The organism is Acinetobacter tibetensis (assembly GCF_023824315.1).
Taxonomy (GTDB): Bacteria; Pseudomonadota; Gammaproteobacteria; order Pseudomonadales; family Moraxellaceae; genus Acinetobacter; species Acinetobacter tibetensis.
Window position 1 is genome coordinate 230,687 of sequence record NZ_CP098732.1, and the last position, 57,671, is coordinate 288,357.

Sequence of the window (57,671 nt, forward strand, 5' to 3'; positions counted from 1 at the left end):
AAAGAGATAACACTGTACGAAATGGATTGGATTGGTAGCTTAACTGACTATGTATCAAATAAAGAGTATGAAGATTCAACAAGATGGTTTACGAGTAATGTGATCACTAAATACCGAGAGATAAAAAAATTTAATAGTTCTGACTATTATGTTGTTGAAACCGATAATGTTTGGATAGGCTATATTTTATAAATTTAAGATGAAAATTATCTAATAAAGATCAAAGTACTTAAGCATTTTCGTATCTTATCCAACTTTCCAAATCTATAAAATTTTGTACCACCTATATTTATGAATGGTTAATCATGCGTATTTAATAAAAATCGAAGTCGTAAAGATGAGCCGAATCTGAAGATCAACAAAAATAACATTAAAAGCTGTTAAACCTTCACAACAGCACAGCATAACTTCACTTTTCACCCAGTAGATTGTCCGACAAGATTGAGGGCGTCTGGATATTAATATACAGACGTAAATTTTTTGCTATTTGATCATTATAAACGGTTTAACTATGTTGACTTTAGAAAGAAAAAACCGATTCCATATCAGGGATGCTTTGTCAGGTTTAGTGGTGTTTTTGGTGGCATTACCGCTGTGTCTAGGTATTGCTCTTGCATCAGGCGCTCCAATTATTTCAGGGATTATCTCTGGAATTATTGGCGGTATATTGGTTGGACTATTGAGTGGCTCACATATTAGCGTTGCGGGTCCAGCAGCAGGGCTAACGGCTGTAATTCTGGTACAATTGGATCAATTAGGCGGCAATTATGCCGCTTTTTTATTGTGTATTATTTTTGCAGGTCTACTGCAAATTGGCTTTGGTTTACTCAAGCTAGGGTTCTTTGCCAATTTTATCCCTAACAATGTCATTTTGGGGCTTTTGGCAGCTATTGGAATTATTCTAATTCTCAGCCAATTGCCATATCTTTTGGGTTTTTCCAATTTTTCATGGGAACAGCTCTGGGGCGGTCAAATTCACACTGTGTTTGCCACAGTCGATACTGGTGCTGCACTGATTGGCCTATTCAGCTTATTGCTGATCTTGATGTGGGATTGTAGCCCGCTCAAAAAATACAATATTCCCTCAGCTTTGGTGGCCGTCGTTTTAGCAGCAGGAATCAATTATCTGCTAGTCGCCACTCAATCTCCTTGGGCAGTGAGTACGTCAAATTTAATCCAATTACCCAACATTTGGCAGGCACCTGAGCAAGTATTAATGGGACCTGACTGGCGTTATTTAACCGAACCCTTAATTTATACAGGAGCACTGACCCTAGCTGTGGTTGCTTCTTTGGAAACTTTGCTGAATCTGGAAGCGGCTGACAAGTTAGACCCTTATAAACGCTCATCACCTCCAAACCGTGAATTGTGGGCGCAGGGCATTGGCAATGTGGTTTCGGGTGCTGTCGGGGGTATGCCACTCACTTCGGTGATTGTGCGCAGTTCAGTCAATGCCAATTCAGGAGCACGGAGTAAGTATTCCAGTGTGATTCATGGGCTATTGCTGTTGTTGGCTGTACTGTGTTTTGTGCCGTTGATGAATATGATTCCCTTATCTGCATTGGCTGCCATTTTATTGGTGACGGGCTTTAAACTCACGCATCCTAAGTTGTTTCAGCAGTTGTATCAAAAGGGCTGGAAACAGTTTGTGCCATTTATTATTACCCTGATAGCGATTTTACTGACCGATTTGCTAATGGGTATTTTGGTGGGGTTATTTTGCAGTGCGGCTTTTATTCTGTACGGCAACTTTTATAAAGGCGTCAGAATTTATAAAGAGCATCATTTGCATGGTATCGTCACCCGTATTGAACTACCGTCACAAGTCACTTTTTTGAATCGTTCAGCCCTCATTTCAGCACTGGAGCATATTCATGCAGGTGAACAGTTAATTATTGACGCCACACAATCGGAAACGATTGATGCGGATATTTATCAGGTCATTCAGGATTATCAAGCTGAAACAGCACTGAAACGTCAGGTTGATGTGAAATTGATGGGCTTTAAACAACATTATCAAGAACTGGATGATGCAGTCTTAGATATTGATATCAGCACAGCCGAATTACAGCGTCAATTGAGTCCATCACAAGTGATTGATTTACTTAAAGCAGGTAATGAGCGTTTCGTTCAAAATGATCGTTTGCAACGGGATATCTACCGTCAGATTCGCGTCACGGCTGATCAAGGTCAGCACCCGATTGCAGCAGTATTGGGGTGTATGGATTCGCGTGCGCCAACAGAAATGTTGTTTGATGTCGGGATTGGAGATCTGTTTAGTTTACGGATTGCAGGGAATATTGCAGGACAAAAGGTGTTAGGTTCGCTTGAGTTCGCCTGTCAAGCCAAAGGCTCTAAAGTGATTGTGGTGCTAGGACATACCGACTGTGGTGCAGTCAGTAGTGCATGCCAATTACGCTTACAGCAGAAACAGATTGCGGAGGTGAAGGAGATGCCGCATATTCAATATGTGTTGGGGCCATTAATGCAATCGGTAAACAGCGTGTATCAAATTATGCAGCCGCGTGAACTGAGTAAAGCCTTCTTGGATCAAGTTACAGCGCTGAATGTGTTGTATAACATTCAATATATTCAGCAACACAGTGCGGTATTAGCAGAGATGCTACAGCAGGGACAAATTGCAATTGTGGGTGCGATTTACGATGTGCAAACAGGTCGAGTCAATTTTCTGGAAACCTAAAGGTTGATAGCATCTTAAATAGTGATGAAATCCTGAGCCTTATGCAGAAATATGTTGAGACTGAAATAAAAAATAAAGATATAAAAAAGCCTGTCTTTTGACAGGCTTTTTGAATATTTGGATCTTACCAATGTTCACCTGGGAACAGACGGACATACGCCTTCTGTACCCAATTGAGGCGTTCTTGTTTTCCAATCGATGCAGAAGAACTTGGAAACAGGTTATAGCCAATCGACATCAGCATATTGTTAATATCAGGAGCAATCGCATAGGTAATGGATGCTAAACGACCAAGATTGGTGGCAATTTTCTTTGGACGCTTCACAATGGCATAAGCAATTAAGTCGGCTGCTTGTTCAGGAGACAGCGTAGGGACGTATTTATACATTTTGGTTGGCGCGATCATTGGCGTGCGCACCAGCGGCATATAAATTGAGGTGATGGCAATTTTATGCGCATGTGCTTCTGCAGACAGACAGCGGCTAAATGCATCTAGGGCTGCTTTAGAGGCGACATAAGCAGAGAAGCGAGTCGCATTGGCCAAAACACCAATCGAGCTGATATTAATGATTTGACCGCCTTTACGATCCATCATGTGTGGCAATAGGTTCAGGACTAAACGTACAGCCCCAAAATAATTCAGTTGCATGGTACGTTCAAAATCGTGAAAGCGATCAAGTGATTCATGGACGGCACGACGAATTGAACGGCCCGCATTGTTAATTAAAATATCAATATGTTCTACAGACGCTAAGATGTCTTTAGAGACCGCATCAATGGCTTCCATATCATTAAGGTCACATGGAAATACAGAGGCCTTACCGCCTTTAGCTTCAATTTCCGCCTTGACTTCATCTAAAGTTTCTTTGGTGCGCGAGACGAGCAGCACATGTGCACCTGCATCAGCTAGGCGATGTGCTGTGGTCAATCCAATTCCGCTGGATGCACCTGTAATAAGTACGGTTTTGCCGTGGATACGGTCCTGAAAGAGTTTCTCTAATTTTGCTTTCACGCTGTGTTTCCCTGATTAGAATTTAGTTCACTTAAATTCTAAATTGTCTTTATTTTATTGGAGAACTTAGTTCACATTATTCCATGAGTTGACTAAAACTCACACGGATAATGATAGCGGATATAATGAAAAAAGCTATAAATAAGTCTTTGAATTTATAAATAAAAATAGAGTAATTGCTCTATTTTTAGGATATATTTTGTTAATTTCTAACACGTTTTCATTTAAATTCCAAGAGATAATACTGAAAAATCAAGACCTCTTTTGAGGTCTTGATCGGTTGCTTAGACCTTGGCTAAAGCTTGTTCTAAATCAGCAAGCAGATCATCAATATGTTCAATGCCGACAGAAAGACGAACCATATCAATACTCACTCCAGCAGATTTTAATTCCACTTCATTCAATTGGCGATGAGTGGTGGTGGCAGGGTGGCACGCCAGACTTTTTGCATCACCGATATTGACTAAGCGTGTAAACAGTTGTAGCGCATCAATAAAGCGCGTCCCACCTTCACGACCATCTTGTACCCCAAAGGATAAAATCGCAGAGGGCTGACCTTTGACATATTTTTGTGCCAAACCATGTTGAGGATGGTCTTTCAGTCCGGCATAGTTGACCCATTTTACTTTAGGATGGGCTTGCAAATATTCCGCCACTTTTTGGGCATTGTAGGTATGACGTTCCATACGCAAGTTTAAAGTTTCTAAGCCTTGTAGAATCAAGAACACGCTTAAAGGGCTAATTGCAGCACCCGTATTACGTAATGGCACCACACGGGCACGTGCGATATAAGCGGCTTCACCTAAAGCTTCGACATAGTTCACGCCGTGATAACTCGGGTCAGGCGTATTCAACACTTTAAAGCGTTCAGGATATTTGCCCCAAGGGAACTTGCCGCTATCGACAATTGCACCGCCAATCGAGTTACCATGCCCGCCAATATATTTGGTGAGTGAATGAATCACAATATCTGCACCATATTCAAATGGTTTGAGCAGTGCAGGAGTCGCAACGGTATTATCAACCACCACAGGCACACCATATTCATGCGCAATTTTGGCAATGGCTTCTAGGTCAATAATATTGCCCAGTGGATTACCAATCGATTCAACAAAGACCAATTTAGTTTTTTCATCAATTAAACCGCGTAAGGCTTCTGGATCTTGATAATCAAAGAAACGAACTTCAATACCTTGTTTCGGCAAGGTATGCGCAAACAGGTTATACGTACCACCGTACAAGGTCGACACTGAAGCAATGTTGTCACCTGCTTCGGTAATGGTTTGAATGGCGTAAGTAATGGCTGCCATGCCAGATGCTAAGGCTAACGCACCAATACCCCCTTCGAGTGCGGCCAAACGTTGTTCTAGCACCGCAGTGGTCGGGTTCATAATTCGGGTATAAATATTGCCTTGGACTTTAAGGTCAAATAAATCCGCACCATGTTGCGTATTATCAAAGGCATAAGAGGTGGTTTGATAAATCGGTACGGCCACTGCTTTGGTGGTGGCTTCAGGGCTGTAACCTGCATGAATGGCTAAAGTTTCGTCTTTATAGGTCATGAACTTCATCTACGTGAGTTAAATTTTGCACAGTCTATCATTAATGAATATGATGCAAACTGTGAAAATAATGAATATTTATCTAAAAAATTCATAAAGATGAGCTGTGGGGAGTACTTTGTCCACAGAAGAGGGTGATAAAGGGTGTGTTTAAAAAATGACCGAGATGAAAGTTGTAACATTGCATTGAAGATCGGTTTGATGCCTTATTTTTTCAACGTATTCATCGTATAATGCCCGCAAATATTTTTTCGCTTCTTGCGATTTTTTGGTTTTTCTATTGAGGAGTCCTACGTGGCCCAATATATTTATACGATGAACCGAGTGTCTAAGATGGTTCCGCCTAAGCGCGAAATCTTAAAAGACATCTCTTTGTCATTTTTCCCGGGTGCAAAAATTGGTGTACTTGGTTTAAACGGTGCAGGTAAATCGACCTTGCTTCGTATTATGGCGGGCGTAGACAAAGATTTCTCTGGTGAAGCGCGTGCGCAACCAGGTATCAAAATTGGTTATCTAGAGCAAGAACCACCGCTCGATCCAAATAAAGACGTTCGTGGCAACGTAGAAGATGGTTTACGTGAACCATTAGATGCTTTGGCGCGTTTGGACGAAGTGTTTGCAGAATATGCGGCTGAAGATGCAGACTTTGATAAGTTAGCGAAAGAACAAGAAAAATTAGAAGCGATTATCCATTCATGGGATGCGCATAACCTCAGCAACCAAATGGATCAAGCCGCAGCTGCGTTGAACCTTCCAGCTTGGGATGCTGACGTGACTTTACTGTCAGGTGGTGAGCGTCGTCGTGTTGCACTGTGTCGTTTGCTTTTATCTAAGCCAGACATGTTGCTTCTAGACGAACCGACGAACCATTTGGATGCAGAGTCTGTGTCTTGGTTAGAGCGTTTCTTGAAAGACTTTGCGGGCACCATTGTGGCGATTACGCATGACCGTTATTTCTTGGATAACGTAGCGGAATGGATTCTTGAGCTTGACCGTGGTATGGGTATTCCGTATCAAGGTAACTATTCTTCTTGGTTAGAGCAAAAGAATGCGCGTCTAGAACAAGAGAATAAGCAAGAAGAGTCTTTTGCTAAAGCATTGAAGAAAGAACTTGAATGGGTTCGTTCAAATGCCAAAGGTCAACAAAAGAAAAACAAAGCGCGTATGGAGCGTTTTGAAGAGCTTAACTCACGCGAATTCCAACAGCGTAACGAAACCTCTGAAATCTATATTCCACCTGGTCCACGTCTAGGCAATAAAGTGGTAGAAGTGGAAGGCATCAGCAAATCATTTGATGGTCGCCTACTGTACGAAAACCTTAGCTTTACCGTACCGCCTACCGCAATTGTGGGTATCGTGGGTCCAAACGGTGCAGGTAAAACCACTTTATTCCGTATGATGACGGGTGAACAACAGCCAGACACTGGTACGGTGACTTTGGGTGAGTCGGTTAAAGTGGCGTATGTGGGTCAGATTCGTGACACTTTAGATAACAACAAAACGGTTTGGGAAGAAGTTTCTGGCGGTTTGGATATCTTAAGAATTGGCGATTATGAAATTGCATCACGTGCTTATATCGGTCGTTTTAACTTTAAAGGCCAAGATCAGCAAAAACGTGTAGGCGAATTGTCAGGGGGTGAGCGTAACCGTTTACAACTGGCGAAAATCCTGCAAATGGGCGCAAACGTGATCTTACTGGATGAGCCATCGAACGACTTGGATATCGAAACTTTACGTGCGCTTGAAGATGCCATTTTGGTATTCCCAGGTACAGTGATGGTGGTATCGCATGACCGTTGGTTCCTTGACCGTATTGCAACGCACATTTTGTCATTTGAAAACGAGCAGCCTGAGTTCTACGAAGGCAACTATGCTGAGTATGAAGCATACCGTTTGGCTCGTTTAGGCGACGATGCGGTACAAAAGCGTACCAAATACAAAAAAATCGGTGGTTAATCTCACTGCATAAAAAAACCAGCCTTCGGGCTGGTTTTTTTATGGGAATGATTTAAGAAAAAGCCAATTCACTATAGGCATCATACAGACAGCGCTTCGCATCTGGATGACCATCTCGTGCGGCTTTTTTTAACCACTTCTCGGCTTTATCATAATTACGATCTAAACCTAATTGCCCATTTAAGTAGCCAATGCCCATTTTAAATTCTGCTTCGGGGTGACCGCGTAAAGCAGAACGGAGAAAATACCACATCGCATTACGGCTGTTACTGGACGACATTGGGCTGTGGTCGATCTGTATCGGGGCTGCCGTTTGCAAGACATTCTTTTGCATGAATACATGGTAATGTTCACATAATGCCAGTTGCTCGAAATGCAATCCACGTTGATATTCGTGTTCACCTGCATGATCAAATATAGGTGTTACCAAGTCGTGATAGGGAGTGTGAAATAACAGTGTCCATACTGTTTTGAGGTATTCCATATTCATCTTCGCCTCCTTGTTGCTGACAACATCTGTGGTCATTATTTAATTTAAACGTTTTGGCACTTAGATGTATTAAATTATTGTAACAAAATAGGTTTTCTCTGTATGTTCTGTTAAAACTTCCAGTCAATTTTGGCGTGTAATTTTATTACATCCACGAAGCTGTTATAGTGTCCGCAAATTGTGTTGACCGTATTTTATGCAGTGAAACGTTCTCGTCTTTTTGTCACCGTATTGTTCAGTTTGTTCATGTTTCAAAGTCTTTGGAACGTGGCAGCGGCATTTTGTGTGCATGAAGAGCCCAAGCGCGTGAGTACGATGCCGCATTTTGGACATCATGCAACAGCCAGTTGCGAGTCTATAGCGCATGGAGTACTACAAAAAAGTACAACTCAAGACACATCTTCCTTTGATTTGGCGGCCTTTGCACAAGACGATCATAGCGATCATTTACCTTCTTTTGCACATGTGATTCTGACCGAAGCTCAGCAGTCGGCTTTATCTCCCGTTTTTATTCCCCAATTGGTTCAGGTTCAGTTTAACTGGCAAAATCTGTATCAATCGCCCCATTTATTCCTCACCAATCCACCTCCTGTTTTAACCCCGCTATAGGTGGGGTAGCCGAAAATATGGCCCACCACTAATTTTTAACTTTAGTGGGGCATCAACATGTCTTTTAAAACTTCGAAAGTTCCAGATTTCGATCCTGTGCGCGTGTCTATGCGTGCAATAGGCTTGGCACTGAGCGTAGCGTTTTGCAGTTTGCCTGTATGGGCGGGTCAGCAGTCGCCACTCACGTTGTCGCAAGCCATACAACGTTCAGCAGAGTATCAACAGACCCAAGGCGTATGGAAAACGCAACAGCAAATTGCCACTGCGCATATAAAACAGGCAAAGCTGTGGATAAATCCAGAGTTGTCCATAGAGCAAACCGGCTTTAATTCTGATCAAGATCGGGAACTGGCATTGGGTCTTTCTCAGCGTCTGGATATTTTTGGTGAACGCAAGACCAAGCAAAAACGTGCGCAAATTGCCCAACAGCAGATTGGGCTGAAACAACAGATCTATCAAGCCGAATTGGAATTGGCCGTCAAATACTTGTGGTCACAATTGGCGATCTATGAATTGGAACGTCAGGTGGTACAAGAGCAATTACGGGTTAGTGAAGAAAATCTAGATGCCATTCAAAAGCGTTATCAGGCAGGCAGTGTGGCACAGGTCGATGTTGATCGTGCTCGCTTGAGTCATGCCGAAAGTTTGCGTTTGTTCCGACAAGCTGATTTACAAGTCCAGTTGGCAAAACAGTATTTGTCGAGTGCTTGGGGAGAACGAGATCAGTCAGTGGCTGTTGCACTTAGCCCACAGCACGTATGGCCTACAACGACAGCTCAGCAAGTCCAGCAGCATTTAACCGCCAATTTAATGGAAAAAAATCGGCAATTATTGTTGCTTGATTCACATGCCAAAATTGAGCAATTGAAAGCTCAAGCACGTCCCAGCCCTACTGTGAATGTGGGTGTGAATCGCAGTCGATCGGTAGAAACGAATGCGGACAATGCCTTAGTGGTCGGTGTTTCCATTCCTTTAAATCTATTTGACCGTCAGCAATATGGCAAGGAAATCGCGCAGGCACAGCAAGTTCAGCTAGAGCAGCAACAGGAATTTTATCTGAAGCAAAATGCCTTGCAGGTGGGGACTTTACTGACGGAATTACAAGGTCTAGAAGTGCAGTTTAATGTGTTGCAACGGACGCAACTGCCTTTAGCACAAACCGTTCAGCAAAAGACGCTACAAGGCTTTAAGGTCGGTAAATTTGCACTTTTGGATGTACAGCAAGCCACCTTGCAATTGCAAGAGGTACGCCTGCGTAAAGTACAACTATTAAAAGATGCTTGGCAGCGCGCACTTGAAGCGGAAAGCCTCAGTTTAGGCATTGATCCGAATCTGGTCATGAACAAAGATGCGATTGCACAATTAAATCAAAGCCTGTGGCAAGACACACAGGCATTATCAGATATTGGTGGGGGAAATTAACATGTTGAATTTGAGCAATAAGAGATTAAATCAACAGGGGAAAATCTCCCAAAAACTGTTAATGATATTGGCGATCGTGGTTACGGCAGTGGTGTCTATAGCGGTGTTGTTCTTGACGCAAAAGTCATCGACGAAGGAAGATGAGCACGGACACGCTGAAGCAGAAGAACATGCCGATGAAGAAGGGCGTCAGGATACGGAGGAACATGATGTTGCAATTGCCTTAACGGCTAAACAGGTGACCGAACAAGGTATTCGACTGGCTGTTGCAGAGTTGGGTCCTGTCATGAAATCGGCAGCTTATCCTGCCAAACTGGTGGTGAATACTGACCGCCAAGCGCATGTAGCGCCTGCATTTGCAGGGCATGTCGAAACCGTCTATGTCGAATTGGGGCAGCAGGTCGCGAAAGGACAAGCACTTGCCAGTTTATTGGTGCCAGATCTGGTGGATCAACAAGCCAGTTTACAAGTGGAACAAGCCAATTTGGAATTGGCACGACAAGATTATGAGCGCGAGAAAAAGTTATGGTCAGAAGGTATTTCTGCCAAGCAGGATTATCAACGTGCCTATAACGCCTATCAGCAAGCGCAGATTCAGGTCAGAGCAACACGCTCACGTTTATCTGCATTTGGTGCTCAAGCGAACAGCCAAGGGCGTTATGTGTTAAAGGCACCCATCGCAGGTGTGATCAGTCAGAAAGATTTGGTGGTGGGCGAGAATGTACAACTGGCTGATCAATTGTTTGTGATTGATCAGTTGGATCAATTGTGGCTGGAATTTATTGCGCCGAGCAGTGAATTTGCCACAATTGTGCCAAATCAAAATATTGAGTTTAAATCCTTACAAACAGGGCATGTATTTAAGGCACAGATTCAAAGCTTAAATAGTCAAGCCGATGCGCAAACGGGGCGTCTACAAGTCCGTGCAAAAGTCTTATCCAATGCAGCAGAATTACGTCCAAATTTAATGGTGAATGTGCAGTTGCAACAGCAACAAGCCCAACAGGGACTGCGTATTCTTGCCAGTGCGGTACAGCAAGTGGAAGGGAAAGATGCGGTGTTTGTGGCAACGCAGCATCAACAAAAGCTGGAATTTATGCCTCAAGCTGTAACTTTGGGCGCTCGTTCTAGTGATGGTCAATGGATAGAGGTGCAATCTGGTTTAAATAAGGGGCAACGATACGCAGCACAAGGCAGCTTCTTACTCAAGTCTGAATTAGAAAAAGGGGAGGCGAGCCATGCACACTAAACAGCCGCTTCCGCAAGAGGTTGATCCTACTCAACTTGCTCCAGATGGTTTGCCAGCGCCAGAAGGATGGTTTGATCACATCATCCAGTTTTCTATTCGCAATGCTATTTGGGTCATGCTCTTTGTGCTGACGTGGATTGGGGTAGGGATTTACAGCTATCAACAATTGCCAATTGATGCTGTGCCTGACATTACCAATACGCAGGTGCAAATTAATACCCAAGCCACAGGTTTTACTGCCTTAGAGGTCGAGCAACGAATTACCTATCCCATAGAAAATGCCATGGCAGGGTTACCTGAGTTACAGCAAACTCGTTCTATTTCGCGTTATGGTTTGTCTCAGGTCACCATTATTTTTCAGGATGGCACCGATATTTATTGGGCAAGGCAGTTGATCAATCAGCGTCTACAAGAAGCACAGGCGGAACTTCCCGAAGCCATTATTCCGACCATGTCGCCTATTTCTACGGGGCTGGGTGAAATTTATCAATGGGTGATTAAAGCAGAACCAAATGCACGTAAGGCAGATGGTACGGCGTATAGCGCCATGGATTTACGTGAAATTCAGGACTGGATTGTCCGCCCACAACTGCAACGTGTCGCAGGTGTTGCGGAGGTCAACTCAATTGGTGGGTATAACAAAACCTATGTGGTTACTCCAGATTTACAGCGCTTACAGCAATTGCAAATTCCACTCAGCGAGTTACAAACTGCGCTGACGGAAAATAATGAAAACCGTGGTGCGGGCTTTATTGAACAGAATGGGCAGCAACTGACGGTACGGGTGCCAGGTACACTCACGGATATCAAAGCGATTCAAAATGTCAGCATTGCCAATAAAAATGGTTTTCCGATTCGGGTGGCTGATGTTGCCACAGTGTCCATAGGTCATGATTTACGTACAGGCGCGGCAACCTATAACGGAGAAGAAACGGTATTGGGCATCGCGATGATGATGATGGGCGAAAACAGCCGCACCGTCGCCCAAGCCGTAGATGCCAAATTGAAACAAGTACAACAGTCTTTACCTCAAGGTGTGGTCATTGAAACCGTATATGACCGTACCAGTCTGGTCGATCGTGCGATACAAACCGTACAGAAAAATCTGGTCGAAGGTGCAATTCTGGTTATTGTGATTCTGTTTTTATTTCTGGGGAATTTCCGCGCTGCACTGATCACCGCCTGTGTGATTCCACTTTCGATGCTATTTACCTTAACAGGAATGGCGCAACAGAACATTAGTGCCAATTTGATGAGTTTGGGTGCACTGGATTTTGGCATCATCGTAGATGGTGCTGTGGTGATTGTGGAAAACTGTATTCGCAGATTAGCAGAAGCCCAGCATCGACATCGACGTTTACTTACTCGCTCCGAACGTTTCCGAGAAGTATTTTTAGCAGCGAAACAGGCACGACGACCATTAATTTTTGGGCAACTGATTATTTTGGTGGTGTATTTCCCGATTTTTGCCCTGTCTGGGGTAGAAGCCAAACTGTTTCACCCCATGGCCATGACGGTTGTGTTAGCCCTGATCGGTGCCATTCTTCTCTCGATCAGTTTTGTCCCTGCCGCGGTAGCATTATGGGTCACAGGAGAGATCAAGGAAAAGGAAAGTCGCTGGATGCTCTGGCTCAAGCAGCAGTACACACGATTACTGAATTGGGCGTATGAATTCAAAGCTTTGGTACTGACCCTTGCCTTGTGTATTTTATTTTTTACAGGTGTGCTTGCCACACAGGTGGGGAGTGAGTTCGCACCGCAATTGAGCGAAGGGGATTTTGCGGTACAACAAATGCGTTCACCCAGTACAGGCTTAGAACAGTCTTTGCGTATGCAGGAAAATACTGAAAAGCTATTGTTAAAAAAATTCCCTGAAATCAAAGCAATTTTTGCGCGCACAGGAACCGCAGAGGTCGCAACAGATGTGATGCCCCCCAATATTTCCGATGCGATTGTATTGTTAAAGCCACGTGAGCAATGGCCAGACGCCAAACAAAGCCTCGATGAGCTACGTCAACGCATGATCGCTTTTCTGGCGACTTTACCGGGCAATAACAGTGAGTTTTCTCAACCGATTGAACTACGTTTTAATGAGCTGATTTCGGGTGTACGCAGTGATGTTGGGGTCAAGATTTTTGGCGATGATATGCAGGTGTTGAATCAGCAGGCGACACAGATTGCAGAAAAAATTCAGCGCATTTCAGGCGCAACGGCGGTCAATGTTGAGCAAACTGGCGGTCTTCCTTTATTGAATGTAGAGGTGAACCCAGCCTTAGCTGCGCAATATGGTTTGTCGGTCAAAGCGATTCAAGATTTGGTGGTAACCAGCGTGGGTGGTCAAAACATTGGACAAATTTTACAAGGTGATCGACGCTTTGATTTTGTCATTCGTTTAGACGACCCACAGCGAACGCCTGAACATTTAGCCGTATTACCGCTACAAACCGCAAATGGAGGACTCATTCAACTACAAGACGTGGCTAAAGTTGAAACCATTTTGGGCATAAATCAAGTGAGCCGTGAAGATGGTAAACGCCGTATGGTGGTGACCGCCAATGTCGAAGGGCGTGATTTGGGTTCATTTGTACAGGAGCTACAAACGACGCTGGCAGAGCAGCCTTTACCCGAAGGTTATTGGTTGGATTATGGTGGACAGTTCGAAAATTTAATCTCGGCTAAAAACCGGATGCTCTGGGTGGTGCCTTTGGCCTTAATTGCAATTTTTATTCTACTGATGGCCGTGTTTCACAACGTCAAAGAGAGCTTGCTGGTGTTTACTGGGGTGCCATTTGCGCTGTGTGGCGGTTTGATTGCTTTATGGTTGCGTGATATTCCACTTTCAATGTCAGCAGGTGTAGGTTTTATTGCTTTATCAGGTGTTGCGGTCTTGAATGGTCTGGTCATGCTGACTTTTATCAAAGAGCTAAGACAGCATTTAGATATTTACCATGCCACATGGCAAGGTGCAATTTTGCGTTTACGCCCCGTGTTGATGACGGCTTGTGTTGCTTCATTGGGGTTCATCCCCATGGCTTTGGCGACAGGAACAGGGGCGGAAGTACAACGGCCTTTAGCAACAGTCGTGATTGGCGGGATTTTATCTTCAACGATGCTGACCTTGGTGCTCTTGCCAATTTTGTATCGTTGGATGCATGAAACCAAAGCACCTTAAATGAAATATGCCTTGATTCGCTTTGAATCAAGGCATTGTGGAATCTTAAGAATTTGCTTGAGCAACATGGACACTGATCATGGTGGCGTACTGATTTTTCGGAGTCGCCTTGCTACCGAATTTTTCAGACACTTCAATCAAGTAATTTCCTGCATGTGGAAAAGTAATATTGGCACTGCCATTATTTTGTACAGGAATATTGAGTGCTTGAGCTTCAGTCGCACCTTGAGCACGAACCACTAACTCAGCCTGAGCTAAAGGTTTGTTGGCTTTATGAATTTGGAGCTGAACCGCTTGCTGCGCGATCAGTGCATTTGGATGGGTAGAAAAATTGACTTGAATCGGTGCTGAACTCGCAGCAATCGTAGAAGTCGATTGTTTGCTGATATAAGTCTGCAAGGTCCATTCACGAACGGTGTCTACTTTTTTGGGCAGTTTGCCGTTAAAGTCACTGGCAATCACATAATCCCGTTCACTTAAAGGCGGGACTTGATCTGCTGTAGCATCGGCTAAAATTTTCCATTGTTTATTATGCTGAACATATTGGATCGGGTAACTGGTCTTAGCAAAAACCGTATAGGTGCCTTTTTCTGGGAGAGGTAAATCAAAGGTGGTGGCCGATTTTAAGGTTGTAGAGGGCTGTACGGTGGCTTGTTTTTGGTCGGGTTGAATAATGGTAAATTGCGGATCTTGGAGTGCATATTCTGCTTGTAAGGCTTGCTCTGCATAAGCTGCAATAACAGGAATTTGGGTGTTGTCCGTGGTAAAGGCCAATGGTGCGACATAAGGTTCATGTGCAAAGCCATAGCTGCTCAGCAGTACCCCAGAAAGAATAACAATTTTTTTCATAACAGAATTCCAATTTCAAAAATGATGCGAGAAGATGAGTGAAGACTTAGCCAATAAATCAAATATGCAAATGATAATTATTTTCATGTGTTTTGCAAAGTAAAATATAGGGTGTAGGTCGAATCTGGCCAAATTGAATGTAATAAGAATGAATAGAGGCGACAACATGAGTGGATCGAAGGGGCATGAGCATACACATGCAACCGTGACTGAAAAAAATGCAAAGAAGTTAAGTTTTGCTTTAGTGCTGACCAGTATTTTTTTAATTATTGAAGTCATTGCGGGTTTTATCACGCAGAGTCTGGCATTGCTTTCGGATGCAGCACATATGTTTACCGATGCAGCAGCGCTGGCGATTGCTTTGGTCGCCATTAAAATTGGCAAATTGCCTGCAGATAATAAGCGAACCTTTGGTTATCAGCGTTTCGAAATTTTAGCGGCATTGTTTAATGCGCTGATGTTGTTTTTGGTTGCCATATACATTCTGTACGAAGCGTATCAGCGTTTTAGTCATCCACCAGAAATTCAAAGTTTAGGGATGTTGGGTGTTGCCGTGATTGGCTTAATCATTAACTTAATTTCCATGCGCATTCTGTTTTCTAGTGCACAAGAAAGTCTGAATGTGAAAGGGGCATATTTGGAGGTTTTAAGTGATGCCTTAGGCTCGGTGGGGGTAATTTTAGGCGCCATTGTGATTTATTTTACCCACTGGTATTGGGTGGATACGGTAATTGCTGTTTTGATTGGCTTTTGGGTGTTGCCACGAACCTGGATTCTACTCAAACAGAGTATTAATATTTTATTGGAAGGGGTACCTGAAGAAATTGATATAGAGCAATTACGTCAAGATCTACTGCAGTTACAAGATGTAGAAAGTATTCATCAATTGAAGGTTTGGGCCATCAGTTCTAAAAACATTCATCTCACGGTACATCTGTATGCACCACATGCTGATCAAAAAAAGTTGTATCAGATGGCAGCAGCCATGCTACATCAGCAACATGGTATTGCGGAAATGACCTTACAGATTGAAGATGATGAATGTATGGCACATACGCATAGTCAGCGAGGTGTTCATCAACACGAAGCCCCTGCGCATGTTCACTCAGAGCAAGACACCGACTCATGACCATTCACATCAGCATGAAGCTGATGTGAAGTTAGATTGGATTAAATTTCCCACTCGTGCTCGCATTCACGGCATTTCCATTTCTTTTGGGACTGCATAAAAGCTTGCATTGAAATTTTAAAATCAGGTAAATCTCGGTAGAACAAGAAACCTGCAACAGCACAGATTACAAACACCACAACCGTTGCAATTTGCAGGGTTGAGCCTGCGCCATCACCGAATAACCACATGGCGATGCTAATTAACACCAAAAGCAGCAAGACAAAAATTGATGGCACAAGGAACACCAAACTTTTTGGCACAACTGGACGTGCTGCAGGTGCATTGGCTTGAGCAACAGGCATAATCTTCGGACTTTGGCATTTTGGGCAACGGTATTGCATTTCAGCTCCATCATTTTTTATCTGGGTTTATTCTAGCGGAATGTTGAACAGAGCTAAAATAATTCAGGCAAATTTATGTTTTGTTGAGGCAATAAAAAAGCCACTGTTCAACAGTGGCTTTTTTGAATTTGGCGTCCCTACGGGGATTCGAACCCCGGTTACCGCCGTGAAAGGGCGATGTCCTAGGCCTCTAGACGATAGGGACTTATGAGGCAACACAGGTAAAACGATTTTTGGTGGAGTCAAGCGGGATCGAACCGCTGACCTCTACAATGCCATTGTAGCGCTCTACCAACTGAGCTATGACCCCAGTCTGTGTGAGCGCAATATTAGGGATATTCTGCTCACACGTCAACAGCTAATTTAATTAGGCTTGTTCAATTGCATCATTTTTCGGCAATTTCAGGCTTTCATTCAGTTTTTCCCATACTTTTGCTTCTTTTTTGCTCGGTGCACCCACAATTTCCAGTGCATGACGTAAACGAGCGAAGGTTAAGTCTGGGCCTAAAGTCACCATTGATTGCATGACTGGGGTCGAAGACGTCGAACCTGCAATCGCAATAAAGAAAGCGGGCATGAAGTCACGCAGTTTAATGTTCATCTGGTTGGCTAAATCCATCAGGATTTGACTCACCGTGTCATTGTTCCAAGCAAACTGGCTTTCTAAACGCCAAATGGCAAATTGCAAGCTTTGACGCACTTGCTCTTCGGTTAATTTCTTGCTTTCAAACTGTTCTTTGCTAATTTGTGGCATGTGGTTGAAATAGAAACCTGCCCAATTCACTGCTTCAGAGAGTAAGTGAATACGCGGTTGAATCGCAGCAGCAATATCTTCTAAGGTATTGCGGTCACTTTTCCAGCTCAACAGGCGATCTAGCAACTGACCAGGAGTGAGGGATTTAATCCATTGACCATTGAGCCAATTGAGTTTTTCCACATCAAAAATTGGACCACCCAAAGACACACGTTGCACATCAAAGTGTTCAACCATGTCATTTAAGGTAAAGACTTCGCGTTCGTCAGGCATTGACCAGCCCATACGACCCAAGTAGTTTAATAATGCTTCAGGCAATACACCGATGTCACGGTAGTAGTTGATCGAGGTCGGGTTTTTACGTTTAGACAGTTTTGATTTGTCTGGGTTACGCAACAATGGCATGTGGCACAGAGTTGGCATTTCCCAACCAAAATATTGGTAAAGTAACTGGTGTTTTGGCGCAGATGGCAACCATTCTTCACCACGAAGCACATGGGTGATTTCCATTAAGTGGTCATCAACCACGTTTGCCAAGTGATAAGTTGGCAAACCATCGGTTTTTAATAACACTTGCATGTCGACTTGCGCCCAAGGAATTTCAACCTCACCACGTAACAAGTCATTAACTTTACACACACCTTCTTCTGGTACTTTCATACGAATCACGTGTGGCTCACCCGCTGCAAGGCGGCGTTGCACTTCTTCTTGGGTGAGTTTTAAGCCGCGGCCATCGTATTTTTGTGTTTCGCCACGTGCTTGTTGTTCTTCACGCATTTGATCCAGTTCTTCAGCCGTTGCGAAGCAATAGAATGCATGTCCTTTTTCCACTAAATCTAAAGCATATTGTTTGTAGATATGCATACGCTCAGATTGGCGGTAAGGGGCATGTGGTCCGCCCACGTCTGGTCCCTCAGACCAGTTCAAACCTAACCAGCGTAAAGAATCTAAAATCATTTTTTCAGATTCAGGCGTTGAGCGTAGCTGGTCGGTATCTTCAATACGTAGGATAAATTCGCCGCCATGTTTTTTTGCAAAACACATGTTAAATAACGCGATATAGGCAGTTCCTACATGAGGAAACCCTGTAGGTGAGGGAGCAATACGGGTACGAACAGTCATAACAATATTTTCAGAAAATAAACTGGGGCTATTATAACGAAAAAGCCCAATCACTTAATGCTTAATTCAACATTTGTGACTGGGCTTATGACCAATTTTTAAGGGGAAAAAATTGGGCGTTTGAATCAAGAATTATTTTGCGGGAAAATTGATTGTAAGAAACGTGAGAAGCGCTCATTTTGCGTTGCAAAGAAACTTTGGGTCGGTGCAACTTTAATTGCGGTCAGCACCTTTAAATTGTTATCTGCTTGTAAATAATTGTCACCTTGCTTTTGCTGATTGAGTGCTTTTTCAATCAAAGAGACTTTTTCTGGTGCTGCACTTTTGTTCAGAGTGGCTTTAATTGCAGCAGTGTGACCTGATTGAGCCATTAAACCCAAGCCTATACTCAAAAAAATGGCTTGAAAAAAGTGTACGTTCATCGCGAATTCCCCCTTTAACTCAACACGTTGAGAACTTTTTTATAAAATACTGTTCTACATACTATAGCTACAATTTAAACATCTTCAGAAACAAAAAAGTAGACTTACGTCACACTTTTTACAAAAAGATAAGAAAATCTAAGTGATTTTACGCTTAATAATTACAGTAATATCGATCTATTGTTGTTGTAGCAAATAAATATGGAGACATCATGAAGATTGTAATATTGTGACAAATTTTAGACCATTTCATGACATCATTTCAGCATATTTCTTGGCTTATATTGCAACATTTTATATATCTTAAAATTAGAAAAACTATGAATAAATGATTATAGCCACATGATTGTGAAAACTATTGATTAAAAATATAGTGCAAAAAATAGTCATTAGAGTCCAACAATGAATAAATCTTTCTTTGCATTCGGAATTGCATTTTTAGCTGGGGTTTCGGGGCAAGTCTTTGCAGCAAAAAGTTTCTTGAATGTGTCTTATGATCCAACCCGCGAATTTTATCAAGAATATAATAAAGAATTTGGCCTGTACTGGAAGCAGCGCACAGGTCAGGAGATTGAATTCAAACAATCCCATGGTGGTTCTGGTAAGCAGGCACGCGCAGTCGCAACAGGGTTAGAAGCCGATGTGGTGACTTTAGCTTTGGCCAATGATATTGATGAAATTGTCAAAGCTGGTTATATCGATAAAAATTGGCAAAAAGAATTTCCAAATAATTCGGCACCTTATACTTCAACCGTGGTTTTTTTGGTGCGCAAGGGCAATCCAAAACACATTAAAGACTGGAATGATTTGGTTAAACCGGGCGTTGAAATTATTACGCCTAACCCAAAAACAGGTGGAGCACCACGTTGGATTTATCTGGCGGCATGGGGGTATGCCCTAAAACAACCCGGGGGCAATGATGCTAAAGCACGTGAGTTGGTCAAAAACCTGTATCACAATGTCAAAGTGCTGGATTCGGGCGCGCGAGGTTCTTTAACCACCTTTGCTGAACGTGGCATAGGTGATGTGTTGTTGTCTTGGGAAAACGAAGCTTTGTTGGCAACCAAAGGTTTGGGCAAAGGCGAGTTTGAAATTGTTTATCCTTCAGTTTCTATTTTGGCAGAACCTTCTGTAGCCATCGTCGACAGAACCGTTGATAAAAATGGTAATCGCAACTTAGCCAAAGGGTATTTAAATTATTTGTATTCACCAAAGGGGCAAGATTTAGCTGCAAAATACTATTTCCGCCCACGTAATGCACAGGCAGCAGCCAAGTATGCAGCCCAATTTCCAAAAATTAAATTGTTCACGATAGGTGATGTGTTTGGTGGCTGGGCAAAAGCGCAACAAACGCACTTTGCAAATGGTGCGATTTTTGATCAGATTTATAATCAAGCCAATTAAACTGGCTTAAAATAATACAAAAAAAGTCTCTAAAGGGGGCTTTTTTGCTTAGCTCGTATAATAGAAACGGTTTTCTCTATAGAAAGTAATATTTCCCTACAAAAAGACGTTTGGAGCTTTACTAAAACAAGGTAATAATGTGCAGTTAAATTTTTGGTACTTTGATTGCACTGTTATGTCTCATATTTCTGTATTACTTCATGAAACTGTGGATGCCTTGTTGGCAGGTCGGAATACAGGGATTTATGTCGATGGCACTTTTGGTCGAGGTGGACATACCCGTTTGCTGCTTTCAAAACTCGATGAAAATTCTAAAGTTTATGCTTTCGACAAAGATCCACAAGCCCTTGCAGTTGCTGCTGCGTTAGCCGCTGAAGATTCTCGCTTTCACATTATTCATGCCAGTTTTGCAGATCTACAGCAAGCGCTTGCTGCATTAGATTTAGGCCAAGTCGATGGTGTCATGGCAGATTTAGGCGTTTCTTCACCGCAGTTGGATCAGGCGGAACGTGGGTTTAGCTTCATGCAGGATGGTCCCTTGGACATGCGTATGGATAATTCACAAGGTCCGACCGCAGCAGAGTGGTTGATGCAGATTGAAGAAGAAGCCTTGGCCAATGTAATTTTCAAGTATGGAGAAGAGCGTTATAGCCGCCGCATTGCCAAAGCAATTAAAGCGGCAGGGCAGATTGACACTACGCGTCAGTTGGCAGAAATTGTGAAAGTTGCGCATCCGAAATGGGAAAAAAATAAACATGCTGCAACGCGTACATTTCAGGCAATACGTATTGCGATTAATAAAGAATTAGAAGATATTGAAGCTTTCTTGCCTCAAGCGGTTGAGGTGTTAAAACCAGAAGGTCGTTTGGCCGTGATTAGTTTCCATTCATTGGAAGATCGACTGATTAAGCAATTTATTCAAAAAGAATCGACTTTGGCGGAAGACACAGGATGGGGACTACCACCACAACAACAGCAAGATACCCGTCGTTTGAAAAAAATTGCACGTGTGCGTGCAAGTGAAGAAGAAGTTAAGGCCAATCCACGTTCACGCAGTGCTTGGCTTCGTGTTGCGGAACGCTTAGTTTAAAAGGCGAACTATGAAAACTGAAGCAGTTGAAAAGAAAGCAGAAAAATTGCGGACGAAAAAATATATCACTTATGCCTGTATGTTAATTTTGGTTTTCATCAGCGCAATTATGGTGGTCTTTCAGGTGTTTGAATATCGACATGATTATCGTGAGCTGAGCTCATTTATGCGTGATCGCGATGACTTGAATGCAGAGTGGGGACGGTTGCTGATTGAGCAACAAACCTTTGGTGCAACTGCGCAAATCGGGACTCGTGCAGTGACTCAGTTACGTATGTATTCTCCGCCTGCCGTGCAAACGGTTGTAATTTCTTTACCTATGACTTCAGATGACAATAAATAAGGCTAGCTGTATATGGTAGACAAGCAGACCAAGCAACCACGTAAGAAGCAGCAGTCGATTACGGGTAAAAATGCCATTAGTGTAGAAATGTGGCGTTTTTATCTGATGTGGGCCGTGGTGTTATTATGCTTTTTGGCATTGGTTGGTCGTGCATTTTATGTGCAAGTGATTAACCGTGACTTTTTACAAAATAAAGCCAATGCCAATATTTTACGTACCGAAAAACTAAAAGCGATGCGCGGGGTGATTTATGATCGCCATGGCGTACCTTTGGCAATCAGTACACCTGTCATGAAGGTGGTGATTGATCCACGTGACTATTTTGATAATAAAAAATTATTTGATGAAATTACCGCTGAATTGGCGAAAGATCCGCATAACCGAAAATTAAAGCGCCAATTGCCAGAAAAGAACCTCAATCTGGATGAGTTGGCTGATGCTGTTGGGATGGATCGGGCAGAACTTAAGAAAAAAATGAATGAGCGCCCTCGTTCTCGCTATTTAGTACTGCAAAAAGAGATTCCGCCACAGCAGGCAGAATTAATTGAAAAGCGCGAGTTTCAAGCGGTGTATACCGAGAAAAACTATAAGCGTTATTACCCGCAACCACAGCCCAATGCACAAATTATCGGTCTGACCAATAGTGAAGGGGTCGGGATTGAAGGTTTGGAAATGCAGCTCAACAAGCGTCTTGCAGGTGTTGATGGCGAGCAGCAAGTGGTACGTGATAAGAAAGGCAACCGTGTAAAAGACCCAGAGATCGTGAAAGAGGTAGAGTCAGGGGAAAATATTACCCTGAGTATCGATTCGCGCCTGCAATATATTTTATACCGTGAACTTACTGCGGCAGGTGTAGCGAACAATGCACGTTCAGCATCGGCCATTGCGGTAGATGTAAAAACGGGTGAAATTTTGGCGATGACCAGTTGGCCGTCGTATAACCCAAATGATAAAAATGGTTTGGCCAATAAAGATGCCATGCGTAACCGTGGTGCAACGGACATGTTTGAACCGGGTTCGACCATGAAACCTTTAACGGTTGCTATGGCATTGGAAACAGGGAAATACATGCCAACGACGGTGGTGAATACATCTCCAGGGTCTATGCGTGTCGGTAACCATACCATTCGTGATACGCATAACTACGGGCAACTGACCTTAGCAGGGATTATTCAGAAATCGTCTAACGTGGGTGTGGCGAAAATTGCTTTATCTTTACCTTATGTAACTTTACCGACCTTTTTAAAGCGTGTGGGTTTTGGGCAGCGTTCAGCTGTCAAATTTCCAGGGGAAAGTTCGGGTATGGTGCTGCCACCAAGCAAGTGGAATGTGTCTGAGGTTGCGACCATGGCGTATGGTTATGGGATTAATGCAACTGTACTGCAAATGGTCGATGCTTATGCCATGTTGGCGAATCATGGGGTAAAAGTTCCTCTGAGTCTATATAAGCTAGAAGAACCGCCTAAAGGCCAGCAAATGATTGATCCGAAAATTGCCGATCAAGTGTTGTTGATGATGGAAGCCGTGACGCTACCGGGCGGTACAGCACGTCAAGCCAATATTCCAGGTTATCGTGTAGCGGGTAAAACAGGAACTGCGCATAAATTACGTGCTGACCGTAAAGGTTATTCGGAAAAAGAATATCGTGCACTATTTTCAGGGGTTGCACCTGTGAGTGATCCTCGACTGGCGATTTTTGTGGTCGTGGAAAATCCACAAGGCCAATATTATGGTGGCTTAGTTGCTGCGCCTGTATTTGCTCGAGTGATGCAAGAGTCACTCCGTTTAATGAATGTGCCTTTAGATAAGCCTTTAGACACACCCCAAATCCAGTAATAGGTGCTGAATGTCAATTACATTTCAAGAACTGCATCCTGCTGATCAAATCACTGGATGGATGAGTCAACCTTTCCAAGGTTTTTGTTTGGATAGTCGCTATGTGCAAGCGGGACAAATCTTTATTGCCCTGAACAGTTTGAGCCAACCAGAAAAAACCGTGCAATTTGCACAGGCAGCCTTGGATAAAGGTGCTCTGGCTATTATTAGTGAAACTGAGCTGGGCGTTTCTCCGAGTTTAGTGGTGCCCGAAATTCGCCATTTAATGGGTGCATGGCAAAAACAATATTTGCAAGCCGTATCTCCAATGCAAGCTGTGCAGATTTTGGCGGTGACAGGAACCAATGGTAAAACCACGATTTCTAGACTGGTCGCAGAGCTATTGATGTTGCAAGGACAATCCTGTGCAGTGATGGGCACCACAGGTAATGGCATTCTTCCATATTTAGAAAACTCTTCGCATACAACTTTAGATGCCTTACAACTGCAAAATGCTTTGCATGGTTATGCGCAACAAGGGGCAAAATTTGCTTCGATTGAAGCAAGTTCGCATGGTCTAGAACAGGGGCGTTTAACGGGCTGTGCCATTGAAATTGCGGCTTATAGTAATTTAAGCCGTGATCATTTGGATTATCACGGCACGCTCGAAGCTTATGCAGCAGCTAAATCGCTGTTGTTTAAATTTGAGTCGTTGAAGGTCGCGGTGATTAATCTTGATGATGAATATGCATCCATCATGTTGGCGGCAGCACGTGAGAATCCAGCACAGCCAAAAATATTGACTTACTCCATGACCCAAACTGCGGATTATCAAGTTAAGAATATTCAGTACAGCTTATCTGGCGCAAACTTTAGCTTAGTAACAGCACAAGGCCAGTTTGAGGTGCAAAGTCCGTTACTTGGACATTTTAATATTGAGAATCTGGTGGCGAGTTTAATTGTGGCACAGCACGCTGGTTTTGATTTGGCACAGTTGATTGCAACAGTACCTCAGTTGCAAGGTGCCCCAGGGCGTATGCAGGTGATTCGTGATGATGCACGCTTGTTTGTGGTGGATTATGCACATACACCAGATGCCTTAGTACAAGTCTTAACCACCTTAAAGCGCCATGTTGAACGGAATTTATGGGCGGTGTTTGGCTGTGGTGGTGATCGAGATCGGGGGAAACGACCCTTGATGACTCAAGCGGCTTTAAATGGTGCCGATGTGGTGCTGTTAACCTCAGATAACCCACGGACAGAAAATCCTGAACAGATTTTCACAGATATGAAAGCGGGCATTGATTTCTCTGGCCATGAGGTACACGAGATTCATGACCGCCGTGAAGCAATTAAATTTGCGGTAAAAACTGCGCAAGCAGGTGACATTGTAGTGATTGCGGGCAAAGGGCACGAGAACTATCAAGAAATTGAGGGTGTTCGTCACTGGTTTGATGATGTGGTTGAAGTACAGGCGGCGATTGATGCACAACATCTCGCTACAGACTCAGCATATCCCGCGCAATAGTAGGAAACTAAGATGCATACTTCAACGACCAGTACAGTTCCTTTACAACCGTGGACTGCAGCAGAATTACTGGAAGCAACACAAGGTTATTGGCTACATGACCGACAGCCAAGCGGTGAAATTAAAAGAATTTTGACTGATTCCCGCCATGCGGAACAGAGTGATGCTTTTTTAGCGCTGAAAGGTGAGCGTTTTGATGCGCATGATTTTGTCGCAAAAGTCGTAGAGCAGGGCTGTGAAGTGGCAATCGTCAGCTATCCTGTAGACGCAGATATTTGTCAGTTGGTTGTTGCTGATACACGTTTGGCTTTAGGGCATTTGGGTGCTTATCGTCGTGCGCAGTATCCAGACTTAAAAGTGATTGCCTTGACAGGCAGTAGTGGCAAAACCACCACCAAAGAAATGCTCGGTAGTATTTTATCGCGTCTTGCTCCGACCTTAATCACGCGCGGTAATTTGAACAATGATTTGGGTGTGCCCATGATGTTGTTGGAGTTACGTGCGGAGCATCGCTATGCGGTCATGGAGCTGGGTGCTAGCCATCAAGGTGAGATTGATTACACCTCACAATTGGTTCAGCCACAGGTGGCCGGTATTCTGAATATCGGCACAGCGCACTTGGGTGAGTTTGGTGGACGAGAAGGCATTTGCCGTGCCAAATCTGAAATTTATGCACACATTGCCTCATCTGGTACCGCGATTGTGCCTGCGGCAGATGATTTTACTGATCAAATTCGCCAAGTCGTGCAAACTGAGCAGGTGTTGAGTTTTGGTCAAGGGGGTGATGTGTATGCCTCTGATATACAGCTAGAACCGCAATCAGCGCGTTTCAACTTGCACACACCACAGGGTGAGCGAGTTGTGAATTTACCGTTTGCTGGTGAGCATAATGTCCAGAATGCAACTGCTGCGGTGGCTTTGGCCTTAGCCATTGGTATTGCTTTGGATGATATTGTATTAGGTCTCGAGCAAGCGCAAGGTGCCAAAGGTCGTCTGAATTTTATTCAGAAAGCCCCTTATCTATTCATTGATGATACTTACAATGCTAATCCAACTTCAATGCGTGCAGCGGGCGAAGTGCTTGCGCAACAAGAAGGTGTGCGGGTCATGGTCATTGGAGATATTGGTGAGTTAGGTCAAAGCGCTGCGCAACAACACTATATGTTGGGGCGTGATTTGGTCTCGATCAAAGGCATTAATTTTGTCGTAGCGGTGGGTGAGTTCTCGCCAGCTACGCAAGAAGGGGCACGCAGTACCCAATATGGTAAGAAATTACAGGCCTTCTTGAGTCAAGAACAAGCCTTACCTTTTTTAATTAGTTTAGTCGAAACACATCAACCCCAGTCGATGAGTTTCCTGTTTAAAGGTTCTCGTTATACCCATATGGAAACCTTGATGACTGACTTGATGGAGAAACTCTAAAATGCTGTTATGGTTATTTGAACAGCTTGCGGGCTATCACAGCTCATTCCAAGTCGTACGCTATTTAACATTGCGCTCACTACTGAGTGTTTTGACCGCACTGTCCATTGGATTGGTGCTTGGTCCAGTAATGATTCGTAAATTACAAGCCCTAAAATATGGTCAGGCCGTCAGTACGTTTGCTCCTGAAAGCCACGCTAAAAAAATGGGTACCCCGACCATGGGGGGTGTCCTGATCCTGCTTTCGATTGGAATTTCGACCCTACTCTGGGCAGACTTATCCAACCCTTATGTGTGGATTGTTTTGGCTGTTATGGTCATTTTTGGTGCTGTGGGTTGGGCGGATGACTGGATTAAAATTCGTTATAAAGACAATGCGGGTTTGCCAGCAAGGAAGAAATTTTTCTGGACCTCGGTCGCATCTTTAGGTGCAGGGATTGCGTTGTATGTGATTGCCAAGCAACAAGAGAATCCAATTCATACGGCAAATATGCTGGATTTGCTGATCCCATTCTTTAAAAATCTCAGCATTCCATTGTCAATTATTCCTTTAGGAATTGGATTTATTCTCTTTACCTATTTGGTGATTAACGGAGCTTCTAACGCAGTCAACCTGACCGATGGTCTGGATGGTTTGGCGATTATGCCAATTGTCTTGGTTGCCGCAGGTTTAGGTGTATTTGCTTACTTGGCGGGTGATGTTCGTTTTGCCAATTATCTGCATATTCCTTATGTTAAATATTCGTCTGAATTGGTGGTGATTTGTGCTGCGATGATTGGCGCAGGCTTGGCCTTCCTTTGGTATAACGCGCATCCAGCCCAAGTCTTTATGGGAGATGTCGGTGCTTTATCACTGGGCGCCATGCTCGGAACCATTGCGGTCATGGTTCGCCAAGAAATCGTGTTTGCGATTATGGGGGGTGTCTTTGTGGTGGAAGCTATTTCAGTGTTCCTACAAATTGGCTCGTTAAGAATGCGGAATAAACGTGTCTTCTTGATGGCGCCGTTACACCATCATTATGAGAAAAAGGGTTGGCGAGAAACCCAAGTGGTAATTCGTTTCTGGATTATCACAATTATGCTGGTGGTTTTGGGTCTGATGACTTTAAAATTGCGTTAAGCAAAATCCGCGAGAATGAGGTCGGCATATGCCGACCTTTTTATTTTCGTTGATCGATTATTGGAGAAAATAATGAATCTGCTCATGTGCCCTGTATGTCGTGAGAAATTAAGTTTAGTCGAAAAGACGTGGCAATGTGAGCATCGTCATAGCTATGATATTGCCAAGCAGGGTTATGTGAATTTGCACGTGGTGCAGCATAAACACAGCAAAACCCCGGGTGATACACCTGAGTCGGTACAAGCACGACGTGTATTTTTAAGCGCAGGATTTTATGCACCTTTACAGCAAGCCGTGGTTGAAAAACTGCGTCAGCTTCGCATTGAAAATCTTTTGGATATTGGTTGTGGTGAAGGCTATTACACTGATGCGATGCAGGCAGAGGTGTTGCAATGTGTCGGTGTGGATATTGCGAAAAATGCAGTGCAAGTTGCGGCTAAATTGAATTCGGAAGTGACATGGGTGGTGGGTACAGGGGCGACCTTGCCTGTATTAGATCAGTCTATTGATTTGTGCAGCAGTTTATTTAGTCCGATTCCTCAGCAAGAAATATTACGTGTACTGAAGGACAAGGGTTATTTATTGGTGGTGACACCGGCGCCTGAACACCTATTTGCTATTCGAGAGGCTTTATTTGAAGAGGTGAAGCCACATGAGCCGAATAAGTTTGTGCAGCAGTTGGCACAGGATTTTGAACTTATTGAGTCGCAAGTCGTGAGTGCAGATTTAACGCTGCCACAGCAACAGCTCAAAAATCTGATTGCAATGACACCGTATGCTTACAAAGCGAAAGTAGATCGAAGAAGTGCTTTAGAGGCTTTAGCTGAATTTAAAGTGACTGCGCAATTCCAGCTCTATTTATTTCAAAAGAAATAAATATATAAAAAGCCCTCTTAAATAATGAGGGCTTTTTATTAGGCAACTAAGATTTGCTATTGAAATTGATCAATGAGATGTTCAATGGCATCTGATTTCTTACTTGGGGCATTCGGTTGCATTGTCGGAGGAGCTTGATTACTTGGAACCAAGTTTTCTTCATCCGGCAAATCATCAAAATCTCGCTCAGGTGCACGCGTAGGAGCGGCTGGTTTAGGGCGATATAATGGCTGAGCCAATGGTGGTGAAGAGCGGTAATCTTTTTTGGTCTCTCCCTCAATAAATTGGGTGTCGTTATGCAATGTAGGTGCCTTAGCATCTTTGTCAAAATGTACCCACGCCGATGGTGTGCCTTTTAAAGCGTTGTCCATAAAGTTGGTCCAAATGGGTAATGCTGCAACGCCACCGTATTCACGTCGACCTAAGGTGGTTGGTTGGTCAAAGCCGACCCATGCCACCGTGACCAATTTACCATTAAAGCCTGCAAACCATGCATCTTTGGCATCATTGGTGGTTCCTGTTTTACCCCCTAAATCATCGCGGCCAATTTTAAGTGCAGCGCGCCCTGTACCATGTTGGATAACATCTTTGAGGATGTTCGCCATATCAAAGGCAGAGCTAGATTTTAAAATTCGTTGTGCTTGACGGTATTCCGCATTGGCAGCATGGGGTTCTGTTATGTTCGCTTCGATGTTTTGATTGGTAACTTCAATCACTTCATCATCAGGTGTGACAGGTGTTGTTTCAGATGGCTCTTTTGCAGTCTCATTGATGCATTCAATACAAGCATATTCTGGATTGGCTTGATAAATCACCTTGCCATAGGCATCTTCAATACGGTCAATAAAATGCGGTTGAATACGGTAACCGCCGTTCGCAAATGTGGCATAGCCTGTCGCCATTTGAATAGGCAATACTTGTGGTGTACCTAAGGCAATGGTGTAGTTATTTGGAATTTGATCTTCTTGTAAACCAAAATCCATGAACAATTGGCGAGTACGCTCAATACCGACAGCTTGAAGTAAACGTACTGAGACGGTATTTCGTGATAAATATAAAGCACGACGCAATGGAATCATGCCCAGATAACGCCCATCTGAATTTCGGGGTGACCATTTGCCAATGGTAATAGGACTATCATTAACCATGGTAAATGGCGTCATACCACGTTCTAAAGCCAAAGCATAGACAAAGGGTTTAATGGTCGAACCAGGTTGACGCCAGCCTTGTAAAGCTCGGTTAAATTTAGATTGATAGAAATTATATCCCCCGACTACCGCTTCAATCGCACCATTATTCGGATTTAGTGCAATCAGTTGTCCTTGGGCTTTCGGGATTTGTACCAGGGACCATGAGGTTTTGTCTGCATTTGGTCTTAAACGAACAATATCTTTGATTTGTACAATTTGAGAGGCACGACTGGGTGCGGGGCCTACGCTGTTGGCATTGCGATAAGGGCGTGCCCAAGACATCCCTGACCAAGGTACAGTCACACTAGAACCATCTTGCATGAAGGCTTCAAAGGAGTTGTCATTCACTTTGCTGACTTTGGCAGGGTAAGTGTTTGCATAAGCGGTAAATTGTTTTAAATCTTTATCATGTGCTTCGGCACCACGCCAACCATGTCGTCGATCATAGGCTTCTAAACCGTCTTGTACGGATTGTTCAGCAAATAATTGGCGCTGGCTATTAATCGTGGTGTAGACCTTATAGCCAGAATCAATCGCTTGTTCGCCAAATTTACTGACCAGTTCTGCGCGTACCATTTCACCCACATAGGGAAATTGATTGCTGATACCACGTTCAGGCATATCTAGATTGATGGGTTCAGCAATGGCATTTTGATATTGTTCTTGATTGATATAACCCAATTGCAGCATACGCCCCAGAATCCAGTTGCGACGTTCAAGAGCGCGCTCAGGATTGGCAACGGGATTATATTTTGAAGGGGCTTTAGGAAGACCGGCAATCATGGCCATTTGGGCGATGCTTAAATCTTCTAAATTTTTGTTGTAGTAAATTTTGGCGGCAGCAGCAATGCCGTAGGCATTTTTACCCAAAAAAATCTTGTTCACATACAGCGTCAGAATTTCCTCTTTACTCAGATTTTGTTCAATCTTTCGAGCGAGGAAAACTTCGGTTAGTTTGCGTTTGAGTGTACGTTCAGGACTCAGATAATAGTTTTTTGCCACTTGCATGGTAATGGTCGAGCCACCCGTTTGCACATTCGAGCCTGTAATGCTCTCACTTACTGCTCGTCCTAAGCCTTTAAAACTAATCCCACTATGTTCAAAAAAAGCTGAATCTTCAGCAGCTAAAAAAGCATGAATAAAGGTAGTTGGGATTTGATCATATTCAACTGGAACAGAAAGTTTGCCACCGTATTCTGCAATAAGTTGCTGATCCGCACTATAAACTTGTAATGGTTTTAATAAAGGAGCCTTTTTTAAGATGCTCATTTCAGGCAAAGAGGGGGCAATATAGAGATACATGCCATAAAACCCCATAGGAATTGCGACCAAAACTATAATTATGATCAAAAAAAATGGATGAACACGGCCTGAACAAGATAGCTTTTTCATAACAAGTAAGTTTTAATAGGAGCTAATGGCAAACTAATTGGTGGTCAGTATAGCCGTTTACAGATACGGATTGTTAATGAGTTATTGTATCCGTATAAAATTATAGACCGCAGCCAGTTAGTTAGTTACTTCTATTGGGGATAAAAAAATAATAGGAATAGTATTGTGCTCAGGTTATATCGTAAGCCAAATAAGGGGTTAATAGGGGTAGATATTAGTTCCACTTCTGTTAAGTTATTAGAGTTGTCTGTAAAAAACGGTCGCTATTGGGTAGAAAGCTATGCTTTGGTCCCATTACCAGAAGGTAGCGTTGTTGAAAAGAACATTTTGAATCCTGAAGCTATTGGGGAGGCTTTGGAGCGCGCTTTAAATTTAGCAAATGTTCAATCGCATGCAGCAGCAATTGCCATTCCAACGTCTATGGTGATCAGCAAAATCATCGAGATGGATGCGGATATGACGGATGATGAACGTGAAGTTCAAATCCGTATGGATGCTGAACAATATATTCCGTTCCCTTTAGATGAAGTCAGCCTTGATTTTGAAGTTTTGTCTGATCGTTTAGCTAATCCAAATCGGGTCAATGTGCTTTTGGTGGCAACACGTCTCGAAAACGTTGAAGCGCGTTCAGAAGTACTGGAACTGGCTGGAATTACGCCTAAAATTGCGGATGTAGAAAGCTTCGCAATGGAAAATGTCTATAAAGTATTCTCTGATACCATGCCGATGGGGGTAAATACCGTCGGTATTTTAGATATTGGGCATACCATGACCACGCTATCGGTTATGCAGAATGACAAAATTATCTATACCCGCGAGCAGGTTTTTGGTGGGAAGCAACTGACCCAAGAAATCCAGAATCGTTATGGACTGTCATTTGAAGAAGCGGGACGTGCGAAGAAAAGCCGTACTTTGCCCGATGATTATGACGTAGAAGTCTTAGAGCCATTTCTTGAAGCTGTGGTACAACAGGCTGCCCGTTCTTTGCAGTTCTTCTTCTCATCTTCGCAGTTTAATGAAATTGATCATATTTTATTGGCGGGCGGAAATGCCAATATTCCAGGTTTGGCCAAGTTATTGCAACAAAAACTCGGATACCGCGTCACGATTGCGAACCCATTTTTGCAAATGGGTTTTTCGCCAAAAATTGATATTAAAAAAATTGAAAATGATGCTTCCTCTCTCTTGGTGGCGTGTGGTCTAGCATTGAGGAGTTTTGATTAATGGCAAAAATTAACCTGCTCCCTTGGCGTGATGAGCTGAGAGAGAGACGAAAAAAAGAATTTATTGCGATTTGTATTGGGGCTGCTTTAATTGGAGTGTTATTGGTTGTAGGGGCATGGTTCTATTACAACTATAAGCTTGAAGACCAAGAACAAGCAAATCAGCTTATTATCAGTACCAATCAAAACTTGGATGTGCAGCTAAAATCTTTAGAAGGTTTGCAAGAGCAGCGTAATGCGATTGTAGAACGTATGAAGTTGATTCAAGGGCTGCAAAGTCAACGTCCAATTGCCGTGCGTTTAATTGATGAAATGGCGCGTGTCGTCCCTGCGAATTTATATATTACCAAGTTCAGTCGTGTTGGCGATAAATTTACCATTGAAGGTAAGGCGGAAAGTCCAAATGCAGTGGCTGAATTTTTACGTAATTTAGAGGCTTCGCCTTGGTATCGTAATGCCTTTATGAATTCCTTCTTGGCTGTGGAAGAAGATAAAAATAAAGCGCCGAGTTCGATTGTTCCTCGTGTTGAGGATAGTTATGGCAGCTTTGTGGTGACTGCAGATCTGGATGAGATCGCTATGCCTACGAATGCAGCGAATGAAGCTGCGGGTTCTATGGCGGTAGCGGCAAATGATGCAGCTAGTTCAACAGCGGGGGCAGCACAATGAGTCGTGATGAGTTTGATGATCTAAATCAAGAGGCTGTTGTTAAACCTAAGAAAAAAATGACAGTGGATAAATTTTTTCAACAATTTAACACGTTGGACCCGAATAATTATGGCAGTTGGCCATTATCGGTCAAAATTACCTGTTGGATTTTTATTGTCTTTTTAATTTGTGCTGTTGGCTATTTTGTTGTGATCAAGCCGCAGTTAGATGCAATTTCTGGTGCACATGCACAAGAGCAAAACTTACTGAATGAATTTAGAGAGAAAGATTCAAAGCTACGTAATTTGCAACAATATCAAGCTCAGTTGCAGGAGATGGAAGCGAACTTTAATCAACAACTGGAGCAATTGCCGAAGGAAACTGAAATTCCTGGTCTGGTTGAAGATATTAACGTGACAGGTGTCAACTCTGGACTGAAATTTAAAAATATTCGTTTAGAGCCTGAAGTAAAACAAGAATTTTTTGTTGAGCAGCCGATTAGTATTGAAGCAACAGGTGATTATCATGCCTTTGGTTCTTTTACGAGTGGTATTGCAGCATTACCTCGAATTGTGACCTTACATGATTTTGATATCAGTTCTTCTATTAGTACGGATAAAAAATCTGAAATTCCGCAAGTGACTTATGTCGCGAAGGCACGTACCTATCGCTATATAGGTAATACAGAGAATCAAAATGCGGCAGCAGGTGCGAATGCTACAACTCCTCCTGCTCAAGTTACTCCAGAAGGAGCGAAGTAATGAAATTTGAGAAAATAGCATTTGCTTTGATGTTTGGGCTGGTTTTGGCGGGGTGCGATTCGCGTATTGATGCGGTGAACATGGAAATGGTGAATATTCGTAATCAGCAACCTTTGCCGATTGATCCAGCACCTGTTTTCCCACCTGTACCCACATTCAATTATGCAGCGCATCAATTGAAAAGTCCGTTTATGCCGAGTTCCTTGGCAGCAGAATTAAAAATTATGTCGGGTAAGCGAGTGTATCCGAATTTCTCGCGTCAGTCGCAGCCATTGGAAAGTTATGCTTTAGAATCCTTGAATATGAAGGGGAGTATGCGTAATCAGTCTGGGCAAATTTTGGGGTTAATCCAGACACCTGATGGTGAAATTGAGCGTGTGCAAGTCGGAAATTACATGGGGATGAGTCAAGGGCGAATTGTGAAAATTACGCCTACACAGATTGATCTTGTGGAAATTATTCCCGATGGTCGAGAGGGGTATGTAGAGCGTCCGCGTAGCCTTGTCTTAATTGGACCCGCGCCTTAATTAAAGGAATAAAAATGAAAAACAGTATTCAAGATTTTATATTTGGGGATGGTAATACAATGAATCATATTTTCCGTCAATTCTCTATGGGTGCAGTTGCTATGGCTGTCATGCAAGCTGCCAGTGCGCAAGTTAGCATCACGAATGTTGTACCTATGCAAGTACCTGGACAAGGGACTGAAATTCGTGTGATGTTCAACGGAATACCACCACAACCTCAAGCTTACCAACTTGAACAGCCATCAAGACTTATTTTAGATTTTGATAAGGCAGAACAAACACTAAAGCAAAATAATATTAAGGTTGCGACAAAAGAAGCCAGTTCGGTTGATGTATCCTCAGATGCACAGCGTTCTCGATTGACCGTTAATCTTGCGGATGCAGGCGCTTTTACCACCCGAGTTGAAGGTAATACCTTTATTCTGAAAATAAATGCGACAGATAATAGTTTTGCGACTCCTGTGGCAACATCAGTTAAAGCGTCATCGCAAGGTGTTTCTAATATCGGTTTTCAACGCGGTTCAGAGGGTGAAGGTCAGGTTGTTATTGATTTGCTCGGTAGTAATACGCCAGCAGATGTACAGCAACAAGGTAGTAAAATTGTGGTGCGCATGTTGGGAAATAAAATCCCTACACATCTGACTCGCCGTCTCAATGTCAATGATTTTGCAACGCCTGTGGCGACCATAGATGCTTATAATGATGGCAATAGTGGTGTGATTACTATTCAGTCTTCAGGCAGCTATGAATACATGGCTTACCAAGCTGAGAATAAGTTAACGATCAGCTTAAAGCGTCCTGTGGATAAGAATCCAATGAAGCCGCGTGCGGCAAATAGTTATACGGGCAAGAAAATTTCACTGGATTTCCAAGATATTGAAGTACGCCGCGTATTACAATTATTGGCAGATTTTACTGGCATTAACATGGTGGCTGCCGATACGGTACAAGGCAATATCACCTTGCGCTTAAAAGATGTGCCATGGGATCAAGCGCTTGATATTATTTTAAAAACAAAAAATTTAGACAAGCGTCGTAATGGTAATGTGATTTGGATTGCACCAGTCGCTGAATTGATTAAGTCTGAAGAAGACGAAGCCAAAGCGATAGCGCAGAGTGCAAAATTAGCCCCAATTCAAACTGAATATTTGCGTTTAAGTTATGCAAAAGCTGCGGATGTTTTTAAGCTAATTACTGATTCACGTAAGGAGGCTAGTGGTTCAGGAGGGGGAAATAACCAGAATTCTTTAGCATTAGAAAGTTTATTAAGCACAAGAGGGAGTGTAGTTTCAGATGATCGTACGAATACTTTAATTATTAATGATACAGCGCTAAATATTGATAAAATTAGAAAAATGGTCGATTTATTGGATGTTGAAGTCAAGCAAGTCATGGTCGAGGCGCGAATTGTTCGAGCATCAACTTCGTTCACCAAAGAGATGGGGGTGAAGTGGGGGATTCTTTCACAAGGGGTTAATAGCAATAATGATCTCTTGGTGGGCGGGAGTGATCAAACTTTATGGGATTTAAAAACCCCTGATGATGAGGGGAAATACACCATTCAGCGTCCAGACAACTTAAACGTAGATTTGGGAGTGACCAATCCTGCAGGTCAAATTGCCTTTAGCTTGATTAGTTTGTCTGACTTTATGTTGGATTTAGAACTCTCTGCTTTACAGGCAGATGGCTATGGTGAGGTGATTTCAACACCAAAAGTCTTGACTGGAGATAAGCAAAAGGCCAAGGTGGCTACAGGTCAAGAAGTACCTTATCAAACTACGACCAACTCTGCTTCAGGCTCAACAGCAACAACCTCATTTAAAGAGGCTTTACTCAGTTTGGAAGTCACGCCAAGTATTACCCCAGATGGTAAAGTACAAATGCAGCTTGATATTGCGAAAGACTCGGTTGCGGATGAAGCACCGAATGGTGAGTTGATCTTAAACAAAAACACAATTACGACCAATGTCTTGGTCAACAATGGTGAAACAGTGATTTTAGGTGGTGTGTTTGAGCAGACGACCACGAATTCACAAACCAAGGTACCGTTCTTGGGGGATATTCCTTATATTGGTGCATTATTCAGGAAGGATACCAAGTCGGATGCTAAGCAAGAGCTATTGATTTTTGTGACGCCACGAATTGTTAATGACAGTGTTTCAAGAAATCATTAATATATTTTTAATTTAAACAAAATTAATAGGTGACTCCTTGCCAAGCAAAGAGTTTAGTTCCCTACCAAATATCTATTTGGTAGGGCCAATGGGGGCAGGAAAAACAACAGTCGGACGGCATTTGGCAGAATTGTTGGGTCGTGAATTTCTAGACAGTGATCATGAAATTGAACGAAAAACTGGTGCGACAATTCCGTGGATTTTTGAAAAAGAAGGTGAGACGGGATTTCGTACCCGTGAAACTACAGTGATTGATGAGTTGACTGCTCGACCCGATTTGGTCTTGGCGACTGGTGGTGGTGCAGTGACTCAAGCCCCTAATCGTGATTTTTTAAAGCAACGTGGTATCGTTGTTTATCTCTATACTCCTGTTGAAATTCAGCTTCAGCGTACTTATCGCGATAAAAATCGTCCTCTCCTACAGGTTGAGAACCCAGAGCAAAAATTACGTGATTTACTTGCGATTCGGGATCCTTTATATCGGGATGTGGCTCATTATATTATTGAGACCAATCAAGGTGCTGCACGAGATCTTGCGCATAAAATCTTAACGATGATTACCACACAACCTATTGATTGAATACGAAAGAAGTTGAACCCATGCAAACTTTACATGTAGAACTCGGTGAACGCCGTTACCCTATCTTCATTGGCAGTGATTTAAATCCTCAAGATTTATTGGCACCGTATATTTTCGGGCAGCAAGTCATGATTGTGACCAATACCACCATTCAGCCTTTGTATTTAGAACATTATGTTAAAGCTGTTGAGGCTTTAGGTAAAAAAGTTGCTACCTGTGTTTTGCCTGATGGTGAAAAATATAAAGATATTCAGCATCTGAATCTGATTTTTGATGCCCTTCTTGAAGCTAGCTTTAACCGTGATTGTACGGTATTGGCTTTGGGTGGTGGTGTGATTGGCGATATGGCGGGCTTTGCATCCGCTTGTTTTCAGCGTGGTGTGTATTTTATTCAAGTCCCAACGACGTTGTTGTCACAAGTAGATTCTAGTGTTGGCGGCAAGACGGGGATTAATCATCCACTAGGTAAAAACATGATTGGGGCCTTCCAGCAACCGCAAGTGGTAATGGCAGATATGGCACAATTAAAAAGTCTGCCTGATCGTGAACTCTCTGCAGGTTTGGCTGAAGTCATCAAGTATGCCTTATTGGGCGATGAAAGCTTTTTGCTATGGTTAGAAGCGAATATGGATGGCTTGGTCGCAAGAGATCCTGATTTGCTGGCTGAAGCGGTCTATCGTTCATGTGCACATAAAGCACGTATAGTGGCAAATGATGAAAAAGAACAAGGCGAGCGTGCCTTGTTGAATTTGGGCCATACTTTTGGTCATGCAATAGAGTCTTATTTGGGCTATGGCGTATGGTTACATGGTGAAGCTGTTGCGACGGGTATGGTGATGGCTGCAGATTTATCACAACGCATGGGGTGGATTTCGGTAGCAGACTTGGAACGTACAAAAAAAATCATACAGCGCGCTGGTTTGCCGATAGTATGTCCCGAAATTCCATTGCAAGATTTCTTGGGCTATATGGCGCATGATAAGAAAGTATTAAATGGTCAGCTTAGATTGGTGCTACTAAAACAGTTGGGTCAAGCAATCATTACCAAAGAGTTTGATGTTGAGCTGATGCAGCAGGCGATTATTGCCAATCAAACAATATAAAGGTGAAATTATGACAGCACTCCACAAATATTGGCAAAATACACAACGTTATATTTGGCTTGTGGGTGGAGTGCTGTGTCTTTTCGTAGCATTGATATTTTGGGCGGGATCAGACAGTAGTGAAGAGTTGGTCGAAGTGAATAAAGCCATGGAGTCTGATGCTGAGTTGCAAATTCAACCTGCACGTGTCACGGCGACAACCAATTTAGGCACCTTACAAGAAGAAGTTCGCCCTATTGCACTGACCACCAGAGTTGTTGCGACGGGAAATCATGCGAATGAATTCCGAGGAAGTAAATTTATTGAGGAACAGAAAAATAAATCAACGCTAGAACTGTTTAGTGTTACTGAAGAAGACATTATTAAAAGCTTTTTGAATAAACAAAGTAGTCGACAACATTATTTTTATCTCCGTTTGGCTGGAGATCAACAACAAGAGCGATATGTTTTATTTTATGGCTTATATTCGAATGAAAGAGAAGCAAACCAAGCACGAGAGCAGCTTGATTTAAAATTACCAGCATCCGTCCATCCTATAGTAAGAGCTTTGGAAGATTATCAGGCGCAAGTGAATGATATGGGGATGGAAGAGTTGCAGGGTTCCACGCCAGTGTATGAAGTTAAATTAAATCCTGTGGCTTTGCCAAAACCAGACGCAGCTATGCTGAATTTAAACAAACCGAAAACTGTGGATACAACAGTGAATAGCTCAGATATGGGCAATGCATCTACCAACACGACAGTAACCCGTAGAGATGCTGAAGGCAATGTGATTGATGTGCAAAAATCTCAATCGCATGCTGAAACTGGCACAAAAACAACTCCTTCGCCAGCCAATTCAAATTCGCCTGTGCGCCAAGAAATTGCAGATCCATTTAATTAATCGTTCTAAAATAGAGCACATTGTGCTATACCAATGATTAAATGCGCAAAAATGGTGCAACTAAGATGGGTCTTCAAATGCTCTGATTCAGGTCGAACACTTGATATTTCTGTATTTAAAAGAATTTAATCTAATAACACTAAGTTGGCATATTTTTTGCTTAAATGGTGCATGATTTGAGTTGATGTCACTATTTTGGCGCGAAAAGATTCAAAGAGTGTGCGAAAACATCAAGATTGCTTGCTTTAAAAGAGTGCGCAAAAGTCGCAATAGTTTCTTGCATTTCGGTCATGTACAAAAGATAAATTCAGTCTATCTTTGACATGAGAGTGCAAGATCATTGCATTAAATTGATCTTAGTGTGAGAAAGTTAGACTAAGTCGCAAAGAAGTTAGATAGTCAGCGCCCGATTCAGGGCCAAGTAGAAAGAAGGGTACGCTATGCACATGCCATCGCCTAATACTGTAGCTCCCGCTCAAGGTTTATACCAACCGGATGAGTTTAAAGATAACTGTGGTTTCGGCCTTATTGCACATATGCAAGGGAACGAAAGTCATGATCTGGTCAAGACCGCTATTCATAGCTTGAGCTGTATGACCCACCGTGGTGGTATTGCCGCCGATGGTAAGACCGGAGATGGGTGTGGTTTATTATTGGCGATGCCGAAACAGTTCTTCCGTGAAGAAGCGAAAAAACTGAGCGATACTACTCTCAGTGAAATTTTTGCAGTGGGTACGATTTTTCTTAACTTGGATCCTGCAATCGCTGCACATTCAAAACAAATTCTAAGTAAAGAAATTGAAGAAGAAGGCTTACGTGTTTTGGCTTGGCGAGTAGTGCCAACCAACAATGCGGCACTGGGTGAAATTGCGATGCAATCTTTACCAGCCTTTGAACAAATTATTGTGAACTGCCCTATGGGAGTTACTGAGGTTGAATTTAACCGTAAGTTATTCTTGGCACGTCGTCGTGCAGAGCAGCAACTTAGCAATGATCCATCATTCTATGTAACAACATTGTGTTCAACAGTCATCAGCTATAAAGGCTTAATGATGCCTGCTGCAATTGCAGACTTCTATACAGACCTTGCAGATGAGCGTTTAGCATCACATATCGTGGTGTTCCATCAACGTTTCTCAACCAATACTTTACCGCGTTGGCCTTTGGCCCAACCATTCCGTTACCTTGCACACAATGGTGAGATCAATACCATTACCGCGAACCGTAACTGGGCAATGGCGCGTACTCCGAAGTTTGAAAATCCATTATTACCAGGTTTAACTGAGCTTAAGCCGATTGTGAACCGTACTGGTTCGGACTCTTCAAGCTTAGATAACATGCTTGAGATTCTTGTCGGTGGCGGTATGGATCTGTTCCGTGCACTACGGATGTTGGTTCCACCAGCTTGGCAGAACGTTGAAACTTTAGATGCTGACTTACGTGCATTCTACGAGTTTAACTCGAAGCACATGGAAGCATGGGATGGTCCTGCTGGTCTCGTGATTCAGGATGGTCGTCATGCAATCTGTATGCTAGACCGTAATGGTTTACGTCCAGCGCGTTGGGTGATTACGAAAAATGGTTACATCACTTTAGCCTCTGAAATTGGTGTTTGGGATTATCAGCCTGAAGATGTGATTTCTAAAGGTCGTGTTGGCCCTGGTCAAATTCTTGTGGTAGATACCTTTACTGGTAAATTGCTTGACACCAAAGATGTTAGCAACCACTTGAAAAAAATGCGTCCATACCGTGAATGGTTGCGTGAAAACTCAATTCGTGTTCAGGGTAGCCCAGAACTTGAAGAATATTTATGTGATCAAGGCTTAAAAGGCGATGCCCTAAAAGCAGCACAGAAAATGTTTATGGTGACCTTTGAAGAGCGTGATCAATTGCTTCGTCCAATCGCGGAAAGCGGTCAGGAAGCAGTCGGCTCAATGGGTGATGATACGCCTATGGCAGTCTTGTCACGTCAAGTGCGTCATGTGTCGGATTACTTCCGTCAACAGTTTGCACAGGTGACGAATCCGCCAATTGATCCATTGCGTGAATCGATTGTCATGTCGTTGGAAACTTGCTTGGGTCGTGAGCAAAACGTCTTTGAGCAAAGCCCTGAGCATGCGGATCGCTTGATCATTTCAAGCCCTGTACTTTCAAATTCGAAAATGCATCAAATCCGTACTTTAGGTCGTGCGGGCTATGAAATTGCAGATATCGATTTGAACTACACAGCAAGTGAAGGCTTAGAGGCAGCAATTGCACGTATCTGTGAAGAGTCTGCACAGGCGATTCGTGATGGCAAAACCCTCCTGTTACTTTCCGATAAGAAAATTCGCGAAGGCTATTTACCTGCAAATGCTCTAATGGCAACAGGTGCAGTACATCACCACTTGATTAATGTCGGTTTACGTACCGATGCCAATATCATTGTGGAAACTGGTTTTGCACGTGATCCACATCAATTTGCAGTGATTCTTGGTTTTGGTGCAACTGCGATTTACCCATACTTGGCTTATGACGTGATCAATGATTTGGTTGCCAAAGGTGAGTTATTGGGTGATCCAATTCATGCACAAGCCAACTTCCGTAAAGGGATTGAAAAAGGCTTGTTGAAAGTCCTGTCTAAAATGGGTATTTCAACGGTGGCATCTTACCGCGGTGGTCAGTTGTTTGAGGCGGTAGGTTTATCTGAAGAAGTTGTGGGTAAATGCTTTACAGGTGTACCAAGCCGTATTAAAGGTGCAACTTTTGTTGACCTTGAAAATGATCAGAAAAAATTGGCAGATATTGCGTGGAAATCACGTAAGCCAATCGACCAAGGTGGCTTGCTAAAATTTGTATTCGACAAGGAATACCATGCATTTAACCCTGACGTGATTAATGCTTTACACAAAGCGGTACGTTCAGGCAATTATGCTGACTTTAAAGAATATGCCGAGTTGGTGAATCATCGTCCAATTGCAACCATCCGTGACTTATTTAAGTTAAAAACAGATAACTCGATTGCTTTAGAGCAAGTTGAGTCAGTTGAGTCAATTTTGCCACGTTTTGACTCTGCGGGTATGTCTTTGGGTGCATTGTCTCCTGAAGCGCATGAAGCGATTGCAATTGCTATGAATACGATTGGTGGTCGCTCGAACTCAGGTGAGGGCGGTGAAGATCCTGCACGTTACGGCACGATTCGTAACTCAAAAATCAAACAGATTGCATCTGGTCGTTTTGGTGTAACACCAGCCTACTTAACTTCTGCTGAAGTGTTGCAGATTAAAGTCGCGCAAGGTGCAAAACCAGGAGAAGGCGGTCAGTTACCAGGTGGTAAAGTGAATGGCTTAATTGCACGTTTACGTTATTCAGTACCAGGTGTGACATTGATTTCTCCACCGCCACATCATGATATTTATTCGATTGAAGATTTGTCGCAATTGATCTTTGACTTGAAACAAGTCAACCCAAAAGCGATGGTCTCTGTAAAACTGGTGTCTGAGCCAGGCGTAGGGACAATTGCCGCAGGTGTTGCGAAAGCCTATGCCGATTTCATTACCATTTCGGGTTATGACGGTGGTACAGCCGCTTCTCCACTTTCATCGATTCATCATGCAGGTTCGCCATGGGAGTTGGGTTTAAGTGAAGCGCATCAAGCACTTCGTGTGAATGACTTGCGTGGCAAAGTTCGTGTACAAACCGATGGTGGTTTAAAAACAGGTCTTGACGTGGTTAAAGCTGCAATTTTAGGTGCAGAAAGCTTTGGTTTTGGTTCTACGCCAATGATCGCCTTAGGTTGTAAATACCTGCGTATTTGTCACTTGAACAACTGTGCGACTGGTGTTGCAACGCAGCAAGATCATCTTCGTCAGGAACACTATATTGGTGAACCTGAAATGTTGATCAATTTCTTCCACTTTATTGCAGAAGAAACACGTGAATGGTTGGCTGCCTTAGGTGTGGCGAGCTTGAAAGACTTGATTGGCCGTACCGACTTGCTTGAAGTATTGCCAGGTGAAACTGAAAAACATGCTCACCTTGATTTAAGCGCATTGCTTGAATCACATCCTGCGGCTAACGGTAAAGCACAATATTGCCAAGTTGAAGGCAATGCACCTTTCGACAAAGGCTTATTGGCAGAGCAAATGGTGGCAGAAATGTTGCCAGCAATTGAAGCTGGTACTGGCGGTGAATATAGCTTCACGGTCGGTAACTGTGACCGTTCAATTGGTGCGCGTATCTCTGGTGAAATTGCACGTCGTTATGGCAATTTGGATATGGAAGCGCATCCTGTTGTGATGAATCTGAAAGGTACTGCGGGTCAGTCTTTAGGGGTGTGGAATGCAGGTGGTTTGCATATCAAGCTTGAAGGTGATGCGAACGACTATGTTGGTAAAGGTATGGCGGGTGGTCGCGTTTCGATCTTCCCACCAAAAGGTTCACCGTTCCAAACGCAAGAAACTGCGATTATTGGTAATACTTGTTTATACGGTGCGACAGGCGGTAAGTTATTTGCTGCGGGTACTGCGGGTGAGCGTTTCGCAGTACGTAACTCAGGTGCCTTTGCGGTAATTGAAGGTGCGGGCGACCATTGCTGTGAATATATGACAGGTGGTGTGGTCACTGTACTGGGTAAAGTCGGTCACAACTTCGGTGCAGGTATGACCGGTGGTTTTGCCTACGTGCTTGACTTGGACAATGACTTTGTCGACTACTACAACCATGAGTTAATTGAGTTGAACCGTATCTCAACTGAATCAATGGAAGAACATAAAGAGTTCTTACTGCGTATTCTCGATGAGCATATTGCTGAAACGGGTAGTGCTTGGGCCTATAAGATCCGCAACGAGTTCGATTTTTACAGCCGTAAATTCTGGCTTGTAAAACCAAAAGCTGCTAATTTGCTTACGCTTTTAAAAACGACCAAAGCTGATCCTCAATAATTCCACTACTGCAGATATATAGGCAGGTGCAGCAAATAACCATGACTGCACCTACCCACGGAGAGAGACATGGCAGAGCGCCTAAATAATGACTTTCAATTTCTGGATGTTGCGCGCCAAGATCCAGAGAAAAAAGATATTACTGTCCGCAAAGCAGAGTTTGTGGAAATTTATAAACCGTTTACTGCGGAAGTGGCTGCTAATCAGACCCACCGCTGTTTAGGTTGTGGTAACCCGTATTGTGAATGGAAATGTCCAGTCCATAACTACATTCCAAACTGGTTAAAACTGATTGCTGAAGGTCGTATTTTCCAAGCAGCAGAACTTTGCCATCAAACCAATACTTTGCCAGAAGTGTGTGGTCGCGTTTGTCCACAAGACCGTTTATGTGAAGGGGCATGTACCTTAAACGACGGCTTTGGTGCAGTAACCATTGGTAATGCCGAAAAGTATATTAATGATACGGCATTCGCACTAGGCTGGCGTCCAGACATGTCTCATGTGAAATGGACCAACAAAAAAGTTGCGATTATTGGTGCGGGGCCTGCGGGTTTAGGTTGTGCTGATATTTTGGTACGCAGTGGGGTTAAGCCAGTGGTATTTGATAAGCGTCCTGAAATTGGTGGCTTATTAACCTTTGGTATTCCAGAATTTAAAATGGAAAAAGACGTGATGAAACGTCGTCGTGAAATTTTCACGGGGATGGGCGTTGAATTCCGTTTAAATACTGAAATTGGTACCGATGTGACCATTGAACAATTGCTTGCAGACTATGATGCGGTGTTCATGGGCATGGGAACTTATACCTATATGAAAGGTGGTTTCCCGGGTGAAGATCTCGATGGCGTTTACGATGCTTTAGATTTCTTGATTGCCAATGTGAACCGTTGCCAAGGCTGGGAAAAAGATCCAAGCGAATACATCAATGTTGATGGCAAGAAGGTTATTGTACTCGGTGGCGGTGATACAGCAATGGACTGTAACCGTACTTCATTACGCCAAGGCGCGCATGATGTGACCTGCGCGTATCGTCGTGACGAAAGCAACATGCCGGGTTCTGCACGTGAAGTAAAAAATGCCTATGAAGAAGGGGTGAAGTTCCTCTTTAACCGTCAGCCAATTGAGGTTGTCGGTGAAAATGGCAAAGTTACTGGCGTTAAATTCGTAACCACACAAATGGGTCAACCTGATAGTCGTGGTCGTCGTAGCCCTGAGCCAGTACCGGGTTCTGAAGAAATTTTACCTGCAGATGCAGTATTACTTGCCTTTGGTTTCCGTCCGAGTCCAGCAGACTGGTTCGCGGGTGCCAATATTGGTTTAGATGGCTCGGGTCGTGTGCTTGCAGCAGAGAAACAGGAATATAAATTCCAAACGTCGAATCCAAAAATCTTTGCGGGTGGCGACATGGTGCGTGGTTCTGACTTGGTTGTGACCGCAATCTGGGAAGGTCGTCAAGCTGCAGAAGGTATTTTGGATTATCTTGATGTGTAAGATGGATTTTCATCGTTCAACATTCTAGATTTATAAAAAACCCACTTCGGTGGGTTTTTTAATGGTTTATAGATTGCTTACCAATGGTCGGGTTGACTCTTTTGGTTAATCGGCTAAGCATTTTTGCCATTTAGTGAAGGACATGACCTTTAGATACTGGGTATCTGTACTTTGCTAATGTTGAGAAGTCATCATGCTGAAACAGACGACAGAAGAATCATATTTAAATCGTCCTAAAGCGCATGGAATTACTGTTCGGAAATTGCAGTTTAACCCCAAAGCCATTCGTCGCCATTATTTTGCCAACTCACCCGTCATGTCACATTTACTGACCGCGTTATCTTCCACCTTTCCAATAGGCGAGCAATTTTTTGTACATAGCGTGCGTAATGTAAGGGATCAGGTAACGGATGCACAGTTGCAAGCCCAAATTGCTGCATTTATTGGACAGGAAGCCATGCATTCCAAAGCACACATGGAGTTTAATCAGGCGTGGCGACGTGAAGACTATAATTTAGATCGTTTTCAAGATTGGTTGGCACGCAAAGACCATCATGTCAAAAACTTGCATCCTAAAATCCAGTTGGCAATTACCTGTGCCTTTGAACATTTTACGGCTTTATTGGGCGGCTATATTTTACGTCATCCTGAAGTGCTCAGTACTTTGGAGGAGGATGCGCAAAAATTATGGGTATGGCATGCCATAGAAGAAATCGAACATCGAGCTGTGGCGTTTGATGTTTATCAGCATGTCTATGGGGATGATGCAATCCGTCGCATGATTATGCGCAGTGTCACTACAGGTTTTGCCAGTTTAACTTTTTATTCGGCTAGTCGTTTGTTTTGGCAAGATCGTAAAAAAAGTGTATTGAAGGTACGAGGGAATATTTTTGGCGGCTATTTGTTGCTGAAAATGATGATTCAATTGGCACCTGAATATTTAAGCTATTACCAAAAGGAGTTTCATCCTGCGGCACACGACTACAGTCAAATTGTGAATTACTGGAAACAACGCTTGGCGGAGGATTATCAGATGCAAGAATTCGGGGTAGAAGCAGTATCTACATCATCATCAAAGACCAAAGTTGGGAATTTTTCCGTCTTTTGATACTGATTGACGATTAAATAAATCAAACACAACGGAAATCAATTCGGTCTACAATATTTGCATTCAATAAGAAATGACATGCCAAAAAAAGATGAGGATTGAACGATGCCGTGGATTAAAAATAGTGCGTTGATTGTATTGTTGAGTGGCAGTTTGATGTTGACAGGCTGTGGCTATAACACGTTACAAGTCAAAGATGAAGCCGTGACCGCATCTTGGTCAGAAGTACAAAACCAGTATCAACGTCGTGCGGACTTGGTGCCGAATTTGGTTAATGTGGTAAAAGGCTATGCCAAACACGAAGAGCAAGTCCTTACAGAAGTCACACAAGCCAGAGCCAATGTGGCGGGTTTAAAAGTCGATAAAGAAGTGCTAGAAGATCCTGCACTTTTTCAAAAGTATCAAGAAGCACAAGGTCAGTTGACGGGTGCATTATCACGTTTAATTGCGGTGTCTGAAAATTACCCAGATTTAAAAGCCAATGAGCAATTCCGTGATTTGCAAGTGCAACTGGAAGGCACGGAAAACCGAATTGCTGTGGCACGCAATCGCTATATTACTACGGTGCAAGATTACAATGCCTATGTACGGCAATTCCCGCAGGTGATGACCGCAAAAGTCATTGGGATGCACACCAAGCCAAACTTTAGTGCAGAACAAAGCGCCCAAACTGCACCTAAAGTCTCCTTTGATTAAGTATTTAACTTAACTGGAATCAGTGAATGTATCGCTTAAAGTACCCCATCCAACAGGCGACACGGTTCCTGTTCGGTGCTTTGCTGTCTTTAATTTTCTGTTCAATTTGCTGGGCTGAGACATCTCCGACTATCGATAATTCAGAAGATGCTGTGGTGATTGGTCAGGTTATTCAGCAGGCGAAAAAAGGCGCTCAATCTTTAGCCCCTGAACAACAGGCAGCATCCTCAGCACAAGTTGCAAATGATTTGGCTGATGGGAACATCCGCCAATTGCCAAGTCTAAATACGCCTGTGATTGATCAAGCCAATATTTTGTCTGATTCAGATAAACAGGCCTTGAACCAACATATTTTAAAATTGTATGAGCAAGGTAAGGCGCAAATTGGTGTGGTGATTGTGTCGACTACAGGGCAGGAAGCCATTTTTGATTATGCCATGCGAGTGGCTGAACAATGGCAGTTGGGAACGGCTAAGCGTGATAATGGCTTACTCATGGTTATTGCGATCAATGATCGTAAAATTCAGATCTTAACGGGTTACGGTTTAGAAGGGGTGCTGCCCGATATCGTGGCTGGGCGCATTATTCGTAACGAGATCACCCCTTATTTTAAAAAAGCTGAATATGCACAAGGCATTCAATCGGGACTCAATGAAATTGAGCGAATCTTAAATTTAGACCCTGAAATTGCACAACAAGCAGCACAAGAATTACAAGAGCAACAAGCTCAGGCATTACATGAACAAAAAGCACGATCACAATTTTGGACCTCTGCCTTAATTATTATTGTGGTTGGCGCCTTTGCATCGATGATGGTTGGTAAACGCCTCAGTGCAGCGACTGCGGGTGTGGCAGGTGTGGTTGCAGGCTTGGTCAGTGGTGTAGGTGTATTGACCAGTCTATTGGTAGGTGCAGGTATTTTCTTACTGCTCGTTACCTCTTTGGCGCAGTTGATCTTGCAAATACTGGCTTCAGGCTCTGGGCGGGGTTCAGGTGGAGGCGGCTTTGGTGGAGGGGGCGGCTATCGAGGCGGTGGCGGCGGTTTTGGTGGAGGAGGTGCTTCAGGCTCATGGTAACAAAAACAGATTCAACTCAAATAGTCACAACACCGAATGTGCAAGAGTATGTTCAACCCAGTTTTAAACGTTGGTTAAAGCATTGTTTTTATTTTTCAAATACGCGACGCTATTTTAAATCTGTTGATTTGCAGCAAATCGCAGCGGCTGTACAGGATGCAGAACAAGGGCATGTCGGTGAGATTCAAGTAGTAATTGAAGGGCATTTACCATGTTTACAAGCCTATCGGCAAAATACACGAAAACGTGCAGAGCAGTTGTTTGCAGAATTGGGTGTGTGGGATACCGAACACAATAGTGGAGTATTATTTTACTTAAATTTATGTGAGCGAAAGGTGGAGTTGGTTTTTGATCGTGGATTGCAGCAAATGACGGAGCAAGAAGTATGGAATTCAATTTGTCAGAACTTGGTGCAGCAATTTGGCCAACATCAGTATAATGAGGCGGTCATACACGCAATTTCTAGTATCGGCAAATTATTGCAAAAATTTTATGCTGAAAAAGAAATTGAGCAAATTAATGAATTACCCAATGAGCCAATTATTCTAGATTAAGCATGAGAACAAAAGCATGAATATGATCATTATTAAATCATGAACTGTCAATTTTTGTCACTTATGTGTGTATTTTGTCAAGTTTGGAAGAATAATGAGTGAAATATATTTAAAAAAAACATGGCTAAGGTGCTGTTTTTTTGTTGGATTTAACTATAATAAATCTTGGCACATTATGTGCTCATTATAAACAAAGCATACAAAAGCGCTTCTTGCTTTACAAAGCTTAAAAAAAACTAAACAAAACATTTGTGGAGAATGTTATGAACGCTCAAAAGGGTTTCACTCTTATTGAATTAATGATCGTTGTTGCGATTATCGGTATTTTGGCTGCAATTGCACTTCCTGCATACCAAGACTACACGATTCGTACCCGTATTACTGAAGGTTTAACTGTTGCTGGCGATATTCAAAAACAAATCGCTAGTGCACCAACATTAGTAGACTTAAAAGTTGCAGTAGATACTTGGAATGCTCAAGCACTTGGTGATGGTGCCAAATCTAAATATGTAAACTCAGTGCAAGCTTTGCCTGATACTGGTGTAATTACTGTTACATATAATGATGCAACAGTAGGTGTTGCAGCTGCAGAAAATACTCTGGTTTTAAGCCCATATGTACAAACTGGTGCTGCTGCTGTACCTACTTTAGCTGCGGCTTTAGCTGCAGGTCAAACAGGTAATGTGGATTGGGCTTGTGTTTCAAAAACTGATGCAACTGCTGATGCACAAGGTTTGAAAGGTGCTACCAAAGGCACATTGCAAGCTAAATACGCGCCATCTCAATGCCGTTAAGATTTAGTTGAGTTTAAAAACAGCCTTCGGGCTGTTTTTTTATTTTAAGGAGTCTATTTTGAATTAAAATGTAAATAAGTGACAAATATTATTTTTTCTCTTGAGGGTGTTTTTTTAAGATATTGATATATATTGTTTTTTATTTTGGTATGGTTCTTGATAGGAATTAACTAAGAATAACAGGTGAGAATGGCGATGGAACGAGGATTTACATTAATTGAATTGATGATAGTGGTTGCAATTATTGCGCTGCTTGCTGCTATTGCACTTCCAGCATATCAGGACTATACCATTAGAGCACGTGTGGTTGAGGGGATTACCTTAGCGGGTAGTGCTAAAGTTGCTGTAGCGTCAGAGGCAATTATTTCTGCTGGAGATCTTAACCGCGTCGCAACTGCATGGAATACGCAGGCTACAAATAAGGGGGCTACAAGTAAATATGTGGAAAGTGTATTAATTGATCCTCAGAGTGGGGAAATAAGTATTTTGTTTAAGGGGGATAAAGTTGGTATTGCCTCAACTGAAAATCTCTTGATTCTTAGTCCTTTTGTTCAAGTTAATGGAGCTACAACAAAACCTTTAAAAAATGCATTGGCTGCAGGAGAAAGTGGTGTAGTAGATTGGGCATGTTCGTCAAAAACGCAAGAAATGGCAAAAAAAATGGATATGCTAGGGGCAACTTTAGGTAATATACAACCTAAATTTGTTCCATCAAGTTGCCGTTAAAGTAATTCAAGAGTGGTATTCTGGTTAAGTATGAAAACAGCAAAATTTAAATTTATAGCTACACATTTAACGGTTTCTTTGTGTGTAGCGCTATTGACTATGTATGTAGTATTTTTTTGCTGGTATTTATTGCCTTTAAATAAAGCGACAGGAGTAACGCATTTATTTTTAATGATGTTAGCAATAGATATAATATTGGGTCCTTTTTTGGTTTGGTTGGTTTATAAGGAGGGGAAGAAAAGTCTTAAATTTGATCTATGTGTGATTATTCTTATACAAATTATTGCATTAAGTTATGGGGTATTTAAAATTGCTGACGGGAGACCTGTATGGATTATCTATAATGTTGATCGTTTTGAGCTGATTCGGAATAATGAAATTGTGATTGAATCAAATAATCAGATTAAATCAGATTTTAGACAGGCTTCTTGGTTTCAACCTAGATTTGCTGCTACTGAGTTTGCAAAAGATTCAAAACAGAGAAATCGAGAAATGTTTGCTGAAATCACCGCAGGTATTTCTATAGCACAGCGACCTGAGCGTTATGTTTCTTTATTTAAAGCCAAACAGCAAATTAAACAGAGAGCGCAAAATTTAGGACAACTAACGTTATTTAATGATAAGAGAAGCGTTGAAACATTATTGGGCCAATACCCCAAAGCGAATGCTTATTTACCATTAAAAGCTAATGCCTTAGATATGACTGTTTTAATCAATAAAGATACGGCTGAGATTATTAAAATTGTTGACCTGCGTCCATGGAAATAAATTGAAGCAGAAGAAAAAACCAACATTTTGAATTACACTATGCGCAGTTCTGCAACTGTAGCACCCCATGAAATTTATTCTTTCTTTACTTGCCAGTGTACTTATAGCATTGGCTTGGCTTTTACCCGTTCACTATCGTCCGTGGGTGACCTATACAGGTGAATTGTTTGCTTTTCTATCCTTGTTTGCACTCACCGCTATTTTTCTTCAGCAAAAAATAAAAGTACCAGTTTTGACACTTCCATTAGTCGCTATGGCATTTATTCCATTGCTGCAATGGGTATTGGGGCTAGAGTTTTTCTTCAGTGTGGCATTGATTGCCAGCCTTTTTGTCTTTGCTTTTTGGTTAAGTATGGTATTGGGTTATAACCTAGCTTTAACCTTAAAAGATCGAGAGCAAGTATTTACGAATTTGAGTTATGTATTGTTGGTCGTAGGTACAATCACAGGGCTGATGGCAATCTGTCAGTGGCTCACAATCGAAAATCATATTCCTGGTATTGCCAATTTGCGCAGTAATCGTCCTTATGCGAATTTTGCTCAGCCGAATAATATGGCCACTTTCCTTATTCTTTCGTTAATGGCGAGTCTGTATTTATTCGAGAAAAGTAAGCTTAAGGCTTGGATTTTAAGTCTATGCTCATTGACAATATTGATTGCGTTGGTTTTAAGCCAGTCTAGAACGTCATGGGTCGTCTGTATCTTATTTGTCGCTTATTTCTTCTATCAGCAATATAAAGGGTATTTGCGCCTCAAATGGTATGCAATGTTGACTTGGGTTGGCTTATTTATCGGGCTAATTTTAGTCATGCCAATCGTTGACCATTGGTTGGCACAAGCATCACATTTGGCAATTGCGGACTCGCCAACAGCGATTGAACGTGCAAGCTCAGGGCATTTGCGTTTGGGTATCTGGCAACAAATGTTTTATGCCATTTCAGACCGACCATGGTTTGGTTATGGTTGGAATCAGACCAGTGTCGCTCAGGTTACGGTAAGTGAATATTATCGTATTTCTGAATGGGTACGAAGCTCACATAATTTTGTGTTGGATTTCTTGGTATGGAATGGCTTGCTGATTGGTGTACCATTTCTGGGTTATTTAATTTATCTGGCATATCGCTTAATTAGTCGAGTAAGTTCCACAGAGTCGGTCGTCGGTATTCTGATGATTGTGGCGGTATTGGTGCATGCCTTATTGGAATATCCGCAGAACTATGCTTACTTCTTATTACCATTGGGTTTTATAGTAGGTTTGGTGCTGTCGCAGGAAACTCAACTTAAAGTTTGGAATTTAGCGCCCAAATATACGCAAATGATGTTTGTGGTCGGTGGCTTACTTTTGGTTTTAATTCATCGTGATTATATGGTGGCGGTGCCAAAACTGAATCAATCGATGCGTTATGAGCATACCCCTGAAAAAATTACCAATCATGACCGAATTTATGTTTTAGATGAACTGAGTCGCAGAATTGCATGGATTCGACTGAACCCGAACACGGTATTGAGTAAAGCTGAATTACAGCAAATTCATGAGATGGTGCAGTGCTATCCAACCAAATATGATTTGTTGAAATATGCCCGTGTTCTTGCTTTTAATGGGGATGAACAGGGAGCACGTCACCAATTATGGTTATTAAAAGAGTTGAAACATGTTGATGTGAGCTATGAATCTTTGTTAGAGCCAGCTCAATAAAAGACCTAAAAAAGCCAGCGATGCTGGCTTTTTTATTCATTAGAGTTGGCTTTGAATATAGTTTTCAATACCGATACTTTCGACTAAATCTAGTTGAGTGGTGAGCCAATCCCAATATTCTTCTTCTTTTTCTAGGATCTCTTGAACTAAATCACGCGTCACATAGTCTAAGGTTTGTTCAGCCAAAGTCACAGCTGTTTTAATGCTTTCAATGTTCTCTTTCACTTTACGAATATCGCAATTCAGAACTTCAGCAGTATGTTGACCGATATAAAGTTTACCGAGGTGTTGTAAATTTGGTAAGCCTTCTAAAAATAAAATCCGTTCAATGATTTTATCGGCATGTTTCATCTGACGAATCGATTCTTTATATTCGGCAGAACCCAATTGCTCAATGCCCCAGTCATTAAACATTCTTGAGTGTAGGAAATATTGGTTAATAGCAGTTAAATGATGATAGAGCACCTGATTTAACTGGTTAATCACATCGCGATTGCCTTTCATAGCATAAACTCCATCAATCAATGCTGATTTAAAATTTTAAGTTAGACTATTGCAGCCTGTTATTCTGTAAATCTTAAACAAGAAAATGCTGAAAGGCGAGTGCTTTATTGAACGGCAAATGAAAATCGCAATCAAAAACAATTGGATATTAAACTAGAAAAATAAAACCCGCTTAGAGTCAAAAGCGGGGGAGGAGGAATGATCAATCAAGACCATTTTATTTCTAAGTATTGTTAAGCTGCGACGGCAATACGTCCAGCAATTTCTGCAATTTCGTCACTGATGATGGCACGCGCTTCAGGAGCACAACGACCACAGCATGTGCCTAGATCAAGCAGTTCGCGGATTTCACGATAGCTTTCTGCACCGTTAGCAACGGCATCTTTAATATCTTGATCTGTAATACCACGACACAAACATACGTACATGACTGCGAGCCAGATAAGGTTAAATACGATAAGTAATATTATTGATAATTGTTATCGTTTGTCAATAACATTCATTTAAAAAGAGAATTATTATCATTGGGAATTTGAATAAAAAAATACCACCTGAGCGGAAATCCGAGTTCTGCTCGGATTTTGCGCAAGAGCTTTATATAATTGAGAGCTAAAGATTGAAGGTGGTGATTGAATTGGTTTTATAAATTATTGTGGAATAATCACAATACCATCCATCTCGACCAACGCTCCTTTAGGTAGACTTGCCACACCTAGCGCAGCACGTGCTGGATAAGGTTGAGCAAAATATTCACCCATAATTTGGTTGACCAGTTGGAAATTAGATAAATCAGTTAAAAAGATATTGAGTTTGGCGATGTCGGCAAGTGAACCACCTGCAGCTTCACACACGGCTTTTAAGTTATCAAAAACTCGGCGAATTTGTGCCTCAATGCCTTCTACCAATTCCATACTGTACGGATCTAAACCGATTTGCCCTGAAAGATAAAGTGTTTCACCAACGAGAATTGCTTGAGAATAAGTACCAATCGCAGCAGGGGCATTTTCAGTATGAATAACTTGGCGGGACATCGTTTTCTCCTTTTATATCTGAATACATCTTAAAGGATTGTATTCAGATACAGAAGCCCTATCGATTTAAATGATTAACTTGCTATAGAAGCTTCAGTCATATTCAGTGGTACGGCTAGGCGGGTAATGCGTGGAAAACCGTAGTGCATGCGTAAGTCACGAATGATCTGGGCTATTTGTTTGCGATTATTGACCACAATATTCACATAGGTTTTATGGTCGTAATTGCGCACCATTTCTACCCCTGTTTTGGCTTTACGGCATTGATAGATTAAATCTGAAATCTGTTCATCGTCCATCTCCATGTCAATGCAAAGATAGGCTGTAAAGCTGACATCGTCGAGGTCTTCGGAAGACCATTGCAGTGGCATGATATTTTCAGGATGTAAATGTTGCTCATGCAGCAGGTTGTGGCAACGGGCACGATGCACGATTAATCCACGACGTGAAAGATGCCCTTGAATTGGATCGCCTAGCATGGGATTACAGCAATGTGCATATTTGACATCCACACCCTCCGTACCTTGAATAAGGCGGTCAGAGTTATGATCTTCAATGGATTGATCTTGAGCAAATAAATGATTGGCAACCAGTTGTGGTAACAAGTCACCCACGGCAATTTGTTGGAATAAACGATTTTTGGAATCTAGATGACGCCATTGTAGAAGATCTAACCAATCATCTTCAGTCAGGTCATATGTTGAGCGATGGAAAAGTCTTAGGGCACGGTTGAGTGCTTGTTCACCAACCAATTGTTGTTCTTCTACATCTTGATCTCGGAGGATATTTTGAATGGCGCGTCGGGCTTTTTGGGTGTTAATAAAGCTGAGCCAATCAGGATTTGGAGTGGCGAGTACATCGGTAATAATTTCAATCACTTGTCCACTCACAAGCGGGGTAGATAAGGGCTTAGTTTCGCCATTAATCTTCGCTCCGATCGCATGGTTGCCTAAAAAAAGACTCGCTGAATAGGCAAAATCCACGGCAGTTGCGCCTTGTGGTAATTCATGTAATTGCCCGTGTGGGGTATACACCCAAATTTTTTCTTGGTGTAAATAATCTAGTAAATCGTTAAAGGTGGTTTTTGCACAACTGCTATCAATTAAAACATTTAAGTTTTGCATGGAGGCTTGAATAGCAGAACGGCAGGCTTGAGGCGCATTTTCACCCAATACAACGCCATAACGCGCAGCCTTACGCATCAATTCGGTTTGTAAGGTCAGGGAGAGAGTCGTTTTTTCACCTTTTAGGCGCAGCATGAGCGACTGGTTGCCGCCAGGCAATGGTCGTCGAATATGGTCTTGATAAGATAGAACTTGAAAATGTTCTTTTAAGGTTTCAGCGAGATTGTCACAATCGGCAATGCTTTGCAGAATAATTTCAAAGGCATGACTATGGGTCAATTCTTGCAAATCGATATCGTTTTTGACGAAGTGACGGAGTAGCTCAATATTGTTATTTTTCTTTTTAATCCGACCACTGATTTGATTTTGTTGTAAGAGTGCAGTCAGATTTTTTTCCCATAAGGCTTGGTATTCACAGCGTTTGGGCTTGGTTTTAAGCAAGGCTTCCTGAACATTATTGAACATGTCTAAATCAAGATTTTGATAGCACAAATGTTCAAGATTATCGGCCATTTCATTCATGCCCACTAAACGTGCCATTGGTACAAACACATCAAAGGTTTCTTGAGCAATGCGTGCACGTTTATCTGGACGTAAAGACTCCAGTGTGGTCATGTTATGATAGCGGTCAGCTAATTTAATAATAATGACACGTGGATCTTGTAGAGTAGCTTGTAAAATTTTTCGGAATGAAGCGGCTTTGTTGTATTCTTTATCGCTGGAATGGCTCAGTTTAGTGACACCATCGACCAGTTCTGCCACGGTCAGACCAAATTTCTCTTTAATATCTTCTTTGCTAAAATCGGTGTCTTCAATCACATCATGTAGCAATGCGGCCATCAGGGTTTCTACATCTAAGCGCATGTGTGCCAAAATACAACTGACTGCAATCGGGTGCAGGATGTATGGCTCACCACTTTTCCGCGTAATTCCATCATGCGCAATATCGGCATAATCGCAGGCCGCAAGCACTCGCTCGACTTCGCTTTCATTGAGATAAGCGTCGACAATCACTTTGAGTTGTTGTTTGGCTTGGCTGACTTCTGCGCCTGGCATATAACACCTGTACCTATACCATGAGGAATCGATTAATGGGTTCAATTTTTAATAAAAAGCAAAGTGCGAAACTTGTCAAATTTTTTATGCAAAAATCGCAAATTGGCAGTTTAAAAAAATAGCGTAATTTCAGTTAATGTTATAACTGTTCTTGAAGAAATATTAAAGTTCCAAGCATAAAAAAGCCCAGTTAAAAACTAGGCTTTTATGTAGTTTTTCTTTCTTATTGGAAAGAGAAACCATCTAAATTCAAATTGTTTGCAGAAAGTGCAAGATCAAGGCTTGAAGTTTGGTAGTCTTGCTCACGTTGTTTCAAAATATCTTTTGAAACGTGACCAATTGCAATTTCACGAAGAGCAACAACTGTTGGTTTGTCGTTGTCCCATTCTACAGTTGGTTCAATACCTTGACGTGCGAGTTGGCGCGCACGTTTGCTTGCCACTAGTACAAGCTCAAAGCGGTTGTCTACATGGTCTAAACAATCTTCAACGGTTACGCGTGCCATATGTGCTCTCGTATAAATGCTAAAATGCGGAAACAGACTGTGCAGTATAAAATGCTTTCAGTTTAGACTCAAGTTTTAATCACGATTCAACTGGAGTGATTAACTTTTGAATTAAATCTTGATGACGATTGGCTTGCTGCGTCAGAACCAAACGGTTTGCTGTAATGACAGATTCAAGATCATGCAAGGCTTTATTAAAGTCATCATTAATAATGACATAGTCGAAATTGACAAATTGTTGCATGTCTTCGACTGCACAACTTAAACGATGTTCAATCACTTCCACACTGTCCGTACCACGGTTAGATAGACGTTGACGTAAATCAAACTGGCTTGGCGGTAAAATGAAAATCTGTATTGATTCTGGGAACAATTTGCGGACTTGTTCTGCACCTTGCCAGTCAATTTCCAGTAAAACATCATGTCCTTTGGCGAGTTGCTCTTTTACAGTTGCTTGTGCAGTGCCGTAATAATTGCCAAAAACTTCTGCATACTCAATAAATCCGCCTTGATCCACTAACCTTAGAAAGTTTTCTTTTTGAGTGAAATGGTAATGTACACCATCAAGTTCACCAGGACGCTGCCCACGAGTGGTATGAGATACAGAAACATGTAAATTACTTACACGCTCAAGTAGGGCTTTTACGAGAGATGTTTTGCCAGTTCCTGACGCAGCAGAAACGACAAACAAGAGACCCGACATGATATT

48 protein-coding genes and 2 tRNA genes (1 of these 50 cut by a window edge) are annotated in these 57,671 nt (G+C 42.5%); 34 read left to right on the top strand and 16 right to left on the bottom strand.

The window, feature by feature from the left end; all coding sequences use genetic code 11:
* Positions 1-192: the 3' end of a hypothetical protein gene (locus tag M5E07_RS01075; RefSeq protein ID WP_252221181.1), read on the top strand. Its footprint begins 453 nt before the window's first position; only the last 192 of its 645 coding nucleotides appear in the window; the start codon falls outside the window, past its left edge; the stop codon is at positions 190-192.
* A gap of 319 nt (positions 193-511) precedes the next feature.
* A complete protein-coding gene (locus M5E07_RS01080) occupies positions 512-2,701 on the top strand; it encodes a SulP family inorganic anion transporter (protein ID WP_252221183.1) in 2,190 nt (729 codons plus the stop codon).
* Between the two features lie 124 nt (positions 2,702-2,825).
* Here M5E07_RS01080 and M5E07_RS01085 read toward each other — a convergent pair whose 3' ends face one another.
* Complete coding sequence (locus tag M5E07_RS01085) at positions 2,826-3,713, bottom strand: SDR family NAD(P)-dependent oxidoreductase (RefSeq protein WP_252221185.1); 888 nt, start codon at positions 3,711-3,713, stop codon at positions 2,826-2,828.
* A 284-nt stretch (positions 3,714-3,997) separates the two neighbouring features.
* Positions 3,998-5,275, bottom strand: coding sequence for an O-acetylhomoserine aminocarboxypropyltransferase/cysteine synthase family protein (locus tag M5E07_RS01090; protein WP_116759036.1), 1,278 nt, complete (start codon positions 5,273-5,275; stop codon positions 3,998-4,000).
* A 294-nt stretch (positions 5,276-5,569) separates the two neighbouring features.
* On the opposite strand from M5E07_RS01090, the gene ettA reads away from it, so the two are divergent.
* Positions 5,570-7,231: an energy-dependent translational throttle protein EttA gene (gene ettA, locus M5E07_RS01095; protein ID WP_252221187.1), complete on the top strand. Its 1,662-nt coding sequence runs from the start codon at positions 5,570-5,572 to the stop codon at positions 7,229-7,231.
* Between the two features lie 52 nt (positions 7,232-7,283).
* Here the strand turns inward: ettA and M5E07_RS01100 are convergent, their stop codons facing one another.
* The gene (locus M5E07_RS01100; protein ID WP_252221189.1) at positions 7,284-7,721 is read right to left on the bottom strand and encodes a tetratricopeptide repeat protein; all 438 of its coding nucleotides are present in this window, start codon (positions 7,719-7,721) and stop codon (positions 7,284-7,286) included.
* A 201-nt stretch (positions 7,722-7,922) separates the two neighbouring features.
* Between M5E07_RS01100 and M5E07_RS01105 the strand changes: the two genes are divergently transcribed.
* From M5E07_RS01105 to M5E07_RS01120, 4 genes are read left to right on the top strand one after another with little or no spacing between them, the layout of a single operon-like run.
* Positions 7,923-8,330, top strand: coding sequence for a cation efflux protein, CzcI-like (locus tag M5E07_RS01105; RefSeq protein WP_350464057.1), 408 nt, complete (start codon positions 7,923-7,925; stop codon positions 8,328-8,330).
* A gap of 57 nt (positions 8,331-8,387) precedes the next feature.
* Complete coding sequence (locus M5E07_RS01110; protein ID WP_252221193.1) at positions 8,388-9,752, top strand: TolC family protein; 1,365 nt, start codon at positions 8,388-8,390, stop codon at positions 9,750-9,752.
* Between the two features lies 1 nt (position 9,753).
* On the top strand, positions 9,754-11,001 hold the full coding sequence (locus M5E07_RS01115) for an efflux RND transporter periplasmic adaptor subunit (protein ID WP_252221195.1): 1,248 nt from the start codon (positions 9,754-9,756) through the stop codon (positions 10,999-11,001).
* A complete protein-coding gene (locus tag M5E07_RS01120) occupies positions 10,991-14,173 on the top strand; it encodes an efflux RND transporter permease subunit (protein WP_252221196.1) in 3,183 nt (1,060 codons plus the stop codon). Before M5E07_RS01115 ends, M5E07_RS01120 begins: the two co-directional genes overlap by 11 nt.
* Before the next feature lie 45 nt (positions 14,174-14,218).
* Here the strand turns inward: M5E07_RS01120 and M5E07_RS01125 are convergent, their stop codons facing one another.
* Complete coding sequence (locus M5E07_RS01125) at positions 14,219-15,022, bottom strand: DUF4198 domain-containing protein (RefSeq protein WP_252221198.1); 804 nt, start codon at positions 15,020-15,022, stop codon at positions 14,219-14,221.
* 166 nt (positions 15,023-15,188) lie between these two features.
* On the opposite strand from M5E07_RS01125, the gene M5E07_RS01130 reads away from it, so the two are divergent.
* Complete coding sequence (locus M5E07_RS01130) at positions 15,189-16,151, top strand: cation diffusion facilitator family transporter (protein WP_252221200.1); 963 nt, start codon at positions 15,189-15,191, stop codon at positions 16,149-16,151.
* A 41-nt stretch (positions 16,152-16,192) separates the two neighbouring features.
* Here the strand turns inward: M5E07_RS01130 and M5E07_RS01135 are convergent, their stop codons facing one another.
* The 5 genes from M5E07_RS01135 to M5E07_RS01155 all read right to left on the bottom strand — a co-directional run bounded on the left by M5E07_RS01135 (position 16,193) and on the right by M5E07_RS01155 (position 18,832).
* Positions 16,193-16,534: a hypothetical protein gene (locus M5E07_RS01135; RefSeq protein WP_016168721.1), complete on the bottom strand. Its 342-nt coding sequence runs from the start codon at positions 16,532-16,534 to the stop codon at positions 16,193-16,195.
* A 129-nt stretch (positions 16,535-16,663) separates the two neighbouring features.
* Positions 16,664-16,739, bottom strand: a tRNA-Glu gene (locus M5E07_RS01140).
* Between the two features lie 29 nt (positions 16,740-16,768).
* Positions 16,769-16,844: transfer RNA gene (locus M5E07_RS01145), tRNA-Ala, on the bottom strand.
* Between the two features lie 57 nt (positions 16,845-16,901).
* Positions 16,902-18,410 (bottom strand): glutamate--tRNA ligase, encoded by a 1,509-nt coding sequence (gene gltX / locus M5E07_RS01150; protein ID WP_116759152.1) that lies wholly within the window; start codon positions 18,408-18,410, stop codon positions 16,902-16,904.
* Positions 18,411-18,535: 125 nt separating this feature from the next.
* Entirely contained in the window at positions 18,536-18,832 is a 297-nt protein-coding gene (locus tag M5E07_RS01155; RefSeq protein WP_116759027.1) for a hypothetical protein, read from the bottom strand.
* Between the two features lie 402 nt (positions 18,833-19,234).
* Between M5E07_RS01155 and M5E07_RS01160 the strand changes: the two genes are divergently transcribed.
* From M5E07_RS01160 to M5E07_RS01195, 8 genes are all read left to right on the top strand, one after another.
* A complete protein-coding gene (locus M5E07_RS01160; RefSeq protein ID WP_252221202.1) occupies positions 19,235-20,236 on the top strand; it encodes a sulfate ABC transporter substrate-binding protein in 1,002 nt (333 codons plus the stop codon).
* 175 nt (positions 20,237-20,411) lie between these two features.
* Positions 20,412-21,326, top strand: a complete 915-nt coding sequence (rsmH, locus tag M5E07_RS01165) for a 16S rRNA (cytosine(1402)-N(4))-methyltransferase RsmH (RefSeq protein ID WP_116759025.1) — start codon at positions 20,412-20,414, stop codon at positions 21,324-21,326.
* A 79-nt stretch (positions 21,327-21,405) separates the two neighbouring features.
* Positions 21,406-21,669, top strand: a complete 264-nt coding sequence (ftsL, locus tag M5E07_RS01170) for a cell division protein FtsL (RefSeq protein ID WP_228157497.1) — start codon at positions 21,406-21,408, stop codon at positions 21,667-21,669.
* Positions 21,670-21,681: 12 nt separating this feature from the next.
* Positions 21,682-23,505 (top strand): penicillin-binding protein PBP3, encoded by a 1,824-nt coding sequence (gene ftsI / locus M5E07_RS01175; RefSeq protein WP_252221204.1) that lies wholly within the window; start codon positions 21,682-21,684, stop codon positions 23,503-23,505.
* 10 nt (positions 23,506-23,515) lie between these two features.
* Positions 23,516-25,012, top strand: a complete 1,497-nt coding sequence (locus tag M5E07_RS01180; RefSeq protein WP_252221206.1) for a UDP-N-acetylmuramoyl-L-alanyl-D-glutamate--2,6-diaminopimelate ligase — start codon at positions 23,516-23,518, stop codon at positions 25,010-25,012.
* Positions 25,013-25,024: 12 nt separating this feature from the next.
* Positions 25,025-26,434 (top strand): UDP-N-acetylmuramoyl-tripeptide--D-alanyl-D-alanine ligase, encoded by a 1,410-nt coding sequence (locus M5E07_RS01185; RefSeq protein ID WP_252221209.1) that lies wholly within the window; start codon positions 25,025-25,027, stop codon positions 26,432-26,434.
* Position 26,435: 1 nt separating this feature from the next.
* Positions 26,436-27,554 (top strand): phospho-N-acetylmuramoyl-pentapeptide-transferase, encoded by a 1,119-nt coding sequence (gene mraY / locus M5E07_RS01190; RefSeq protein WP_116759020.1) that lies wholly within the window; start codon positions 26,436-26,438, stop codon positions 27,552-27,554.
* Positions 27,555-27,626: 72 nt separating this feature from the next.
* Entirely contained in the window at positions 27,627-28,430 is an 804-nt protein-coding gene (locus M5E07_RS01195) for a putative RNA methyltransferase (RefSeq protein WP_252221211.1), read from the top strand.
* 56 nt (positions 28,431-28,486) lie between these two features.
* Here the strand turns inward: M5E07_RS01195 and ponA are convergent, their stop codons facing one another.
* Positions 28,487-31,012, bottom strand: a complete 2,526-nt coding sequence (ponA, locus tag M5E07_RS01200; protein ID WP_252221213.1) for a penicillin-binding protein PBP1a — start codon at positions 31,010-31,012, stop codon at positions 28,487-28,489.
* Positions 31,013-31,177: 165 nt separating this feature from the next.
* Between ponA and M5E07_RS01205 the strand changes: the two genes are divergently transcribed.
* The 18 genes from M5E07_RS01205 to M5E07_RS01290 all read left to right on the top strand — a co-directional run bounded on the left by M5E07_RS01205 (position 31,178) and on the right by M5E07_RS01290 (position 52,742).
* The gene (locus tag M5E07_RS01205; protein WP_116760958.1) at positions 31,178-32,236 is read left to right on the top strand and encodes a pilus assembly protein PilM; all 1,059 of its coding nucleotides are present in this window, start codon (positions 31,178-31,180) and stop codon (positions 32,234-32,236) included.
* Positions 32,236-32,904: a PilN domain-containing protein gene (locus M5E07_RS01210; protein ID WP_252221215.1), complete on the top strand. Its 669-nt coding sequence runs from the start codon at positions 32,236-32,238 to the stop codon at positions 32,902-32,904. Before M5E07_RS01205 ends, M5E07_RS01210 begins: the two co-directional genes overlap by 1 nt.
* The gene (locus M5E07_RS01215; RefSeq protein WP_252221217.1) at positions 32,901-33,644 is read left to right on the top strand and encodes a type IV pilus inner membrane component PilO; all 744 of its coding nucleotides are present in this window, start codon (positions 32,901-32,903) and stop codon (positions 33,642-33,644) included. Before M5E07_RS01210 ends, M5E07_RS01215 begins: the two co-directional genes overlap by 4 nt.
* A complete protein-coding gene (locus tag M5E07_RS01220; RefSeq protein ID WP_116760964.1) occupies positions 33,644-34,171 on the top strand; it encodes a pilus assembly protein PilP in 528 nt (175 codons plus the stop codon). Before M5E07_RS01215 ends, M5E07_RS01220 begins: the two co-directional genes overlap by 1 nt.
* Positions 34,172-34,230: 59 nt before the next feature.
* On the top strand, positions 34,231-36,345 hold the full coding sequence (locus M5E07_RS01225; RefSeq protein WP_252223640.1) for a type IV pilus secretin PilQ: 2,115 nt from the start codon (positions 34,231-34,233) through the stop codon (positions 36,343-36,345).
* A gap of 37 nt (positions 36,346-36,382) precedes the next feature.
* The gene (gene aroK, locus M5E07_RS01230) at positions 36,383-36,925 is read left to right on the top strand and encodes a shikimate kinase AroK (protein ID WP_116760968.1); all 543 of its coding nucleotides are present in this window, start codon (positions 36,383-36,385) and stop codon (positions 36,923-36,925) included.
* 20 nt (positions 36,926-36,945) lie between these two features.
* Positions 36,946-38,028, top strand: coding sequence for a 3-dehydroquinate synthase (aroB, locus tag M5E07_RS01235; protein WP_252221219.1), 1,083 nt, complete (start codon positions 36,946-36,948; stop codon positions 38,026-38,028).
* A gap of 10 nt (positions 38,029-38,038) precedes the next feature.
* On the top strand, positions 38,039-38,911 hold the full coding sequence (locus tag M5E07_RS01240; RefSeq protein WP_252221221.1) for a hypothetical protein: 873 nt from the start codon (positions 38,039-38,041) through the stop codon (positions 38,909-38,911).
* 446 nt (positions 38,912-39,357) lie between these two features.
* Positions 39,358-43,833 carry a glutamate synthase large subunit gene (gltB, locus tag M5E07_RS01245; RefSeq protein ID WP_116761112.1) on the top strand — a complete coding sequence of 1,492 codons (4,476 nt, stop codon included), beginning with the start codon at positions 39,358-39,360 and terminating at the stop codon, positions 43,831-43,833.
* A 69-nt stretch (positions 43,834-43,902) separates the two neighbouring features.
* A complete protein-coding gene (locus M5E07_RS01250) occupies positions 43,903-45,324 on the top strand; it encodes an FAD-dependent oxidoreductase (protein WP_116760972.1) in 1,422 nt (473 codons plus the stop codon).
* 193 nt (positions 45,325-45,517) lie between these two features.
* Positions 45,518-46,432, top strand: coding sequence for a metal-dependent hydrolase (locus M5E07_RS01255; RefSeq protein WP_252221224.1), 915 nt, complete (start codon positions 45,518-45,520; stop codon positions 46,430-46,432).
* 105 nt (positions 46,433-46,537) lie between these two features.
* Complete coding sequence (locus M5E07_RS01260) at positions 46,538-47,128, top strand: LemA family protein (protein WP_252221226.1); 591 nt, start codon at positions 46,538-46,540, stop codon at positions 47,126-47,128.
* Between the two features lie 26 nt (positions 47,129-47,154).
* A complete protein-coding gene (locus M5E07_RS01265; RefSeq protein WP_252221234.1) occupies positions 47,155-48,204 on the top strand; it encodes a TPM domain-containing protein in 1,050 nt (349 codons plus the stop codon).
* Complete coding sequence (locus tag M5E07_RS01270) at positions 48,198-48,758, top strand: TPM domain-containing protein (protein WP_252221243.1); 561 nt, start codon at positions 48,198-48,200, stop codon at positions 48,756-48,758. The genes M5E07_RS01265 and M5E07_RS01270 overlap by 7 nt, the downstream gene beginning before the upstream one ends.
* Positions 48,759-49,021: 263 nt before the next feature.
* Positions 49,022-49,552 (top strand): pilin, encoded by a 531-nt coding sequence (locus tag M5E07_RS01275; RefSeq protein WP_252221245.1) that lies wholly within the window; start codon positions 49,022-49,024, stop codon positions 49,550-49,552.
* Positions 49,553-49,741: 189 nt separating this feature from the next.
* Positions 49,742-50,278, top strand: coding sequence for a pilin (locus M5E07_RS01280; protein WP_252221253.1), 537 nt, complete (start codon positions 49,742-49,744; stop codon positions 50,276-50,278).
* A 30-nt stretch (positions 50,279-50,308) separates the two neighbouring features.
* Positions 50,309-51,046, top strand: coding sequence for a TfpX/TfpZ family type IV pilin accessory protein (gene tfpZ / locus M5E07_RS01285; RefSeq protein ID WP_252221255.1), 738 nt, complete (start codon positions 50,309-50,311; stop codon positions 51,044-51,046).
* A gap of 67 nt (positions 51,047-51,113) precedes the next feature.
* Complete coding sequence (locus tag M5E07_RS01290; protein ID WP_252221257.1) at positions 51,114-52,742, top strand: PglL family O-oligosaccharyltransferase; 1,629 nt, start codon at positions 51,114-51,116, stop codon at positions 52,740-52,742.
* A 39-nt stretch (positions 52,743-52,781) separates the two neighbouring features.
* Here the strand turns inward: M5E07_RS01290 and bfr are convergent, their stop codons facing one another.
* From bfr to gmk, 6 genes are all read right to left on the bottom strand, one after another.
* On the bottom strand, positions 52,782-53,246 hold the full coding sequence (bfr, locus tag M5E07_RS01295; protein ID WP_252221259.1) for a heteropolymeric bacterioferritin subunit Bfr: 465 nt from the start codon (positions 53,244-53,246) through the stop codon (positions 52,782-52,784).
* Positions 53,247-53,479: 233 nt separating this feature from the next.
* Positions 53,480-53,674, bottom strand: coding sequence for a bacterioferritin-associated ferredoxin (locus M5E07_RS01300; RefSeq protein ID WP_116760990.1), 195 nt, complete (start codon positions 53,672-53,674; stop codon positions 53,480-53,482).
* Between the two features lie 219 nt (positions 53,675-53,893).
* Positions 53,894-54,277, bottom strand: a complete 384-nt coding sequence (locus tag M5E07_RS01305) for a RidA family protein (protein WP_044739681.1) — start codon at positions 54,275-54,277, stop codon at positions 53,894-53,896.
* Positions 54,278-54,351: 74 nt separating this feature from the next.
* Positions 54,352-56,457, bottom strand: a complete 2,106-nt coding sequence (locus tag M5E07_RS01310) for a RelA/SpoT family protein (RefSeq protein ID WP_252221261.1) — start codon at positions 56,455-56,457, stop codon at positions 54,352-54,354.
* Between the two features lie 223 nt (positions 56,458-56,680).
* Positions 56,681-56,962 (bottom strand): DNA-directed RNA polymerase subunit omega, encoded by a 282-nt coding sequence (rpoZ, locus tag M5E07_RS01315; RefSeq protein WP_004978050.1) that lies wholly within the window; start codon positions 56,960-56,962, stop codon positions 56,681-56,683.
* A gap of 79 nt (positions 56,963-57,041) precedes the next feature.
* Entirely contained in the window at positions 57,042-57,665 is a 624-nt protein-coding gene (gmk, locus tag M5E07_RS01320) for a guanylate kinase (protein WP_116760994.1), read from the bottom strand.
* Positions 57,666-57,671: the final 6 nt, after the last annotated feature.

Bases quoted from the DNA above. Each gene is read 5' to 3' on its own strand.
- M5E07_RS01265 (WP_252221234.1), top strand. From the start codon at position 47,155: ATGTATCGCTTAAAGTACCCCATCCAACAGGCGACACGGTTCCTGTTC.
- gmk (WP_116760994.1), bottom strand. From the start codon at position 57,665: ATGTCGGGTCTCTTGTTTGTCGTTTCTGCTGCGTCAGGAACTGGCAAA.
- M5E07_RS01290 (WP_252221257.1), top strand. From the start codon at position 51,114: ATGAAATTTATTCTTTCTTTACTTGCCAGTGTACTTATAGCATTGGCT.
- M5E07_RS01250 (WP_116760972.1), top strand. From the start codon at position 43,903: ATGGCAGAGCGCCTAAATAATGACTTTCAATTTCTGGATGTTGCGCGC.
- M5E07_RS01155 (WP_116759027.1), bottom strand. From the start codon at position 18,832: ATGAACGTACACTTTTTTCAAGCCATTTTTTTGAGTATAGGCTTGGGT.
- M5E07_RS01270 (WP_252221243.1), top strand. From the start codon at position 48,198: ATGGTAACAAAAACAGATTCAACTCAAATAGTCACAACACCGAATGTG.
- M5E07_RS01125 (WP_252221198.1), bottom strand. From the start codon at position 15,022: ATGAAAAAAATTGTTATTCTTTCTGGGGTACTGCTGAGCAGCTATGGC.
- M5E07_RS01225 (WP_252223640.1), top strand. From the start codon at position 34,231: ATGAATCATATTTTCCGTCAATTCTCTATGGGTGCAGTTGCTATGGCT.
- ponA (WP_252221213.1), bottom strand. From the start codon at position 31,012: ATGAAAAAGCTATCTTGTTCAGGCCGTGTTCATCCATTTTTTTTGATC.
- M5E07_RS01110 (WP_252221193.1), top strand. From the start codon at position 8,388: ATGTCTTTTAAAACTTCGAAAGTTCCAGATTTCGATCCTGTGCGCGTG.
- M5E07_RS01130 (WP_252221200.1), top strand. From the start codon at position 15,189: ATGAGTGGATCGAAGGGGCATGAGCATACACATGCAACCGTGACTGAA.
- M5E07_RS01255 (WP_252221224.1), top strand. From the start codon at position 45,518: ATGCTGAAACAGACGACAGAAGAATCATATTTAAATCGTCCTAAAGCG.
- M5E07_RS01195 (WP_252221211.1), top strand. From the start codon at position 27,627: ATGAATCTGCTCATGTGCCCTGTATGTCGTGAGAAATTAAGTTTAGTC.
- M5E07_RS01210 (WP_252221215.1), top strand. From the start codon at position 32,236: ATGGCAAAAATTAACCTGCTCCCTTGGCGTGATGAGCTGAGAGAGAGA.
- M5E07_RS01090 (WP_116759036.1), bottom strand. From the start codon at position 5,275: ATGACCTATAAAGACGAAACTTTAGCCATTCATGCAGGTTACAGCCCT.
- M5E07_RS01240 (WP_252221221.1), top strand. From the start codon at position 38,039: ATGACAGCACTCCACAAATATTGGCAAAATACACAACGTTATATTTGG.
- rsmH (WP_116759025.1), top strand. From the start codon at position 20,412: ATGTCTCATATTTCTGTATTACTTCATGAAACTGTGGATGCCTTGTTG.
- M5E07_RS01280 (WP_252221253.1), top strand. From the start codon at position 49,742: ATGGCGATGGAACGAGGATTTACATTAATTGAATTGATGATAGTGGTT.
- M5E07_RS01180 (WP_252221206.1), top strand. From the start codon at position 23,516: ATGTCAATTACATTTCAAGAACTGCATCCTGCTGATCAAATCACTGGA.
- mraY (WP_116759020.1), top strand. From the start codon at position 26,436: ATGCTGTTATGGTTATTTGAACAGCTTGCGGGCTATCACAGCTCATTC.
- M5E07_RS01310 (WP_252221261.1), bottom strand. From the start codon at position 56,457: ATGCCAGGCGCAGAAGTCAGCCAAGCCAAACAACAACTCAAAGTGATT.
- M5E07_RS01160 (WP_252221202.1), top strand. From the start codon at position 19,235: ATGAATAAATCTTTCTTTGCATTCGGAATTGCATTTTTAGCTGGGGTT.
- gltB (WP_116761112.1), top strand. From the start codon at position 39,358: ATGCCATCGCCTAATACTGTAGCTCCCGCTCAAGGTTTATACCAACCG.
- M5E07_RS01120 (WP_252221196.1), top strand. From the start codon at position 10,991: ATGCACACTAAACAGCCGCTTCCGCAAGAGGTTGATCCTACTCAACTT.
- bfr (WP_252221259.1), bottom strand. From the start codon at position 53,246: ATGAAAGGCAATCGCGATGTGATTAACCAGTTAAATCAGGTGCTCTAT.
- M5E07_RS01080 (WP_252221183.1), top strand. From the start codon at position 512: ATGTTGACTTTAGAAAGAAAAAACCGATTCCATATCAGGGATGCTTTG.
- M5E07_RS01115 (WP_252221195.1), top strand. From the start codon at position 9,754: ATGTTGAATTTGAGCAATAAGAGATTAAATCAACAGGGGAAAATCTCC.
- M5E07_RS01275 (WP_252221245.1), top strand. From the start codon at position 49,022: ATGAACGCTCAAAAGGGTTTCACTCTTATTGAATTAATGATCGTTGTT.
- M5E07_RS01260 (WP_252221226.1), top strand. From the start codon at position 46,538: ATGCCGTGGATTAAAAATAGTGCGTTGATTGTATTGTTGAGTGGCAGT.
- aroB (WP_252221219.1), top strand. From the start codon at position 36,946: ATGCAAACTTTACATGTAGAACTCGGTGAACGCCGTTACCCTATCTTC.
- M5E07_RS01305 (WP_044739681.1), bottom strand. From the start codon at position 54,277: ATGTCCCGCCAAGTTATTCATACTGAAAATGCCCCTGCTGCGATTGGT.
- M5E07_RS01135 (WP_016168721.1), bottom strand. From the start codon at position 16,534: ATGCAATACCGTTGCCCAAAATGCCAAAGTCCGAAGATTATGCCTGTT.
- M5E07_RS01185 (WP_252221209.1), top strand. From the start codon at position 25,025: ATGCATACTTCAACGACCAGTACAGTTCCTTTACAACCGTGGACTGCA.
- M5E07_RS01220 (WP_116760964.1), top strand. From the start codon at position 33,644: ATGAAATTTGAGAAAATAGCATTTGCTTTGATGTTTGGGCTGGTTTTG.
- tfpZ (WP_252221255.1), top strand. From the start codon at position 50,309: ATGAAAACAGCAAAATTTAAATTTATAGCTACACATTTAACGGTTTCT.
- M5E07_RS01100 (WP_252221189.1), bottom strand. From the start codon at position 7,721: ATGAATATGGAATACCTCAAAACAGTATGGACACTGTTATTTCACACT.
- ftsL (WP_228157497.1), top strand. From the start codon at position 21,406: ATGTTAATTTTGGTTTTCATCAGCGCAATTATGGTGGTCTTTCAGGTG.
- M5E07_RS01215 (WP_252221217.1), top strand. From the start codon at position 32,901: ATGAGTCGTGATGAGTTTGATGATCTAAATCAAGAGGCTGTTGTTAAA.
- ftsI (WP_252221204.1), top strand. From the start codon at position 21,682: ATGGTAGACAAGCAGACCAAGCAACCACGTAAGAAGCAGCAGTCGATT.
- rpoZ (WP_004978050.1), bottom strand. From the start codon at position 56,962: ATGGCACGCGTAACCGTTGAAGATTGTTTAGACCATGTAGACAACCGC.
- M5E07_RS01300 (WP_116760990.1), bottom strand. From the start codon at position 53,674: ATGTACGTATGTTTGTGTCGTGGTATTACAGATCAAGATATTAAAGAT.
- gltX (WP_116759152.1), bottom strand. From the start codon at position 18,410: ATGACTGTTCGTACCCGTATTGCTCCCTCACCTACAGGGTTTCCTCAT.